The 57671-nt window shown below is 69.8% G+C and carries 55 protein-coding genes and 3 tRNA genes (2 of these 58 only partly in view); 23 read left to right on the top strand and 35 right to left on the bottom strand.

Annotated features, from left to right (window positions below):
• The 3 genes from paaD to OG580_RS17615 form a co-directional block, all read left to right on the top strand.
• Nucleotides 1-89 carry the 3' portion of a 1,2-phenylacetyl-CoA epoxidase subunit PaaD gene (paaD, locus tag OG580_RS17605; protein WP_267044637.1) on the top strand. Its footprint begins 409 nt before the window's first position, so only the last 89 of its 498 coding nucleotides appear in the window; its start codon lies off the left edge, out of view; the stop codon is at nucleotides 87-89.
• Nucleotides 90-1178, top strand: a complete 1089-nt coding sequence (locus OG580_RS17610; protein ID WP_267044638.1) for a 2Fe-2S iron-sulfur cluster-binding protein — start codon at nucleotides 90-92, stop codon at nucleotides 1176-1178.
• A 98-nt stretch (nucleotides 1179-1276) separates the two neighbouring features.
• Nucleotides 1277-2410, top strand: a complete 1134-nt coding sequence (locus OG580_RS17615) for an acyl-CoA dehydrogenase family protein (protein ID WP_267044639.1) — start codon at nucleotides 1277-1279, stop codon at nucleotides 2408-2410.
• Between the two features lie 45 nt (nucleotides 2411-2455).
• On the opposite strand, the gene OG580_RS17620 is transcribed toward OG580_RS17615, so the two are convergent.
• From OG580_RS17620 to OG580_RS17635, 4 genes are all read right to left on the bottom strand, one after another.
• Entirely contained in the window at nucleotides 2456-2800 is a 345-nt protein-coding gene (locus OG580_RS17620; protein WP_267044640.1) for a rhodanese-like domain-containing protein, read from the bottom strand.
• 72 nt (nucleotides 2801-2872) lie between these two features.
• Nucleotides 2873-3685: a hypothetical protein gene (locus OG580_RS17625; protein ID WP_267048039.1), complete on the bottom strand. Its 813-nt coding sequence runs from the start codon at nucleotides 3683-3685 to the stop codon at nucleotides 2873-2875.
• A gap of 360 nt (nucleotides 3686-4045) precedes the next feature.
• Nucleotides 4046-5509 (bottom strand): DUF2252 domain-containing protein, encoded by a 1464-nt coding sequence (locus tag OG580_RS17630; RefSeq protein ID WP_267044641.1) that lies wholly within the window; start codon nucleotides 5507-5509, stop codon nucleotides 4046-4048.
• A gap of 102 nt (nucleotides 5510-5611) precedes the next feature.
• The gene (locus tag OG580_RS17635) at nucleotides 5612-6682 is read right to left on the bottom strand and encodes a hypothetical protein (RefSeq protein ID WP_267044642.1); all 1071 of its coding nucleotides are present in this window, start codon (nucleotides 6680-6682) and stop codon (nucleotides 5612-5614) included.
• A 95-nt stretch (nucleotides 6683-6777) separates the two neighbouring features.
• On the opposite strand from OG580_RS17635, the gene OG580_RS17640 reads away from it, so the two are divergent.
• Complete coding sequence (locus OG580_RS17640; protein ID WP_267044643.1) at nucleotides 6778-7245, top strand: MarR family winged helix-turn-helix transcriptional regulator; 468 nt, start codon at nucleotides 6778-6780, stop codon at nucleotides 7243-7245.
• Nucleotides 7246-7296: 51 nt separating this feature from the next.
• Here the strand turns inward: OG580_RS17640 and OG580_RS17645 are convergent, their stop codons facing one another.
• The 3 genes from OG580_RS17645 to OG580_RS17655 all read right to left on the bottom strand — a co-directional run bounded on the left by OG580_RS17645 (nucleotide 7297) and on the right by OG580_RS17655 (nucleotide 10218).
• Entirely contained in the window at nucleotides 7297-7956 is a 660-nt protein-coding gene (locus tag OG580_RS17645; protein WP_267044644.1) for a response regulator transcription factor, read from the bottom strand.
• A gap of 38 nt (nucleotides 7957-7994) precedes the next feature.
• Complete coding sequence (locus OG580_RS17650; RefSeq protein WP_267048040.1) at nucleotides 7995-9851, bottom strand: sensor histidine kinase; 1857 nt, start codon at nucleotides 9849-9851, stop codon at nucleotides 7995-7997.
• Nucleotides 9852-10134: 283 nt separating this feature from the next.
• A tRNA-Leu gene (locus tag OG580_RS17655) sits at nucleotides 10135-10218 on the bottom strand.
• A gap of 410 nt (nucleotides 10219-10628) precedes the next feature.
• On the opposite strand from OG580_RS17655, the gene OG580_RS17660 reads away from it, so the two are divergent.
• The 6 genes from OG580_RS17660 (at nucleotide 10629) to pknB (ending at nucleotide 18752) form a co-directional block, all read left to right on the top strand.
• Nucleotides 10629-11519, top strand: coding sequence for a DUF3662 and FHA domain-containing protein (locus OG580_RS17660; protein ID WP_267044645.1), 891 nt, complete (start codon nucleotides 10629-10631; stop codon nucleotides 11517-11519).
• A 10-nt stretch (nucleotides 11520-11529) separates the two neighbouring features.
• Entirely contained in the window at nucleotides 11530-12051 is a 522-nt protein-coding gene (locus OG580_RS17665; RefSeq protein ID WP_267044646.1) for an FHA domain-containing protein, read from the top strand.
• A gap of 87 nt (nucleotides 12052-12138) precedes the next feature.
• Nucleotides 12139-13626: a Stp1/IreP family PP2C-type Ser/Thr phosphatase gene (locus OG580_RS17670; protein ID WP_267044647.1), complete on the top strand. Its 1488-nt coding sequence runs from the start codon at nucleotides 12139-12141 to the stop codon at nucleotides 13624-13626.
• Between the two features lie 26 nt (nucleotides 13627-13652).
• Nucleotides 13653-15095 carry an FtsW/RodA/SpoVE family cell cycle protein gene (locus OG580_RS17675; protein ID WP_267044648.1) on the top strand — a complete coding sequence of 481 codons (1443 nt, stop codon included), beginning with the start codon at nucleotides 13653-13655 and terminating at the stop codon, nucleotides 15093-15095.
• Nucleotides 15092-16558 (top strand): penicillin-binding protein 2, encoded by a 1467-nt coding sequence (locus OG580_RS17680; RefSeq protein WP_267044649.1) that lies wholly within the window; start codon nucleotides 15092-15094, stop codon nucleotides 16556-16558. The genes OG580_RS17675 and OG580_RS17680 overlap by 4 nt, the downstream gene beginning before the upstream one ends.
• Nucleotides 16559-16733: 175 nt before the next feature.
• Nucleotides 16734-18752, top strand: coding sequence for a Stk1 family PASTA domain-containing Ser/Thr kinase (gene pknB / locus OG580_RS17685; protein ID WP_267044650.1), 2019 nt, complete (start codon nucleotides 16734-16736; stop codon nucleotides 18750-18752).
• Nucleotides 18753-18871: 119 nt separating this feature from the next.
• On the opposite strand, the gene OG580_RS17690 is transcribed toward pknB, so the two are convergent.
• The 6 genes from OG580_RS17690 to OG580_RS17715 form a co-directional block, all read right to left on the bottom strand.
• Nucleotides 18872-19546, bottom strand: coding sequence for a class E sortase (locus OG580_RS17690; RefSeq protein WP_267044651.1), 675 nt, complete (start codon nucleotides 19544-19546; stop codon nucleotides 18872-18874).
• A 37-nt stretch (nucleotides 19547-19583) separates the two neighbouring features.
• Nucleotides 19584-20807, bottom strand: coding sequence for a class E sortase (locus tag OG580_RS17695; protein ID WP_267044652.1), 1224 nt, complete (start codon nucleotides 20805-20807; stop codon nucleotides 19584-19586).
• On the bottom strand, nucleotides 20804-21442 hold the full coding sequence (locus tag OG580_RS17700) for an aminodeoxychorismate/anthranilate synthase component II (protein WP_267044653.1): 639 nt from the start codon (nucleotides 21440-21442) through the stop codon (nucleotides 20804-20806). Before OG580_RS17700 ends, OG580_RS17695 begins: the two co-directional genes overlap by 4 nt.
• Nucleotides 21439-21600 (bottom strand): hypothetical protein, encoded by a 162-nt coding sequence (locus OG580_RS17705; protein WP_024760376.1) that lies wholly within the window; start codon nucleotides 21598-21600, stop codon nucleotides 21439-21441. Before OG580_RS17705 ends, OG580_RS17700 begins: the two co-directional genes overlap by 4 nt.
• A 64-nt stretch (nucleotides 21601-21664) precedes the next feature.
• A complete protein-coding gene (locus OG580_RS17710) occupies nucleotides 21665-22393 on the bottom strand; it encodes a class E sortase (RefSeq protein ID WP_267048041.1) in 729 nt (242 codons plus the stop codon).
• 35 nt (nucleotides 22394-22428) lie between these two features.
• Entirely contained in the window at nucleotides 22429-23196 is a 768-nt protein-coding gene (locus tag OG580_RS17715) for a DUF881 domain-containing protein (protein ID WP_267044654.1), read from the bottom strand.
• Nucleotides 23197-23336: 140 nt separating this feature from the next.
• Between OG580_RS17715 and crgA the strand changes: the two genes are divergently transcribed.
• Nucleotides 23337-23591 (top strand): cell division protein CrgA, encoded by a 255-nt coding sequence (crgA, locus tag OG580_RS17720; protein WP_267044655.1) that lies wholly within the window; start codon nucleotides 23337-23339, stop codon nucleotides 23589-23591.
• Between the two features lie 338 nt (nucleotides 23592-23929).
• Here crgA and OG580_RS17725 read toward each other — a convergent pair whose 3' ends face one another.
• Together OG580_RS17725 and OG580_RS17730 are read right to left on the bottom strand one after the other, a co-directional pair.
• A complete protein-coding gene (locus OG580_RS17725; protein ID WP_267044656.1) occupies nucleotides 23930-24826 on the bottom strand; it encodes a rhomboid family intramembrane serine protease in 897 nt (298 codons plus the stop codon).
• A gap of 42 nt (nucleotides 24827-24868) precedes the next feature.
• On the bottom strand, nucleotides 24869-25396 hold the full coding sequence (locus OG580_RS17730; RefSeq protein WP_267044657.1) for a peptidylprolyl isomerase: 528 nt from the start codon (nucleotides 25394-25396) through the stop codon (nucleotides 24869-24871).
• Nucleotides 25397-25629: 233 nt separating this feature from the next.
• Here OG580_RS17730 and OG580_RS17735 point away from each other — a divergent pair, with 233 nt between their 5' ends.
• The gene (locus OG580_RS17735) at nucleotides 25630-26361 is read left to right on the top strand and encodes a DUF5324 family protein (RefSeq protein WP_267048042.1); all 732 of its coding nucleotides are present in this window, start codon (nucleotides 25630-25632) and stop codon (nucleotides 26359-26361) included.
• A 71-nt stretch (nucleotides 26362-26432) separates the two neighbouring features.
• Here OG580_RS17735 and OG580_RS17740 read toward each other — a convergent pair whose 3' ends face one another.
• The 3 genes from OG580_RS17740 to OG580_RS17750 form a co-directional block, all read right to left on the bottom strand.
• Nucleotides 26433-26816 (bottom strand): DUF6344 domain-containing protein, encoded by a 384-nt coding sequence (locus tag OG580_RS17740; RefSeq protein WP_267044658.1) that lies wholly within the window; start codon nucleotides 26814-26816, stop codon nucleotides 26433-26435.
• 258 nt (nucleotides 26817-27074) lie between these two features.
• Entirely contained in the window at nucleotides 27075-28181 is a 1107-nt protein-coding gene (locus tag OG580_RS17745; RefSeq protein WP_267044659.1) for an acyltransferase, read from the bottom strand.
• Nucleotides 28182-28848: 667 nt separating this feature from the next.
• Nucleotides 28849-28921, bottom strand: a tRNA-Ala gene (locus OG580_RS17750).
• A 129-nt stretch (nucleotides 28922-29050) separates the two neighbouring features.
• Here OG580_RS17750 and OG580_RS17755 point away from each other — a divergent pair.
• Together OG580_RS17755 and OG580_RS17760 are read left to right on the top strand one after the other, a co-directional pair.
• Nucleotides 29051-29599, top strand: a complete 549-nt coding sequence (locus tag OG580_RS17755) for a DNA-binding protein (protein WP_150268275.1) — start codon at nucleotides 29051-29053, stop codon at nucleotides 29597-29599.
• 63 nt (nucleotides 29600-29662) lie between these two features.
• Entirely contained in the window at nucleotides 29663-31057 is a 1395-nt protein-coding gene (locus OG580_RS17760) for a serine/threonine-protein kinase (protein ID WP_267044660.1), read from the top strand.
• 68 nt (nucleotides 31058-31125) lie between these two features.
• Here the strand turns inward: OG580_RS17760 and OG580_RS17765 are convergent, their stop codons facing one another.
• From OG580_RS17765 to dnaA, 11 genes are all read right to left on the bottom strand, one after another.
• Nucleotides 31126-32448, bottom strand: a complete 1323-nt coding sequence (locus OG580_RS17765; RefSeq protein ID WP_267044661.1) for a hypothetical protein — start codon at nucleotides 32446-32448, stop codon at nucleotides 31126-31128.
• A gap of 104 nt (nucleotides 32449-32552) precedes the next feature.
• The gene (locus OG580_RS17770) at nucleotides 32553-32687 is read right to left on the bottom strand and encodes a DLW-39 family protein (protein ID WP_003958712.1); all 135 of its coding nucleotides are present in this window, start codon (nucleotides 32685-32687) and stop codon (nucleotides 32553-32555) included.
• Between the two features lie 145 nt (nucleotides 32688-32832).
• A tRNA-Ile gene (locus tag OG580_RS17775) sits at nucleotides 32833-32906 on the bottom strand.
• A gap of 108 nt (nucleotides 32907-33014) precedes the next feature.
• Nucleotides 33015-33611: a DUF3566 domain-containing protein gene (locus OG580_RS17780; protein WP_267044662.1), complete on the bottom strand. Its 597-nt coding sequence runs from the start codon at nucleotides 33609-33611 to the stop codon at nucleotides 33015-33017.
• Nucleotides 33612-33717: 106 nt separating this feature from the next.
• On the bottom strand, nucleotides 33718-36324 hold the full coding sequence (gyrA, locus tag OG580_RS17785; RefSeq protein ID WP_267044663.1) for a DNA gyrase subunit A: 2607 nt from the start codon (nucleotides 36322-36324) through the stop codon (nucleotides 33718-33720).
• Nucleotides 36325-36365: 41 nt separating this feature from the next.
• A complete protein-coding gene (gyrB, locus tag OG580_RS17790) occupies nucleotides 36366-38393 on the bottom strand; it encodes a DNA topoisomerase (ATP-hydrolyzing) subunit B (RefSeq protein ID WP_267044664.1) in 2028 nt (675 codons plus the stop codon).
• Nucleotides 38394-38833: 440 nt separating this feature from the next.
• The gene (locus OG580_RS17795) at nucleotides 38834-39400 is read right to left on the bottom strand and encodes a DUF721 domain-containing protein (RefSeq protein ID WP_267044665.1); all 567 of its coding nucleotides are present in this window, start codon (nucleotides 39398-39400) and stop codon (nucleotides 38834-38836) included.
• Nucleotides 39397-40518: a DNA replication/repair protein RecF gene (recF, locus tag OG580_RS17800; RefSeq protein WP_267044666.1), complete on the bottom strand. Its 1122-nt coding sequence runs from the start codon at nucleotides 40516-40518 to the stop codon at nucleotides 39397-39399. Before recF ends, OG580_RS17795 begins: the two co-directional genes overlap by 4 nt.
• A 54-nt stretch (nucleotides 40519-40572) precedes the next feature.
• Nucleotides 40573-41451 (bottom strand): phosphogluconate dehydrogenase (NAD(+)-dependent, decarboxylating), encoded by an 879-nt coding sequence (gnd, locus tag OG580_RS17805; RefSeq protein WP_267044667.1) that lies wholly within the window; start codon nucleotides 41449-41451, stop codon nucleotides 40573-40575.
• 186 nt (nucleotides 41452-41637) lie between these two features.
• Complete coding sequence (dnaN, locus tag OG580_RS17810; protein ID WP_041130169.1) at nucleotides 41638-42768, bottom strand: DNA polymerase III subunit beta; 1131 nt, start codon at nucleotides 42766-42768, stop codon at nucleotides 41638-41640.
• A 976-nt stretch (nucleotides 42769-43744) separates the two neighbouring features.
• Nucleotides 43745-45499 (bottom strand): chromosomal replication initiator protein DnaA, encoded by a 1755-nt coding sequence (gene dnaA / locus OG580_RS17815; protein WP_267044668.1) that lies wholly within the window; start codon nucleotides 45497-45499, stop codon nucleotides 43745-43747.
• Between the two features lie 380 nt (nucleotides 45500-45879).
• On the opposite strand from dnaA, the gene rpmH reads away from it, so the two are divergent.
• The 9 genes from rpmH to OG580_RS17860 all read left to right on the top strand — a co-directional run bounded on the left by rpmH (nucleotide 45880) and on the right by OG580_RS17860 (nucleotide 52543).
• Nucleotides 45880-46017: a 50S ribosomal protein L34 gene (gene rpmH, locus OG580_RS17820; protein WP_006381191.1), complete on the top strand. Its 138-nt coding sequence runs from the start codon at nucleotides 45880-45882 to the stop codon at nucleotides 46015-46017.
• Nucleotides 46018-46038: 21 nt separating this feature from the next.
• Complete coding sequence (gene rnpA / locus OG580_RS17825; RefSeq protein WP_267044669.1) at nucleotides 46039-46410, top strand: ribonuclease P protein component; 372 nt, start codon at nucleotides 46039-46041, stop codon at nucleotides 46408-46410.
• Nucleotides 46407-46733, top strand: a complete 327-nt coding sequence (yidD, locus tag OG580_RS17830; RefSeq protein ID WP_215065479.1) for a membrane protein insertion efficiency factor YidD — start codon at nucleotides 46407-46409, stop codon at nucleotides 46731-46733. The genes rnpA and yidD overlap by 4 nt, the downstream gene beginning before the upstream one ends.
• A 3-nt stretch (nucleotides 46734-46736) precedes the next feature.
• Nucleotides 46737-48068: a membrane protein insertase YidC gene (gene yidC, locus OG580_RS17835; RefSeq protein ID WP_267044670.1), complete on the top strand. Its 1332-nt coding sequence runs from the start codon at nucleotides 46737-46739 to the stop codon at nucleotides 48066-48068.
• A gap of 14 nt (nucleotides 48069-48082) precedes the next feature.
• The gene (locus tag OG580_RS17840; RefSeq protein ID WP_267044671.1) at nucleotides 48083-48595 is read left to right on the top strand and encodes a R3H domain-containing nucleic acid-binding protein; all 513 of its coding nucleotides are present in this window, start codon (nucleotides 48083-48085) and stop codon (nucleotides 48593-48595) included.
• Nucleotides 48596-48712: 117 nt separating this feature from the next.
• The gene (gene rsmG / locus OG580_RS17845; protein ID WP_267044672.1) at nucleotides 48713-49429 is read left to right on the top strand and encodes a 16S rRNA (guanine(527)-N(7))-methyltransferase RsmG; all 717 of its coding nucleotides are present in this window, start codon (nucleotides 48713-48715) and stop codon (nucleotides 49427-49429) included.
• A 236-nt stretch (nucleotides 49430-49665) separates the two neighbouring features.
• Nucleotides 49666-50742 carry an AAA family ATPase gene (locus OG580_RS17850; protein ID WP_323182570.1) on the top strand — a complete coding sequence of 359 codons (1077 nt, stop codon included), beginning with the start codon at nucleotides 49666-49668 and terminating at the stop codon, nucleotides 50740-50742.
• Nucleotides 50739-51764 carry a ParB/RepB/Spo0J family partition protein gene (locus tag OG580_RS17855; RefSeq protein WP_267044673.1) on the top strand — a complete coding sequence of 342 codons (1026 nt, stop codon included), beginning with the start codon at nucleotides 50739-50741 and terminating at the stop codon, nucleotides 51762-51764. The genes OG580_RS17850 and OG580_RS17855 overlap by 4 nt, the downstream gene beginning before the upstream one ends.
• A 161-nt stretch (nucleotides 51765-51925) precedes the next feature.
• Nucleotides 51926-52543 carry a GNAT family N-acetyltransferase gene (locus OG580_RS17860; protein ID WP_267044674.1) on the top strand — a complete coding sequence of 206 codons (618 nt, stop codon included), beginning with the start codon at nucleotides 51926-51928 and terminating at the stop codon, nucleotides 52541-52543.
• A gap of 117 nt (nucleotides 52544-52660) precedes the next feature.
• On the opposite strand, the gene trxA is transcribed toward OG580_RS17860, so the two are convergent.
• From trxA to murJ, 6 genes are all read right to left on the bottom strand, one after another.
• On the bottom strand, nucleotides 52661-52993 hold the full coding sequence (gene trxA, locus OG580_RS17865; RefSeq protein ID WP_323182571.1) for a thioredoxin: 333 nt from the start codon (nucleotides 52991-52993) through the stop codon (nucleotides 52661-52663).
• A gap of 47 nt (nucleotides 52994-53040) precedes the next feature.
• Nucleotides 53041-54006: a thioredoxin-disulfide reductase gene (gene trxB, locus OG580_RS17870; protein ID WP_267044675.1), complete on the bottom strand. Its 966-nt coding sequence runs from the start codon at nucleotides 54004-54006 to the stop codon at nucleotides 53041-53043.
• A 138-nt stretch (nucleotides 54007-54144) separates the two neighbouring features.
• Entirely contained in the window at nucleotides 54145-55083 is a 939-nt protein-coding gene (locus OG580_RS17875) for a zf-HC2 domain-containing protein (protein ID WP_267044676.1), read from the bottom strand.
• Complete coding sequence (sigM, locus tag OG580_RS17880; RefSeq protein ID WP_267044677.1) at nucleotides 55080-55784, bottom strand: RNA polymerase sigma factor SigM; 705 nt, start codon at nucleotides 55782-55784, stop codon at nucleotides 55080-55082. The genes OG580_RS17875 and sigM overlap by 4 nt, the downstream gene beginning before the upstream one ends.
• Before the next feature lie 25 nt (nucleotides 55785-55809).
• On the bottom strand, nucleotides 55810-57495 hold the full coding sequence (locus OG580_RS17885; RefSeq protein WP_267044678.1) for a protein kinase family protein: 1686 nt from the start codon (nucleotides 57493-57495) through the stop codon (nucleotides 55810-55812).
• A gap of 116 nt (nucleotides 57496-57611) precedes the next feature.
• Nucleotides 57612-57671, bottom strand: partial view of a murein biosynthesis integral membrane protein MurJ gene (murJ, locus tag OG580_RS17890; RefSeq protein ID WP_267044679.1) — the 3' end only. 2172 nt of this gene lie beyond the right edge of the window; the window shows 60 of its 2232 coding nt (coding positions 2173-2232); its start codon lies beyond the right edge, outside the window; the stop codon is at nucleotides 57612-57614.

A 57671-nucleotide genomic window follows, 5' to 3' on the forward strand; every position in this document is an offset into this window, starting at 1 on the left:
TCCTCAGCCGCTTCTCCTCCACGGCATGCAAGGCCCTGCGCCGCTGCACCGCCTGCCGCGAACCGTTCGACCACTTCAAGGAGCTGTAGATGCTGCCCTCAGGCGCCGGACGGGCCGGGTTCCATCCGCTCCGGGTGAGCGAGGTCGAGCGGCTCACGGACGACTCCGTGGCCGTCACCTTCGCGGTCCCGCCCGAGCTCCACGAGACGTACCGACACCTCCCCGGCCAGCACCTCGCCCTCCGCCGCACGGGCGAGCAGGGCGAGGAGATCCGGCGTACGTACTCGATCTCCGCCCCCGCGACCCCGGCCGGCGAGCCCCCCGTCCTCCGCGTGGGCATCCGGCTCGTCGACGGCGGCGCCTTCTCGACGTACGCGCTGAAGGAACTGTCCGTCGGCGACCTCGTCGAGGTCATGGAACCCATGGGCCGCTTCGCACTCACCCCGCGCCCCGGCCACTTCGCCGCCGTCGTCGGCGGCAGCGGCATCACCCCGGTCCTGTCGATCGCGGCCACCCTGCTCGCCCAGGAGCCGGAAGCCAGGTTCTGCCTGATCCGGAGCGACCGCACCGCCGCGTCCACGATGTTCCTCGACGAGGTGGCCGACCTCAAGGACCGCTACCCGGACCGCTTCCAGCTGGTCACCGTCCTCTCCCGCGAGGAACAGCAGGCGGGCCTCCCCTCCGGCCGCCTCGACCGCGAGCGGCTGACCACCCTGCTGCCCGCGCTGCTCCCGGTCGGCGAGATCGACGGCTGGTTCCTCTGCGGCCCCTTCGGACTCGTCCAGGGCGCCGAGCAGGCCCTGCGCGGCCTCGGAGTGGACCGCGGCCGGGTCCACCAGGAGATCTTCCACGTCGACGACGGCTCCGCACCGGCACCGGTCGCCCCCGCCGACACCCCCGCGCACGCGACCCTGACCGCGACCCTGCACGGCCGCTCCGGCACCTGGCCGGTAGACCGTGGCGAGACACTCCTCGACACCGTGCTGCGCTCCCGCGCCGACGCCCCGTACGCCTGCAAGGGCGGGGTATGCGGCACCTGCCGCGCCTTCCTCGTCGCCGGAGAGGTGCGGATGGACCGCAACTTCGCGCTGGAGCCCGAGGAGACCGAGGCCGGATACGTACTGGCCTGCCAGTCCCACCCCGCCACCCCGGACGTGGAGTTGGACTTCGACCGCTGACGAGTCCCGCCGCCGCCATTCCCTTCCAGTAGAACCTGTTCTATCTTGACGGCTCGTCAGGGCAGAGACAGCAGGGGCACCAACGGGAGGGCAGGGCAGTGGACTTCACCTTCACCGAGGAACAGCAGGCGGCCGTCGAGGCGGCCAAGACGATCTTCGCGGGCGTCGCACCCGACGCGGTACCGAGCCCGGCCCTCACCCCGGGCGCCGTCTCCGACGACCTCGACCGATCGCTCTGGTCCCGCCTCGCCGCCGCCGACCTGCTCGGCCTCGCCCTGCCCCCCGAGCACGGCGGCTCCGGACTCGACCCCGTCGCGTTCTGCCTCGTCCTGCGCGAGTCCGCCCGCGTCCTCGCCCGCGTACCCCTGCTCGAAACGGGCGCCGTCGCCATGACCATCGACCGGTACGCGGACCGGCAAACAGCCGCCGACCTGCTCCCCCGTGTCAGCCGCGGCGAACTCGTCCTCACCGCCGCCTCCCACGGACGCACCGGCCACGACCCGGCCGACCGCGCCGTCACCGCCCGCCTCGACGGCACCACCTGGATCCTCGACGGGCTCCAGAGCGCCGTCCCCTGGGCCCACGGCGCCGACCTCGTCGCCGTCCCCGCGCACACCGCCGAGGACCGCACCGTCCTCGCCCTGGTCCCCCGCGCCCACGAAGGCGTCACCCTCGCCGACCAGTACTCCACCAGCGGCGAACTCCTCGCCGAGATACGCCTCGACGCCGTACGCCTCGACAGCACCCGGGTCATCGACGCCGAAGGCGCCTGGGACCGACTGCGCGAACTCCTCACGACCGGCACCTGCGCACTCGCCCTCGGCCTCGGCGAGGCCGTCCTCACCATGACGAGCCAGTACACCGGCAAGCGCGAACAGTTCGGTCACCCCGTGGCCACCTTCCAGGCCGTCGCCGTCCAGGCCGCCGACCGCTACATCGACCTCCGTGCCATGGAAGCCACCCTCTGGCAGGCCGCCTGGCGCGTCTCCACCGGGGCCGACGGGGCACTCCCCGCCGCCGGGGACATCGCCGTGGCGAAGATCTGGGCCTCCGAAGGAGTACGGCGCGTGGTGCAGACCGCCCAGCACCTGCACGGCGGCTTCGGCGCCGACACCGACTACCCCCTGCACCGGTACCACGCCTGGGCCAAGCAGCTCGAACTGTCCCTCGGCCCCGCGGCCGCCCACGAGGAGACCCTGGGCGACCTCCTGGCCACCCACCCCCTCGACTGACTCAGCCGACGCGACTCAACCCGACTCGCCTCGCCTCGCCTCGCCTCAGAGGACGAAAGCCGGGCTACCGTTCCCCGTCACCATCGGACGCCCGGCACCATCCCAGGCGAGCATCCCGCCGTCGATGTTCACCGCGTCGAAGCCCTGCTGCACCAGATACTGCGTGACCTGCGCCGACCGGCCACCCACCCGGCACATCACATAGGCGCGACCGTGCTCGGCCACCGCCTCCGTCACCTCACCGAGGCGCGCCACGAAGCCACTCATCGGCACGTGCAGCGCACCGTCGACATGGCCGGCTTCCCACTCGTTGTCCTCCCGGACGTCCAGCACCAGCGCATCGGCCGGCACGGAAGCCGCGTCCACCGAGGGCAGCGGGGAGAAATTCATGGGACTGGCCTTCTCTCGTCAGATCGCCCGCGAAGTTCGAGCGCACAGAAAAACCTACTCCACCCGCTCCACCTACTCCGCCTGCGCCGCCAGCCCGTCGAGCTCGGTCTCCCGCTCGGAGACCTGCGCCAGCAGCTGTTCCGCGATCTCCTCCAGGAGCCGGTCCGGGTCGTCCGGGGCCATCCGCAGCATCGCACCGATCGCGGACTCCTCCAGCTCCCGCGCCAGCACGGACAGCATGTCCTTGCGCTGAGCCAGCCACTCCAGGCGCGCGTACAGCTCCTCGCTCTCGCTGAGCCGCTCCACGGCCGGCGCCGGCCCGGCCTCCCACTCGGCGGCGAGGTCACGCAGCTGCGCCTCGTCGCCTCGGGCGTAGGCGGCGTTCACGCGCGTGATGAACGCCTCGCGTCGCTGCCGCTCGTCCTCCTCGCGGGCCAGGTCGGGGTGGACCTTGCGGGCCAGCTCGCGGTAGAGCCTGCGCGCCTCCTCGCCGGGCCGGACCCGCTTCGGCGCCTGCACCGGCTGCTCGTTGAGCATGGCCGCCGCCTCGGGGGAGAGGCCGTCGGAGTCGATCCAGTCGTGGAACAGCTCCTCGACCCCGGGCATCGGCATGACCGCGGCCCGCGCCTCCTGCGCCCGCCGCAGATCCTCCGGGTCCCCGCTGCGCGCGGCCCGCGCCTCGGCGATCCGCGCGTCGAGCTCGTCGAGCCGCGCGTACATGGGGCCGAGCTTCTGGTGGTGCAGCCGCGAGAAGTTCTCCACCTCGACCCGGAAGGTCTCGACGGCGATCTCGAACTCGATCAACGCCTGCTCGGCGACCCCCACGGCCCGCTCCAGCCGCGCCTCGGGCCGCTCCTCCGCAGACGGCTCGGCACCCGCGGGCACACCCTCGCCCGGCGCGTGGCCCTCACTCCGCGCGCCCTCGGACCGCTCGCCGCCCGCAGGCCGCTCGTCCGCGGACCGCTCGCCCTCGGGCTCCTCGTTCGCACCCTGGTCCACGCTCACGTTCACGCCCGCCCACGTCCTCGCTCCGGCTCGTCCCACCCAGCCTACGGTCCTTCGGGGGGCCTCCCCCTCCCTCCCCCTCCCCTCCCTCCCCCGCATGGGCGGCGGCCCGACACGGCGACGCCACCCCTACCCCCTTGCCCCTGCCCCTGCCCTCCCGCGCCGCCGCCTTGCGGCCCGGCCCCGTGTCGATCGCCCCTCGTCGATCGCCCCGCACCCAGCCCCAGGCGAGTGCGTGGGTCAGACGCCCAGCTCCGCCTCTATGCGCCCCGCCCGGACGGCGGAGAGCAGCTCGGCGTGGTCCGCGGTGGTGCGGTCCGCGTAGGTGACGGCAAAGGACGCGATGGCCTCGTCCAGCTCCTCGTTCTTGCCGCAGTAGCCGGCTATCAGGCGCGGATCGGCACTGTGGGCGTGCGCCCGGGCCAGCAGGGCGCCCGTCATCCGGCCGTAGTCGTCGACCTGGTCGACGGTGAGCGCGGCGGGGTCGACGCTGCCCTTTCGGTTGCGGAACTGACGCACCTGGAAGGGGCGCCCGTCGACCGTGGTCCAGCCGAGCAGGTTGTCGCTGACGACCTGCATCCGCTTCTGCCCGAGCACCACGCGCCGCCCCTCGTGGCCGGGGTCGGGCACGGTGAAGCCGACGGCCGGCAGGTACGGCAGCAGGGCCGACGGCCTGGCCTCCTTCACCTGGAGGACCAGCGGCTCGCCCCGGTGGTCGAGCAGCAGCACGACATAGGAGCGGGTGCCGACGCTTCCGGTGCCGACGACCCGGAAGGCCACGTCGTGGATGGCGTACCGCGCGAGGAGCGGCAGCCGGTCCTCGGAGACGGTCTCCAGATAGGCGCCGAGCGAGGCGGCAACGGCCGCCGCCTCGCCGTCAGGGACTCTGCGCAGCACCGGGAGAGCCTCCACGAACCGGCGCCCGCCGCCTTCGGTACCGGTCACGGCCTCGGTCGACCGGGCGGCGAACCGGGCGCTGGTGTTGTTCCGGGCCTTCGCCGAGACCCGTTCCAGAGTGCCGAGGAGATCGCGGGCGTCGGTGTGCGAGACGAGTTCCTCGTCGGCTATCGCGTTCCAGGCGTCGAGGGCGGGCAGGCGGGCCAGCAGGCGCATGGTGCGCCGGTAGGCGCCGACCGTGTCGAACGCGGCCGCCCGGCACACCTCCTCGCTCGCGCCGACCTCGCGCCCGGCGAGGACCAGGGAGGTGGCGAGCCGCTTGAGGTCCCATTCCCAGGGGCCGACGATCGTCTCGTCGAAGTCGTTGAGATCCATGACGAGCCGGCCACGGGCGTCGCCGTAGAGGCCGAAGTTGGCGGCGTGCGCGTCGCCGCACAGCTGGGCCGCTATCCCGGTGACGGGGGTCGTGACGAGGTCCTGGGCCATCAGGCCGGCGGAGCCGCGGAGGAAGGCGAAGGGGCTCGCCGCCATCCTTCCGACCCGTATCGGCGCAAGCTCGGGCACCCGGCCTCGGCTGGACTCCTCGACGGCGCGGACGGCGTCCGGCCGGTCGGCGGCGAGGGCGGGCCGGTCGTGCGTGGAGCGCGGCACCCGGTCGCGCAGTTCCTTGCCCATGTCTCCGGGGGCGACCCCCGCGCCACCGGAAGCGGCGCGGCGCGCGAAGCCCGGCACGTGCGGGACGCGCTCACCGGCCGTCACTCCGTCGGTGCCGCGCTGTCCCGGCACCACGGCCCGGATCTCGTCCATGGGATGCCCTCCCCCGTTGCGATGTCCAACATCATCCGGCCCCGACCGTACCGCCGCACCTGATCGACCGTCTCCCCCTGTGGACAACGCCCTGTGGACAACTCAGACCGCGACCGCTTCCTCCATCTCCTCCTCCGTCGCCTTCTCCCTTTCCACCTTCGCCTCGACCGCGTGGGTGGCTCCGCCGGCACCGTTCCGCCGGCTTTCCACGACCCCGGCGGCCACGACGAGGGCGGCTCCGGCGAGGAACCACAGAGCGAGGACGAGGACGTGTCCGCCGAGCGCGTGACCGCCGAAGTACACGTGGCCGCGGACGCCCTCGACGAAGCCCGCACCGTTCCAGAAGGCGTGCAGCGCACCGAAGAAGCCGGGCTGGAGCTCGGGCCGGTAGATGCCGCCGGAGCTCGTGAAGTTGAGCATGACGAAGAGGACCATCACGCCGAGCGTGGTCCAGCGGCGCAGGAAGGTGTGGAGGCCGACGCCGACGAGCAGGATGCCCGCCGCGTACAGCCAGGACATCGCCCAGACTCCGCCGAGTCCCTGGTCCACGAGGTGGAAGACCGGTCCGGCGAAGAGGGTGCCGATCAGGCTGACGACCAGCGACATCCCGGCGGCGAGGAGGACCCTGATCCGCATGGGCAGGACGGCGCCGGCTCCGCCGATGACGGCGACCGAGGCGTACGCGCCGATGCTGAGGGCGACCAGCAGGAAGAAGACGCCCTGGCCGGTGGGGTCTCCGGAGGCGACGGGGGCGACGTCGGTGACCTTGAGCGGGGCGTCCTGCGTGGCGGCGACCTTGGTGAAGATCTTCTCGACGGCCATGGCGCTGGTGTCGGAGGAAGCGGACGCGACGAGGAGTTCGGGCTTCTCGCCGGGCACGTAGGCCCCGAAGCTGCCCTGCTCGCGCAGTGAGGCGACGGCGGCCTCCCGGTCGGCGACGGTACGGACGTCGAGGGCACCGGCGCCCTTGTCCTGGAGCGTCTGCGCGAGGACCTGGGCGCTCGGGCCGGAGCCGACTATGTCGACGCGCAGGTCGTGGGGTGCGGGGGCGTGGAAGGCGCCGAGGTAGGCGAGTCCCATGCCGACGCACATCAGCAGGGGAGTGAGCAGATGCCCGAGGACATGCCGCAACGCGCCCTGGGTGTTCGGTCCTGCGGACACCGAGACCTCCATGGTTGGCTTTTACAACTAAAGAACCGTTGTACTATACAACTGAACCTCCGGCCGATGACAACCACCGGCATCCGACGACCACGAGGGAGCGCACCATGACCGGCGCCGCAGAGGTACCGCGCGAGGCGTCCGTGGACGTCATCCAGCGCGAACTGACGGCCTTCGCACGCCGGGCCCGCGCCGCGGCGGCCCGCGTCCACCCCGAGCTCCCGCTCGTCTCCTACACGCTCCTCGCCCACATCGAGGAGCAGCGCGGCTGCCGGGCCACGGATCTCGCGACCCACTACCTGCTGGACAAGTCGACGGTCAGCCGCCAGGTCGCCACCCTGGAGAAGCTCGGGCTGGTCGAGCGTCGTCCCGCTCCCGACGACCATCGCGTCCAGGTCCTGCATCCCACCGAGGCGGGTGCCGCGGTCCTCGCCTCGGCCCGGACGAGCCGCCGCACCGCCTACCAGGAACGCCTCAAGGACTGGTCGGCCGACGACCTCGCCCAGTTCGCCGCGTACCTGCTGCGCTACAACGCCGCGAGCCCGACCGGCCTGCCGGACAGCCCCCCACGCTGACCCGGTCCGCCCGAGGAGGGCGGCTCGGAGACCCGCCGGCCCCCGGAGGAGTCAGAGCCCCGCGTCCCGGGCCAGCAGCGCCGCCTGCACCCGGTTCTCGCAGTCCAGCTTGGCGAGGATCCGGCTCACGTACGTCTTCACCGTGGCCTCGCTCATGTGGAGCCGTCTCCCCGCATCCGCGTTGGACAGCCCTTCACCGAGCACCGCCAGCACCTCGCGCTCCTTGTCGCTCAGCGCCGCCACCCGCACCCGCGCCTGCTCGGAACGCGCCGCCTCCCGGCCGGTGGCGAGCCGCTCCACCACGTGCCGCGTCGCCGCCGGCGACAGATAGGCGTCGCCCGCCGCGGCGGCCCGCACAGCCCGGATCAGCTCCGCCGGTGCCGTGTCCTTGAGCAGGAACCCGGCACCCCCGTGCTCCAACGCCCGCAGGACGTTCTCCCGCTCCCCGAAGGTCGTCAGGACGATCACCCGTGCCGCCGGCGCGGCCCGGCGCAGCTCCGGCAGCGCGGAGAGCCCGTCGAGCACCGGCATCTGGATGTCGAGCAGCACCACGTCGGCGGCGTGCGCCCGCGCCGCCTCGACCGCCGCCCGTCCGTCGGCCGCCTCGCCGACGACCTCGATCTCCGGGTCCGAGATGAGGATCATCCGGATCCCGGCCCGGATCAGAGGCTCGTCGTCGGCGATCACGACCCTGATGGGCTGCCCTGCCACAGTTACTCCCCCACGACTCCGGTAGGGCCTGACCAGCGTTACCGCTGCTCGACCACGTACGACTTCTTCTCGATCAGCTTGCCGTCCTTGAAGCAGAACCGGAAAACGGGCTCCTGGTCCAGGGTGTCGCCCGTCTCCGAGGACAGCAGGACCAGGCACTCGGCCCCCGCCGGCCGCTCGGGCCCCGAACTGCTCAGGCCCAGGGTGGCGATCGTGTCGCCCGAGGGCAGTCGTACGCGGACCTCACGCTCGGGCATGCCGACCTCCACCGCGTCGTACTGCTCGGGTTCGATCATCCCCTCCTCCATCGAACCGATCATGAAGTAGAGGCCGAAGCCGACGGCCACCACGAGCAGGACGACCGCCGCGAAAGCGATCCCGCACCCCAGGGCGACCCCACCGCCCGCCCCCATGCCCCTTCCTCTGCCCCCGCGCACTGCCATCGCCAGCTCCCGCTCCGTGAACGTCCAGTCGGCCGGTCCGACCACGACCGGACCACCGTCGCCCACCAGCGGCTTCGTCGTCTGCTGCCGGAAGTCGTCGGCCTCATCGACCAAAGGCGCTGCCTCGGCGACGGGCGCCGCCCCGTACGGCAGCATCCCGGCCACCCGGAACCCACCGCCGTCGGCCGGACCCGCATGACACATGCCGCCCACCAGCCGGGCCCGCTCGGCGAGCCCGGTCAGTCCCTGCCCGCCGCTCACGACGTCCTTCGCCGGCCCGTCCGTCGACGCCTCGTTGAGGACCTCCACGACGAAGGTGTCCGGCTCGTACCGCAGCTCGACGCCGATCGTCGCGCCCGGCGCGTACTTGTAGGCGTTGGTCAGCGCTTCCTGCACGATCCGGTACGCGGCGTGGTCCGCGGCCGGCTCCAGCGGCCGTTCCTCTCCGAGCCGGCGCAGCCCCACCGCGGTGCCTGCGGCTCTGGCCGCCGCCACGAGCCCCTCGATACCGGCGGTCCCCCGTGCCGCCCGTCCCGTCTCGTCGCCGGCCCGCGCGGACGCCGGGGCCGTGCCGTCCGGTGCCTCGATCCCGTCCCGCAATATGCCGACGACCTCCCGCAGCTCGTGCATCGCGGTCACCGACGCGTTCCGCAGGACTCCGACCACCTCGCGCTGCCGCTCGCTCAGCTCCCGGTCCACTTCCAGGGCACCCGTGTGGACGGCGATCAGCGCCAGCTGGTGTCCGAGGCTGTCGTGCATGTCCTGGGCGATCCGCTGCCGCTCCCGCAGCCGCGCCTGCCAGGCCACCATGGTCCGCTCGCGCAGCAGCTGGGCGTTGCGCTCCTGGAGGGCGTGCAGCAGGGTCCGCCGCTGGGTCCAGTACCGGTGGGCGAGCCCGGGGGCCAGGGTGGTGCCCAGGTAGTAGAGGGTCGCGAAGAAGGCCACGGAGAGCAGCCGCTGCTGGTCCCAGGTCTCCAGGAGCGTCCCCCCGACGTCCAGGACGAAGGCGGCCATGAACGCGACGAGCGCCCGCCCGGCGCTCACGACGTACCGGCCGGCCGACCAGCCGACGAGGATCAGGAGCGGCCCGAAGCCGGGCAGGAAGGGTGCGAGGCCCGCGGCCACGACGAGTACGCCGGCGGGCAGTCTGCGCCGCAGCAGGGACAGCACGGCGGCACCCGCGGCCACTCCGGCCAGCCGCCAGCCCTCGCCACCGAGGAGTTCCTCGGTCCCGGCGGCGAGCAACGCCACGACCACGGCGAGCGCGATCTCACCGGTGGTCCTGCGCCGCGACCAGTGCCCCGGCACGGCGAACCATCTCCACCACCCGGCGACCCAGTCCCCGACCCGGCCGCCGATCCCGTCCCCGTCCCCACGCCCACGCCCGTACCCGTTGCTGATCCCGCTCTCGTCCCCGCTCCCGCTCGTACCAGGGGCCCCCGACTTCGACATAACGTCCACGCTCGCACCCTAGGCAGCGACCCCACCCGCGTGCGTCTGTCTTTCGTCTCGCCCTCCGACGACAAAAGTCGCGACCTCGCCCGAGGCCCGAACACCCCGCACCAAGCACCCCGCACCAAGCCCCGAGCACCAAGCCCCGGAACCCCGAGCCTGAGCACCAAGCCCCGGACCCAGAGCCAGAGCCCCAACCCCCGAGCCCCGACGTGGGAAGGCTCACATCAAAGAGACAACGCAGAAGCCCCGTAGGTCGATGACCTACGGGGCTTCCGTCTTGTGCGCGAGGGGGGAGTTGAACCCCCACGCCCTTTCGGGCACTGGAACCTGAATCCAGCGCGTCTGCCTATTCCGCCACCCGCGCATTGGGTGGTCTACCTGCCCTCTCACCTTTCGGTGCGAGCGCCTGGCGACATCTGAAGATTAGCACGTCGCAGACCGTGGATTCACATCCGTTGTTTCGCTCCCACTCCCGGAGAACAAGGAGAGAGGGAGGCCGGAAGGACACCCCGAAGGTACGAAGGGAACGAGTGAGGAGAGAGCGGAAGGAGGGGGACGAAGGTGACGGACCGCACGCGGCCCCTCGAGACCGCACCCCCTGTCCCACAGCCGGGTGCGGGACACTGTCCACAGGCCGCCTCTACGATCCGTGGGGAAAGGTCTGTGAGAGGTGACACTCGTCCACAGGGCAGAGAAGGGGAACCAGCCGATTTCCCGACGCGTGGATACGATCAGTAAGCAGTACCAGGACGACAACGACGGAGGAGGTGCCCCATGGGAGTCCTGAAGCGATTCGAGCAGCGTCTCGAAGGTCTGGTCAACGGCACCTTCGCCAAGGTCTTCAAGTCCGAGGTCCAGCCCGTCGAGATCGCCGGCGCACTCCAGCGCGAGTGCGACAACAACGCGACGATCTGGAACCGCGAGCGGACCGTCGTCCCCAACGACTTCATCGTCGAGCTGAGCACGCCGGACTACGAGCGCCTCAGCCCCTACTCGGGCCAGCTCGGCGACGAGCTCGCCGGCCTGGTCAGGGACTACGCGAAGCAGCAGCGCTACACCTTCATGGGCCCGATCAAGGTCCATCTGGAGAAGGCCGACGACCTCGACACCGGTCTGTACCGGGTGCGCAGCCGCACACTCGCGTCGAGTACGTCACAGCCGCAGCCGTCCCCCGGTGGACACCAGCAGCACCAGCAGCAGGGCCCGCAGCAGGGCCAGGCCGCGGCCCGCGGCGGTTACGGGTACCCCCCGGCCGGCGCCCCGCCCATGCCCGCCTCGCCGCCTCCCGGCGCCCCCGGCCACCGGCCGACGGCACCCGCGGGTCGACCGGCGGGCGGGCCCGTGGCCATGCCCGGCACGGGTTCCGGCACCGGCGCGGGCTCCCCGGTCCGCCGCTGGATCGAGATCAACGGCACCCGCCATCAGATCTCCCGCCCGACCCTGGTCCTCGGCCGCAGCACCGACGCGGACGTGAGGATCGACGATCCCGGCGTCTCCCGCCGGCACTGCGAGATCCGGACCGGAACGCCCTCGACGATCCAGGATCTGGGATCCACCAACGGCATCGTGGTGGACGGGCAGCACACCACCCGCGCTACGCTCCGCGACGGCTCGCGGATCGTCGTGGGCAGCACCACCATCGTTTACCGGCAAGCCGAAGGGTGAAGCGGGGGCAATGTCAGAGCTGACCCTGACGGTCATGCGGTTGGGTTTCCTGGCCGTTCTGTGGCTGTTCGTCATCGTGGCCGTCCAGGTCATCCGCAGCGACCTGTTCGGTACGCGGGTGACCCAGCGCGGTTCGCGGCGCCAGGAGACCCGGCCGCAGCAGAACGCGCGCCAGGCCGCCGCGCCTCCGCAGCAGCGCGGCCAGCAGACCGCGGCGGGCGGGCGGCAGCGCCGTGGTGCCCCGACGAAGCTGGTCGTCTCCGAGGGCACCCTCACCGGCACCACCGTCGCCCTCCAGGGGCAGACGATCACGCTGGGCCGGGCGCACGATTCGACGATCGTGCTGGACGACGACTACGCGTCCAGCCGGCACGCCAGGATCTACCCGGACCGGGACGGTCAGTGGATCGTCGAGGATCTCGGGTCCACGAACGGCACCTATCTCGACCGGACCCGCCTCACCACCGCCACACCGATTCCGCTGGGCGCGCCGATTCGCATCGGCAAGACCGTCATCGAGCTGCGGAAGTAGTACGACAATGAGCGGAGCGACCGGAGGGTGGGCAGTGTGGGTCGAGACCGGCTGTACCCCGATGCAGCGTCGACAGGGCAGGTGCGCATGACTCTGTCCCTGCGTTTCGCCGCGGGCTCCCACAAGGGCATGATCCGCGAGGGCAACGAGGACTCCGGCTATGCCGGCCCCCGGCTGCTCGCCATCGCCGACGGCATGGGCGGCCAGGCCGCCGGTGAGGTCGCCTCCTCCGAGGTGATCTCGACGCTCGTCACCCTCGACGACGACGTCCCCGGCTCCGACATCCTCACCTCGCTCGGTACGGCGGTGCAGCGCGCCAACGACCAGCTTCGGATGATGGTCGAGGAGGACCCGCAGCTGGAGGGCATGGGCACCACGCTCACCGCTCTGCTGTGGACGGGTCAGCGCCTCGGTCTGGTGCACGTCGGCGACTCGCGCGCGTACCTGCTCCGTGACGGCGTCCTCACCCAGATCACCCAGGACCACACCTGGGTCCAGCGGCTCGTCGACGAGGGCCGGATCACCGAGGAAGAGGCCACCACCCACCCGCAGCGCTCGCTCCTCATGCGCGCGCTCGGCAGCGGCGACCACGTCGAGCCCGACCTCTCCATCCGTGAGGTCAGGGCCGGCGACCGCTATCTGATCTGCTCCGACGGCCTGTCCGGCGTGGTCTCCCACCAGACCCTCGAGGACACGCTCGCCAGCTACCAGGGCCCGCAGGAGACCGTGCAGGAGCTGATCCAGCTCGCGCTGCGCGGCGGCGGCCCCGACAACATCACGGTGATCGTCGCCGACGTCCTCGACGTCGACGGCGGCGACACCCTCGCCGGGCACCTCAGCGACACCCCCGTCATCGTGGGCGCGGTCGCCGAGAACCAGGCCGCGCAGCTGAACGACGGCGGGGCGATGCAGACCCCGGCCGGTCGCGCCTCCGGCCTCGGCCGCCCGGCCCCGTACCAGCAGCCGCCCGTCGGCGGCTTCGGTCCTCCCGGCAGCGGCGACGACCACGGCTACGGCGGCATGCCCCCGCAGGGCTCCTTCGAGTCGTACACGGACGACGACTTCGCGAAGCCGCGCACCGGCCGTAAGTGGCTCAAGCGCTCCTTCCTCCTCGTCCTGGCCCTCGCCGTCGTCGGCGGCGGGCTGTACGGCGGCTGGCGCTGGACGCAGACGCAGTACTTCGTGGGCTCCAAGGACCAGCACGTGGCGCTCTACCAGGGCATCAGCCAGGACCTGGCGTGGGTCTCGCTGTCGAAGGTCGAGAAGGACCACCCCGAGATCGAACTCAAGTACCTCCCCGCCTACCAGCGGAAGCAGGTCGAGGACACGATCGCGGGCGGCAGCCTCGGCAAGGCCGAGACGAAGATCTCCGAGCTGGCCGCGCAGGCTTCGTCCTGCAAGAAGACCGAGCAGCGCCGCGCCGCCGCCGAGAAGGCCGCCGACCAGGCGAGCAAGCCGCCGACCACCGACGGCGCCGCCACGCCCGATTCCAAGCCCACCACAGCCGCTCCCTCCCCGGGTCCCACCCTCACCGCGGAGGAGCAGAAGCTGGCCTCGAACTGCGGCAAGCAGTAAGCACCCGTAGGGGGCCTTTCACCACCATGAGCGTTGTCACCAACACGACCACCATCGGCGCGATCGAGGCGCCGAGCCGCCGCAACACCGAGCTGGCGCTGCTCGCGTTCGCCGTCGTCATCCCGGTGTTCGCGTACCTCAACGTGGGCCTGGCCATCGACGGCAAGGTCCCGGCCGGCATGGCCGGGTACGGGCTCGGTCTCGCCCTGCTCGCGGGCGTCGCGCACCTCGTGGTGCGGAAGTGGGCACCGTACGCGGACCCGCTGCTGCTGCCCCTCGCGACCCTGCTCAACGGCATGGGCCTGGTGCTGATCTGGCGTCTTGACCAGTCGCCGCGGCTTATCGCCACGTCGATGCGCCTGTATGACAGCTTCAGCCCGGACGCGCCGAGCCAGATGATGTACTCGGCGATCGGCATCGCCATGTTCGTGGGCGTGCTGTTGCTGTTGAAGGACCACCGCGTCCTCCAGCGCTACACGTACATCTCCATGGTGGTCTCCCTCGTCCTCCTGCTGCTGCCGCTCGTCCCGGGCCTCGGTACGGACAGCTTCGGCGCCAAGATCTGGATCAGGGTCGGCGGTTTCTCGATCCAGCCCGGTGAGTTCGCCAAGCTGGTCCTGGCGGTGTTCTTCTCCGGCTATCTGATGGTGAAGCGGGACGCTCTGGCACTGGCCAGCCGCCGCTTCATGGGGCTCTACCTGCCCCGTGGCCGCGACCTCGGCCCGATCCTGACGATCTGGGCGGTCAGCCTCCTCATCCTGGTCTTCGAGAACGACCTCGGTACCTCTCTGCTGTTCTTCGGCATGTTCGTGATCATGCTGTACGTCGCGACCGAGCGGACCAGTTGGATCGTCATGGGTCTGCTGATGGCAGCGGGCGGCGCGGTCGCCGTCAGCTCCTTCGCCAGCCACGTCCAGTCCCGCGTGGCCGCCTGGCTCGACCCGTTCGAGTGCCTGAAGACGGCGCCCGCGGGCAGCAACATGGCCTATGCCTGCGACCAGATGACCGAAGTACTGATGTCCTTCGGCTCCGGCGGCATCCTCGGCACCGGCCTCGGCCAGGGCAACTCGGACCTCATCGGCTTCGCCGCCAACTCCGACTTCATCTTCGCCACCGTCGGCGAGGAGCTCGGACTCGCCGGCGTGATGGTCTTCCTGCTCCTCTACGGGCTGATCGTCGAGCGCGGTGTCCGCACCGCCCTCGCCGCCCGTGACCCCTTCGGCAAGCTGCTCGCGATGGGCCTCTCCGGTGCCTTCGCGCTCCAGATCTTCGTCGTCGCCGGCGGCGTGATGGGCCTCATCCCGCTCACCGGTATGACCATGCCGTTCCTCGCGTACGGCGGTTCCTCCGTGATCGCCAACTGGGCCCTGATCGGCATCCTGATCCGGATCAGCGACACCGCGCGCCGTCCCGCGCCCTCGCCCGCCCCATCACCCGACGCCGAGATGACCCAGGTGGTCCGTCCGTGAACAAGCCGCTGCGCCGGGTCGCGATCTTCTGCGGCCTCCTCATCCTCGCCCTGCTCCTGCGGGACAACTGGGTGCAGTTCGTCCGCGCCGACGAGCTGAACTCTCACCCGGACAACACCCGCGTCCGGATCGAGCGGTACGCGAACGCGCGCGGCAACATCATCGTGGACGGCAAGCCGATCACCGGGTCCCTCGACTCGAAGGACGAGTACTACAAGTACAAGCGCACCTACACCGATGGCCCCATGTGGGCCCCGGTCACCGGTTACGCCTCGCAGGCCTACGACGCCAACCAGATCGAGAAGATCGAGGACGGCATCCTTACCGGCAACGACGACCGGCTCTTCTTCGACCGCACGCTCGCCATGTTCACCGGTGAGAAGAAGAAGGGCGGCGACGTCGTCACCACCCTCAACGGCGCCGCCCAGAAGGCCGCCTTCGAGGGCCTCGGCAACAACACCGGCGCCGTCGTCGCGATCGAGCCGTCCACCGGCAAGATCCTCGCGATGGCGTCCACCCCCTCGTACGACCCCTCCTCCTTCGCCGGCTACTCCGGCAAGGACGAGAAGGCCTGGGTCGCGCTGGAGAAGAACAAGAACAAGCCGAAGCTCAACCGCGCCATCCGCGAGATCTACCCGCCCGGCTCGGTCTTCAAGGTCGTCACCGCCGCCGCGGCGCTGGAGAGCGGCAAGGTCACCGACATCAACGCGGCGACGGACACGCCGGAGCCGTACAACCTCCCGCTCACCCGGGTTCCCATGAAGAACCACGCCAGCGGCTGCGAGAACGCCAGCCTGAACCTGGCGCTGCAGGTCTCCTGCAACTCCGTCTTCGCCAAGCTCGGCGACGAGGTCGGCCTGGCGAAGATGACGGAGATCGCGGAGAAGTTCGGCTTCAACGCCGAACAGTTCACGCCCGTCCGCTCGGCAGCCTCGGTCTACGACAAGGACATGGAGCGCAGCGAGAACGCGCTCTCCTCCATCGGCCAGTTCAACACCGCGACCACCCCGCTCCAGATGGCGATGGTCACGGCGGCGATCGCCAACGACGGCAAGCTGATGAAGCCGTACATGATCGACCAGCTGCGCGCCCCGAACCTCGACGTCGTCAAGCAGAACGAGCCGGAGGAGATGAGCCGGCCGGTCTCGCAGAAGAACGCCCAGCTGCTCCAGCAGATGATGGAGAACGTCGTCACCAAGGGCACCGGCCGCAACGCCGACCTGCACATGGACGGCGTCAAGGTCGGCGGCAAGACGGGTACGGCCCAGCACGGCGAGAAGAACGCCAAGCGCCCGTACGCCTGGTTCATCTCGTACGCCAAGACCGCGCAGGGCTCCCCGGTGGCCGTGGCCGTGATCGTCGAGGACTCCGAGGGCACCGACCGCGAGGACATCAGTGGTGGCGGTCTCGCCGCCCCGATCGCCAAGGACGTCATGAAGGCGGTCCTCAAGAGCCGCGGCTGATCCCCGCACGCACGGTAGGACCCACGTACACGGTACGAACCAGGTACCGGTCAGGTATCAGCTACCGGCCCCGGGCTGAACGTCTTCCCGGGGCCGGTAGCGTATGCGCGAACAGCACACACCGCCGGACCACCCATGGGTGCGGTCGGGACAGACGGAGAGGGCTGGATTAGCTATGGAAGAGCCGCGTCGCCTCGGCGGCCGGTACGAGCTGGGCTCGGTGCTCGGCCGTGGTGGCATGGCCGAGGTGTACATCGCCCAGGACACCCGGCTCGGCCGCACCGTCGCCGTGAAGACGCTGCGGGCCGACCTGGCCCGCGACCCGTCCTTCCAGGCCCGGTTCCGCCGTGAGGCACAGTCCGCCGCCTCGCTGAACCACCCGGCGATCGTCGCGGTCTACGACACCGGCGAGGACTACGTCGACGGGGTCTCCATCCCGTACATCGTGATGGAGTACGTCGACGGGTCGACCCTGCGCGAGCTGCTGCACTCCGGGCGCAAGCTGCTGCCCGAGCGCACGCTCGAGATGACGGTCGGCATCCTCCAGGCGCTCGAGTACTCGCACCGCGCCGGCATCGTGCACCGTGACATCAAGCCGGCGAACGTCATGCTGACGCGCACCGGCCAGGTCAAGGTCATGGACTTCGGCATCGCGCGCGCCATGGGCGACTCGGGCATGACCATGACCCAGACCTCCGCCGTGATCGGCACCGCCCAGTACCTCTCCCCGGAGCAGGCCAAGGGCGAGCAGGTCGACGCCCGGTCCGACCTGTACTCCACGGGCTGCCTGCTGTACGAACTGCTGACCGTCCGGCCCCCCTTCATCGGCGACTCCCCGGTCGCGGTCGCGTACCAGCACGTCCGCGAGGAGCCGCAGGCACCGAGCAACTTCGACGCCGAGATCACGCCGTCGATGGACGCCATCGTCCTCAAGGCGCTGGTCAAGGACCCCGACTACCGCTACCAGTCCGCCGACGAGATGCGCGCGGACATCGAGGCCTGCCTCGACGGTCAGCCGGTCGCGGCCGCCGCCGCGATGGGCATGGGCATGGCGGGCGCCCCCGCGTACGGCGGGGGCTACGGCGGTTACCCGCCGGAGGACCAGCCGACCACCGCCCTGCGCCAGGCCGACCCCGGCGGTCAGACGTCGATGATGCCCCCGATCAACCCGGACGACGGTGGCTACGGCTATGACGACCGTCCGGACCGCCGCCGCGGCGGTGGGCAGAAGAAGTCGAACACCTCGACGATCCTGCTGGTCCTCGCGGGCATCCTGGTGCTCGTCGGCGCGATCTTCATCGGCGTCTCGCTGATGGACAAGAAGGAGGGGCCCCAGCAGGTCACGGTCCCCCAGCTCGTCGGCCAGACGATGCAGGCGGCCGAGGGCCTCGCGGCCAACGCCCAGGTGAAGGCGGTTCAGGCCGGCACCGAGCGCTGCGCCGAGCCCAAGGGCTCCATCTGCCGCCAGACCCCGGTCGCGGACGGCACCGCGAAGATGGAGACCAACACCACGATCCAGGTGTACGTCTCCGAGGGCGCCCCCCTCGCCGAGGTCCCGGACGTCGTCGAGCAGTCCCAGGAGCGGGCCGAGCAGACGCTGAAGGACAAGGGCTTCAAGGTCAAGGTCGAGCAGGAGGAGTCCGACGAGGACCCGGGCACGGTCCTGAGCACGAACCCGCAGGGCGGCACCAAGGCGGAGAAGAACTCCGTGGTGACGATCACCGTCGCGAAGCAGCTGCAGGCGACGGTTCCCCCGGTCGTGGGCAACCAGCTCGCCCAGGCCGAGCAGCAGCTGAAGAACCTCGGCTTCACCGTGGTCACGCAGTACGTGGACTCGGACCAGCCCAAGGATCAGGTCGTGAAGCAGACCCCGGACGGCAACGCCTCGGTCGCGAAGGACTCCGAGGTGACCCTCCAGGTCTCCAAGGGCCCGCAGCAGACCCAGGTCCAGCTCCCCACGGGCCTGACCGGCAAGAAGTACAAGGAAGTCAGGGACCAGCTCCAGGGCATGGGCCTGACGGTCGTCCAGCAGGGCTCCGACAAGGAGGACGCCATCGTCCTCAGCACGAACCCTCCCGAGGGTTCGATGGTCACCACCGACCAGCCGATCACCGTCATGACCCTGGGCGGCGGCAACCCCGGCGGCGGCGGAGACAACAACGGCGACAGCGACACCGGCGGCTTCTTCGGCTGACAACCGGACCAGCCGGCCCCGCACCGGGACCCGCACCCGCACGCAGCACGCAGCACGACCGAGCCCCGGCATCCCAAGGATGCCGGGGCTCGGTCGTCACCGGGGGACTCGTCCGAGGATCAGCGCAGCTCCGCCGGAGGGGTGCGGTCGCGGTCGACCTTCTCCGTGCGTTCCAGTTCGCCCCAGACGATGTACCGGTAGTCCGAGGTGTACATCGGGGTGCAGGTCGTCAGCGTGATGTAGCGGCCCGGCTTGGTCTTGCCGGACTCCTTCGGGACGGGCTGGAGGACGTCCACGTTGTACTTCGTGGTCGACGGCAAGGTCTTGTAGACCTTGTAGACGTACCAGGTGTCCTTGGACTCGAAGACGATCGCGTCGCCGGTCTTCAGCTTGTGGATGTTGTGGAACTTCGCGCCGTGCCCGTCGCGGTGCGCGGCCAGCGTGAAGTTGCCCTTCTCGTCCTGCGGGAGGGCGGACTTGACCGGGTCGGTGTAGTAGCCGGCGACGCCGTTGTTGAGGATGCCGCTGCTGGTGCCCCGCTTGACCAGGACTTCGTTGTCGTCCATGGCCGGCACGTGCAGGAAGCCGATGCCGTCCTTCGTGTCGAGCGCGCCGGGGCCGTCGGCCCAGCCGTCGCGGACCTGGGCGCCGTCCTGGTCGGCGGCGCGGTCGGCGACGACGTTGGTCCACCACAGCGAGTAGACGACGAAGAGCCCGAGCACCAGGCCCGCTGTGATGAGGAGTTCGCCGAAGACGCTGATGATCCCGGCGATCCGGTTGCGCGCGCGTGCCACTAGGTCGTCCCGTCGTCCCGTCCGGAGGTGTCGGGGCTCAGCCTACGAGCGCGGCCGGCTTTCCCTTGCTGCGCGGGCGTTCCTCGACCATCTTGCCCCAGACGATCATGCGGTACGTGCTGGTGAACTCGGGCGTGCAGGTGGTCAGCGTGATGAACCGGCCGGGCTTGGTGAAGCCCGAACCCTTCGGGACCGGATCGATCACCGAGATGTTCGACGGCGCGGTCTGGGGCAGGATGCTCGCCATCTCGTACGTGTAGTACGCGTCCTGGGTCTCGACGACGATCGGGTCGCCGGGCTTGAGCTGGTTGATGTACCGGAACGGCTCGCCGTGGGTGTTGCGGTGTCCGGCGACCGCGAAGTTTCCCTGCCTGGCGGACGGCATGGCCGTCTTGAGCGTGCCCTCGGCGTAGTGACCGACCATGCCCTTGTCGAGGACCTTGGTCTTGTTGATGCCCTCGGCGATGGGCACGACGACGTCCAGTTTGGGGATGTACATGATGGCGAAGCCCTCGCCGGGCTCGAAGGCCTCCGGCTTGCTGTCGCCCTTGGCCCAGGTGTCCGCGATCTGTTCCTTGGCCCGGTCGGTCTGCTGGTCGGCCCGGACGTTCGTCCACCACAGCTGGTAGGTGACGAAGAGGAGCATGACGACGCCGAAGGTGATGAAGAGCTCCCCGACGATCCGGCTGGCGACGACGCCGACGCTGTCCTTGGCCTCGCGGGCGGCCCGTCGGGCCTCGACGCGGGAAAGAGGCCGGGCTTCGGGAGTGGTGGGGCCGGTGGGGCCGGTGGGGCTCGCGCCCCGGCTCTTGCCCCTGCCTCCGCCTCCGCCCTTGGCGGCCCGGCGCCGCTCGGCCCTCCCGGGCCCCGGGAGGGGCTCCACGGCCCGTATGGGCATCGTCTCGTCACGCGGGACCCGCGGGGCCTCTTCGGCCTCGTACGGCGCGTTCACGGGCTCGTACGGGGCCTCCTGAGCCGGCCGGGGCTCGTACGCGGACGCGTGCGTCGGCCCGGGCTCGTACGGAGACACCTGGGGCTGCTCGTAGACGGGTTCGTGCACGGGCTCGTAAGCGGATTCACGCACAGGCTCGCGCACAGGCTCATAGGCGGGCTCGTAAGCAGGCTCGTAAGCGGGCTCGCGCACGGGCTCATAGGCGGGCTCGTAAGACACCCGCTGCTCTCCGTGCCCGTACGGGTCCACGGGTATCGGCTCGGGACCCGGGCCGTCCGTGTCCCGGAACCACGGCGAGCCCGTCGTCACGCGACGGCCTTGCCCACCACCGGCGCGAGCCCCGCCGACCGGCCGACCGCCCCCTTGTCGCCGCACTGCTCCAGCCAGTTGGCGAGCATCAGGTGGCCGTGCTCGGTGAGGACCGACTCGGGGTGGAACTGCACCCCTTCGACGAGCAGTTCACGGTGGCGCAGCCCCATGATGATGCCGTCCTCGGTCCGCGCGGTGACCTCCAGCTCGGCCGGCAGGGCGGTCGGCTCGGCGGCCAGCGAGTGGTAGCGGGTCGCGGTGAAGGGCGAGGGCAGGCCCGCGAAGACGCCCTTGCCCTCGTGCGTGACCGGCGAGGTCTTGCCGTGCAGCAGCTCGGGCGCGCGGTCGACGACGCCGCCGTACGCCACGGCCATCGACTGCATGCCGAGGCAGACGCCGAAGACGGGCACGCCGGTGTCCGCGCAGTGGCGGACCATGTCGATGCAGACCCCGGCCTGCTCGGGCGCGCCGGGCCCGGGCGACAGCAGGACGCCGTCGAAGCCGTCCTGGGCGTGGCTCAGCTCGACCTCGTCGTTGCGGAGCACTTCACACTCGGCACCGAGCTGGTAGAGGTACTGAACGAGGTTGAAGACGAAGCTGTCGTAGTTGTCGACGACGAGAATTCGCGCGCTCACTGGCCGTCCACCGTCACATCGTTGAACGGAAGCAGCGGCTCCGCCCAGGGGAACACGTACTGGAAGAGGGCGTAGACGACCGCGAGGACCAGCACGATCGAGATCAGCGCCCGTACCCACGCGTTGCCCGGCAGATGCCGCCAGATCCAGCCGTACATGACGTCGACAGCCCCTTCCGTTCGTTACGGGGACCAGAGTACGGGGCGAGGGCGCCGTGAGGGGTCACCTGTTCAAAGCCTGTGGACGACCGTCGGTCACGGGCTGGGTGGTGTCGAGGTGCCCCCAGACGACCAGCCGGTGGCTGCTGCCCCACTCGGGCTCGCAGGTGGTGAGGGTGAGGTAGCGGCCGGGGCCGGTGAAACCCGCCGCGTTCTTCTTGAGGGGCTTCGGTACGGGGGCGACGACCCCCACGTCATCGGGCACGGTCCGGTAGGGGCCGCGGTCGATCCGGTACGTGAACCAGGTCGTCCCGTCGGTGAGGACGACCGCGTCGCCGGGGCGCAGCCGCGGGAAGTCCTTGAAGGGGTCGCCGTACGTGCGGCGGTGGCCGGCGACGGCGAAGTTGCCGGTCGCGCCGAGCCGGGCGGTGGCCGCGTAGTGCCCGAGGCCCTGCTTGAGGACGTCCGGACCGGTGCCTTCGAGGACGGGCCACTTCCAGTCCTTGCCGAGCCGGGGGACGTACATGACGGCGATGCCCTTGCCGGGTGTGTAGGGCCGCGCCTCGGGGGCGGGCGCGGACGGCGCCGCGGACGAGGGCGCGGACGAGGGTCCCGACGGGGGTGGCGCCGCCACCGGGGTGTTCACCCACTCCCGTTGGAGGCTGTCGATCTGGCCGGCGCTCGCGCTCTCGGCCTGGACGCCGGTCCAGTACAGGACGTACACGACGAAGAGGACGATCAGGGTGCCGACGGTCAGGCACAGCTCGCTGAAGGTCCGCACGACGAGACGCAAGCCGCTCACGCGCCCCCTCCCGCACGTCCCTCCGGTCAGCTCACCGGCTTCGCGTAGTGGAGGTCCACTGTGCCCGAGTAGCCGGGAAGAGTCATCGCCTTGTGCTCGTCGACTTTCCAGCCGAGCCCGTACGCCTTCACGTACAGCTGGTAGTTCTGCAGGGCCGGGGAGTCGTTGAGCGCCTTGTTCAGCTTCCCCCGGTCACCGACGGCGGTGATCTTGTACGGGGGCGAGTAGACGCGGCCCTGGAGGATCAGGGTGTTGCCGACGCAGCGCACGGCGCTGGTGGAGATGAGCCGCTGGTCCATGACGCGGATGCCCTCGGCGCCGCCCTGCCACAGGGCGTTGACGACGGCCTGGAGGTCCTGCTGGTGGATGACGAGGTCGTTGGCCTGCGGCTCGGGGTAGCCGGGGGCCGCCTGGGCGTTCGGCGGGGCGTCGTCGAGGGTGACGGTGAGGCCGGCGCCGGAGACCTCCGAGGTCCCCGCGGTGGTCTCCAGGGCGGCGAGCTTCTCGTCCTCCGCGCGGGTGGATCCGTCGTCGCGGGCGGCGAGGCCGTCGACCTGGGAGCGGAGGGCGGCGGTGGACTCGTCGAGGCCGGCGTTCTTGTGGCTGCGCTCCTCGATCAGGTCGGAGAGCCTGAGCAGGGAGGCGTCCGTGCGGATGTTGGTGCCCTTGGCGGTGTTGAAACTGGTGACGAAGATCAGTCCGGCGAGGGCGAAAACGGCAAGGGTGAGCACTCGGACGGGGCGCCACCTCGTGGTGCGACCCGGCCCTGCGGGAGTGTCGGCGGAATTGCTCAACGTACCCTGATCCCCTTCGGTGCCGCGGAACCACTACGCTAACGGACGCCCGGGGGACGCAGTCTTCCTCCTACGTCACATCCCGGCGCCAGCCACAGTTCCCTGCGCGGTCACGCAGCGCATCGACAGGAGAGTCCCTCGTGCCGAAGTCACGTATCCGCAAGAAGTCCGACTTCACGCCTCCCCCCGCCAAGCAGGCGACCAACATCAAGCTGACCAACCACAGCTGGGTGGCGCCCGTGATGCTGGCGCTGTTCGCCATCGGACTGGTGTGGATCGTGGTCTTCTACGTCACCGACGGCTCGATGCCGATCGAGGCGATCAGCAACTGGAACATCGTGGTGGGCTTCGGCTTCATCGCGGCCGGCTTCGGTGTCTCCACGCAGTGGAAGTAGTCCGCCCGTAGGCGGGGGTGGGGACGAGTCGGCGGCCGGTTTATCGGCTGGACCGGCGGCTCGTCAAGCTCTCCCCTGAACTTATCCACAGCGTTGTACACAGCACTGGATAACTTACGAAGATCTGTGGATAACTTGCACGGGGTTGACGCCGGTATGACCGCGATATGACCGCGATCACTCTCGGCAGAACCCGGAACGCCCCTCGCCTCCCTGGAAAAAGACCAGGTCAGAGGCGAGGGGCGCGGTCTTTCCCCACAGAGCGGGGGTGATCCGACACGCACTGTGGATAACTCTGGGGAAAGCTCACAAAAAAGCTCGTCCACAGCCCCCTGCGCTCAGGTGAGCGCGGCAGAACGGGCGAGTACGAGCCCCAGGTCGATCACCAGCAGCAGTCCACAGGCCCCGTACTGCACGAGGTCCCGACGCGCCCTCGGGGCGTGCACGAGGGCGTACGTCACCAGGGCGCCCCCGACGAGACCGCCGATGTGGGCCTCCCAGGAGATCCCCGGTCGGGTGAACGTCATGAGCAGCGACAGGGCCACGAAGAGGATCACCGGCCGCATGTCGTGGCGGCGCCGGCGGGCCAGCACGACCCAGGCGCCGATCAGTCCGTAGACGACGCCGGAGGCGCCCAGCGAGGGCTGGTTCTGCGGGGCGACGAGGTAGGCGAGCACGGAGCCGGAGAGCCCGGAGAGCAGGCACAGGGCCGCGTACCGGATCCGGCCGAGTTCGGGCTCGACGATCCCACCGATCACCCACAGGCCCAGCACGTTGAAGAGGATGTGCCAGACCTCCTGGTGGAGGACGGTCGAGGTGAGCAGCCGGTACCACTCGCCGTCCGCGACCCCGACGACCTCGCCGAGGGCCGGGCTGTAGGCGTAGCCGATGAGCACGAGCTCGTCGACGAACCGCTCCCCGAACACCAGGACCATGAGGTAGACCGCGAGGTTGATCCCGATCAGGATCTTGGTGACGATCCGGTCGTCGGCCGTCACCCGGCCGCCCGCGAGCGTCCGGGGCTGGTTGGCGTCGGCGGCGTGCCCGGTGCCCGAACCGTTGCGTACGCAGTCGGGGCACTGGAAGCCGACCGAGGCGGAGATCATGCACTGCGTGCAGATGGGCTTGTCGCAGCGGGTGCAGCGGATGCCCGTCTCGGCCTCCGGGTGGCGGTAGCAGCGCGGCGGACCGGCCTTCGGGTCCCTGTGAGGTCCCGTCCCTTCCATCCCTTCCATGCCTTCCGTCCCTCCCCTTTCTCCGTCCCTTGGTCTTCCGCCTCAGCGCTTCTCGATCACCACGGAGTCGATGACCACGTCCTGGAGCGGGCGCTCGGTGTGCGGGTCGGTCGCGACGGCCGCGATCGCGTCCACGACCTTGCGGCTCTCCGCGCCGACGACCTCGCCGAAGATCGTGTGCTTGCGGTTCAGCCAGGTCGCGGCGCCGACCGTGACGAAGAACTGCGAGCCGTTGGTGCCCGGTCCCGCGTTGGCCATGGCCAGCAGGTACGGCCGGTCGAAGAAGAGCTCCGGGTGGAACTCGTCGGCGAACTCGTACCCGGGGCCGCCCGTGCCGTTCCCCAGCGGGTCGCCGCCCTGGATCATGAACCCCTTGATGACCCGGTGGAAGACCGTGCCGTCGTAGAGCGGGTCCGAGGAGACCTTGCCGGTGGCGGGGTGCGTCCACTCGCGCTCGCCGTTGGCGAGTTCGACGAAGTTGCGCACCGTCTTCGGGGCGTGGAACGGCATCAGCCGGACCTCGATGTCGCCCAGGCTGGTCTTGAGAGTCGCGTACAGCTGCTCGGCCACGGTCGCCTTCCGTCCACGTCAAGTCGCGTCATGTGATGTCACGTCAGTCACTGGCGTGTCCGATCCTCGCATGCCCCGGTCACCCGCCCTCGCATGCCCCGGACGCCCCGGACGCCCTCACCCCATGCCCCGGATGCCCACCCCGCATGCCGGACTTCGATCCGACGGGCATGATTCCGAAAAGGATGGAAAGGTGAAAAACCGACATGGTCGCCACCGAGGAGGAGGATCCTGTGACCCGCATGGACAGCGTGCGCGCCGCGACAGATTCGGCGAAGGAGAGCGTCCTGCACGCCGCGGAAGTGGTGGCGCCGTACGCCGAAACAGCCCGGGATCAGGCCGCGCAGTACGCGCATGAAGCACGTGTGCGGATCGCGCCGAAGGTCTCGAAGGCCGCTCGACAGGCCCGAGTGCAGGCGCGCGCACAGTACAAGTGCCATGTCGCACCGCATGTGCCGCCGCGGGTCGACGCTGCCGCGCATCGCGCGGTGGTCATGACCCGCTCGGCCGCCCGTCAGGCGACCGACTACACCGTTCCGCGTGTCGAACACGCGGTCGCCGCGACCGGTCCCGTCTTCGAGGAGGCCGGGTCGCGTTCCACCGCCGCCTGGGCCGCGCTGCGCGGACAGGTGACGCCTGAGGAAATCCGGAAGATCGTGAAGAAGCACGAGCGGCGGGCCAGGGCCGGACGCCTCGCCAAGGGACTCGTGGTCCTGGGCTTGGTGGCCGGCGGCATCTTCGCCGCCTGGAAGTGGTGGGACAAACAGGCCAACCCCGACTGGCTGGTCGAGCCGCCCGCTCCCACCGAGGTGGACGAGGGTTCCATGCCGGCGTCCGTCGACGGCAGTGGGGGATTCCTCGACACGGAGGTGGAGATCAAGGAGGCGGAGGCCGAAGCAGAAGCAGAGGCCGAAGCCGAGGCGGAAACCGAGGCCGATGCGGCGGAGCGCGACGAACGTCGCTGACCGCTGCGGTCCGGACGGCTGGGGTTCTTCCGTGGGGCGTGGGGAGTGCGTGTACGTCGACTCCCCGCGCCCTACGCCGCCGTCGCCGTCGCGGCGAGCGCAAGCTCCGTCAGCGCGGCCGGGTCGCTCTCGGCCGCGCCGCCCGCGTGACGGTGGCGTACGGCGGGAGAGGATCCGTGGGCTTCGGCACCGATGCGCTGCTTGATGGTCGGCGGCAGGGAGCGGTCACCGACAAGGGGCCACCGGTGCGTCCGCTGTGCCGGTACGGAGGCGAGGGCGCGCTCCCCGGTGGCGGGGGCAGCGGCGGCGGCAGCAGAGCCGGCCGGCTCCTCGGGCTGCTGCACGGCGGGCTGCTGAGCCGCGGCGGCGGTGCTCGTCAGGCCGACGGAGGCGAGCAGGGCGAAGAGGACGGAGATGAAGGCGGTCCAGAACTGCTTGACCTTGGCGGTGGCCATGACCCCTCACTTTCGTGATGTTCTCGGATGGTTCATTTCGGTTTGCGCGCTTTACGTACTTTCCACATGATGTGGGTGTGGCCCGCGTTTCCGTGGAGCGACGCCCCCCTGCGCAGTTCTTCCGATGAACACCACCCGTACGGATCAATGGAGCCCCGAACTCCTGATCCCGGGATCCCCGAAACGGCGGGGCCGAGGGCACACGAAAAGGCCACGCCCACCATGCGGTGGACGTGGCCTCTCAGGTCTGCCGAGCTGTCAGAGCTGGGCGAGATTGCGCTTGAGATACCGGCTGACGGGCTTCTCGACGAGCTTGTGCACCAGGTACGCGAGCACCAGCGACCCGGCGGTCAGCGTGCCGACGAGCACCCACGGGTCGACACCCCGCGGCGCGTAGTAGCTGATGAACTCCCAGCCGATCACCTGGTGCAGCAGGTACACCGGGTAGGTCAGCGCGCCCGCGATCGGCAGCCACTTCCACTGGATGCGCGAGAGCTTGCCGGTGGCGATCAGGGACATCACCACGAAGAAGCTCGCGAGGATGACGATCACGGGCCATCCGGCGCGGGGGCCGAGCCAGGTGAGGGCCTTGGCCTCCTCGAACGTGGAGGCGAGCGAAGCGCAGAAGGACACGCCCACGACGCCGAACAGCATGAGGTTCGGGCGGAAGCGGTACATCAGGTAGAACGCCATGCCGGCGATGAAGAACCAGCTGTACTCGGGGATCAGGAGCGTCTTCAGCGGCCCGGCGGGGGCCTTGGTGACGATGACCGTGGCCGCGCCCCAGACGCAGCAGAAGAGCAGTACCCGCTTGTAGGTCAGACCCCACCAGGCGACCAGGGCGAAGAGCAGGTAGAAGCGGAGCTCGGTGTAGAGCGTCCAGTAGACGGTGTCGACACTCGGGACCCTGAGAGGCTGCTGGAGCATCGTCAGGTTGGTCAGGATGTCGTTCCATGCCAGGTGGTTGCGGCCGCCGGGGATCACCGCGACGGTGACCGACGTGGCGATGACGCCGAACCAGTAGGCGGGGTAGAGCCGGATCACCCGGGAGACGAAGAAGGCCTTCACGGGCCGGTCCCAGGCGCTCATGCAGATGACGAAGCCGCTGATGATGAAGAACAGCTGCACGCCGAGGTAGCCGTAGGACGATATTCGGAACGTCTCCGGGAAGATGTCCTTGACCGGCGTCGACCACCCGCCGCCCCGGGCCGTGTAGTGGTAGATGACCACCATGAGCGCGGCTGCCAGCCGGAGCCCGTCGAGAGCGTGAAGACGACCGGGGCGCTTGACCTCGAGGTTCGGTTCAAGCTGGTTCTCGGACCGTATTCGGGTCGACGGCAGCACAGGCTGCATCTGGTTCAGCACGCGAAAGATCCCCACCTAGGTATGCGGCCGAAGCGCGCCCCTGGGTCGCATGGGGTGTCGGCTCGACGAGTGAGCATAAGTGGCTCACAGACTGCTTACAACTTTCGATTTGCGCCCTGCGGCACTCATCGAGTAACGCACGCAACACGCAACGACCCACCTTCGCCGCGTTTCCGCGGCTCGGGAGGCTGCGCGCGATTCCGGCCCGGGCGCACACACGGACGACACATCGTGCTCGCGAACCTCGAATGCATTGCGGGTGCAACATCAGTCCAGGGCTAAAACCCTTGATATCCGGCCCATCGCCGCATCAGCCACGCATTTGCGCAAACCAACGCCACTCCGCGCGGGGAGGGCACCTCATCGAGGAGGTTCATCCCAGCCGACCCCCGCCCCGGCACCCGCGAACCGTTCGCGCGCTGTGTCGCACGCCACCCCGAGGCAGTCCGCCCACCTGAGTCGGTTCGGCCGACATCGGCCATCTCCGGATGCTCCGCGTCCGTCTCATGGGCCGACGGGACCCACAGGACCGGCAGGGCCGGCATGCACAATCCGGTCGCCGGAACCCGGTCCGGAACCCGGTCCGGGACCCTGTCCCCGGCTTCCAGATCGGGACAAAAAACACCCCCCTGACCACGTTTCCGCAGTTCAGAGGGGTGTAAAGGTGTGGAGCCTAGGGGAGTCGAACCCCTGACATCTGCCATGCAAAGACAGCGCTCTACCAACTGAGCTAAGGCCCCGGAACGAGAACAGCGTACCGGGTCTCCCCCCATGTCCGGCAAAAGGATTGGGACTCCCGGTCCTCGACCACGCTCCGTAAGATGCTGACCGAGGTTCGCAGTGGCGAACCTAAGGGATGGGGAGAAGTGATGGACGCAGCGCAGCAGGAAGCCACGGCAAGAGCCAGAGAGCTTCAGCGCAGTTGGTACGGGGAGCCGTTGGGGGCGCTCTTCCGTCGACTGATCGACGATCTCGGGCTCAATCAGGCCAGGCTCGCGGCCGTGCTCGGGCTCTCCGCGCCCATGCTGTCCCAGCTGATGAGCGGCCAGCGGGCCAAGATCGGCAACCCGGCCGTCGTCCAGCGCGTCCAGGCACTCCAGGAGCTCGCCGTCCAGGTCGCCGACGGCAGCGTCAGCGCCGCCGAGGCCACCGACCGGATGGACGAGGTCAAGAAGTCGCAGGGCGGCTCCGTCCTCACCAGCACGGCACAGACCGCCACCGGCTCCGGCGCGCCGACCGTGCGCCGGGTGGTCCGCGAGATCCAGTCGCTGCTGCGGTCCGTGGCCGCCGCGGGCGACATCATCGACGCGGCCGACTCCCTCGCCCCGGCCCACCCGGAACTGGCAGAGTTCCTCCGGGTGTACGGCGCGGGGCGCACCGCGGACGCGGTCGCCCACTACGAGTCGCACCAGAACTGACGAGGGACCGGCGGTCGGCCGGTATCCGGTGGACACGACGCAACGGGGAGCGGTCACAGCGCGATGGGTGAGGTATTCGCCGGCCGGTACGAGCTGATCGACCCGATCGGGCGGGGCGGGGCGGGCGCGGTGTGGCGCGCCTGGGACCACCGACGCCGCCGGTACGTGGCAGCCAAGGTGCTCCTGCAGAGCGACGCGCACACGCTGCTCCGCTTCGTCCGGGAGCAGGCGCTGCGGATCGACCATCCGCACGTCCTCGCCCCGGCGAGCTGGGCCGCCGACGACGACAAGGTCCTCTTCACCATGGACCTGGTCGCCGGCGGCTCGCTGGCGCACGTCATCGCCGACTACGGCCCGCTGCCGCCCCGCTTCGTCTGCACCCTGCTCGACCAGCTGCTCTCCGGTCTGGCGACGGTGCACGCCGAAGGTGTCGTCCACCGGGACATCAAGCCCGCCAACATCCTTCTGGACGTCACCGGAACCGGGCGGCCGCACCTGCGGCTGTCCGATTTCGGCATCTCCATGCGCAAGGGCGAGCCCCGACTCACCGAGACCAACTACGTGGTGGGGACGCCCGGTTACTTCGCACCCGAGCAACTCATGGGTGCCGAACCGGACTTCACCGCCGACCTGTTCGCCGTCGGTCTGGTCGCGCTCTATCTGCTCCAGGGCCGCAGCCCGGACTCCCAGACCCTGGTGACGCACTTCCTCACGTACGGCACCCCGAGCGCCCCCGAGGGCATCCCTGAGCCGCTGTGGCAGGTGCTCGCCGGGCTGCTGCAGCCCGACCCGCAGGCCCGGTTCCGGACGGCCACGGGCGCGCGCAAGGCGCTGCACGCCGCCGCCGAGATGCTGCCCGAGCCGCGCCCCGACGAGCCTCCGGTCGAGATCTTCGACCAGATCGGCCCCCTGCCGGCCGGCTTCGGCCCCCTGGGCCCGACGAGCACCGCGAGCCCGGCAAGCCCCACGAGCATCGGAGCCCCCGGCGGACCCGCCGGACCCATCGGACACGACGGCCCTGCCACCGACGCCGTACCGACCCCGCCCTCGGCCCCGGCGCCCGCACCCGCGCCCGTACCGACCCAACAGCAGAACCAGCAGCAGAACCAGCAGTTCCAACAGCCGGTGCCGGCCGCCGCCGCCCCGACTCATCCGCCGCTGCCGCATCCCTCCGAGACGGGCAGCTTCCACCTGCCCCCGCCGGTCACCCACCCGACCCCCTCCTTCGACCAGTTCCCCACGGCCTCGGCGCCGTACGGACAGGCCCCTACTCCTCCATACACCGCCCAGCCCGTTCAGGTTCCCGGTCAGCAGCACACCGCACCTGCGCACCCCCCGCAGTCCGCGCCGCTCGCCCCCGTACGCCGACCGGGACCGCCCCCGAAGGTGACGGTCCCGGTACTCCTGCTGGCACTTGTCTGCCTCGCGGTCGGCTTCTGGGCCCTCTCCCAGACCTGAGCGGACCTGAGCGGACCCGAGTCGACCCCGAATAGACCTGAGCGGACCCGAGGCGGCAGGGAGGGCCTCTACGGCCGTCCAGCGCCCGCCTGGCGCCGCGCGATCAGCGTCCACGCGCCGAGCCCGAGCAGCAGCACGCTCCCGGTGCCGATCCCGGCCACCGCGACGAGCCGCATGGTGTCGCTCCGCTCCGCCGCCTGTGCGCCGCCCGCACCGCTCGTGCCGCTCGCCGCGGCCTCCCGGTCGTCGTCGGTCACGGCGAACGGGCCGGGGTCCCCGTCGTACCCCGGGCCGGCCTTCTTGGTGCCCGTGAGGTTCACCCGCAGCGTCAGCGGGACGGGCTCGTCCCCGTACTCCGCGGCGATCGCCGGGTTGAGCGTGGCCGACAGGTAGTACCAGCCGGCGAACCGCATACCGCTGGTCGCCTCGTTGTACGAGGTGCGGTTCTCGTGGGCCACCGGCCGCATCGGGCCGAGCGCGAGCGTCGCCTGCTTCCCCGAGTAGCTGACGGTCTCCTCGTCGACGTGCCCGAGCGCCGGGTTGTCGAGGGAGAGAGCCAGCGCGTAGCTCACGTACTCGTCCCCGGCCGCGCTGCTGCCGAGCTCGGCGGTCGCGTAGAGCTGCTGCCCCCAGTCGATGGGCACCCGGTAGTAGAGCGTCTGGCCCGGCCGGATGTCGGAGCGCCACTCGCCCTCGGTCAGTGAGGCGGCGTCATGGACGCCCGAGCCGCCCTGCCGCGGCTTGGGCCCGCCCACCGGCGGCGGGGGCGTGGCGGAGGGCCAGACGTCGGGAAGCTCGGTCGGCCCGGCCTTCTTGAGGGGCTGCTCGGTCAGGTGACGGATCTCCAGCTCCCAGTCGTCCCCGGCGGACGCCGGCTTCGACTCCCGCTCCACGAGGACGAAGAAGGCGCCGGCCGTCTGGCAGGTGGAGCTGTCCGCCTCGATGATCCGGCGGGCGTACGCGGCGAGCGGCCGGGCGAACTCCGCCGACGAGAACGACACCTGCTGGTAGCCGCAGTCGGTGCCGGAGCCGTCCTGCATGGTCACCTTGAAGCCGTCGCCGGACTCGACCTTGCTGCCGGGCTTCGGCACGGCGACCACGGAGACGTAGCTGTTCAACCGGGAGTCGAGGTCGACGCGGTAGTAGGCCTTGCCGTTCCGCTTGAGCGTGTCGCGGTAGGTCTGTCCGGGCTTCAGCTGCGCCGCGTCCGAGCTCGAAGCGGCGCCCTGGACCCGTTGTGCCGTGCTGTCGAAGGTGTACGGCGGGAGAGCGCCCCCGTCGGCCGCCCGGGCCTGGCCCGGCAGCGTGGTCACCGCGCCCAGCGCCGCGACCGCCGCGATCAGGGCCCCCGCCCTCCGGCCGATGCGTCCGATGCCGGCCTGCGTCTTCACGCGCTCCTCCTCTTTACTTAAGCAACCCATTTATTCGCTCAGGCAAAGCAAAGCCCCGGCCCGCTCACGCGCGGCCGGGGCTCCACCCACAGACGGTCTTCGTCTCAGACACCCGAACCTGCGGGCACGGAGTCGGTCGCCTCCGTCCACAGGTCCTGCTCGGCGCGATCCGCCTGGATCTGGCGGTACACGAGGAGCCCGCCGATGGCGGCCAGTGCGACCAGGAGCAGCTTCTTCACCGTGCGACCTCGTCTTTCGTTGACGTAGGAGACTTCTGGCGCCCACTCTACACATCGACCGATACCGATCGGTGACCTCGGATCGGCCTGTGGCATCAAATGCAATCGGCCCGGACGGGTGAACCGTCCGGGCCGATCATTACTGTGGGGCTAACAGGATTTGAACCTGTGGCCTCATCCTTATCAGGGATGCGCTCTAACCAACTGAGCTATAGCCCCGCCGCGCTTTACGGTGTGTGTCCCGCGCGCTGACTCCTGAACATTAGCGCACGTGGGGGCCAGTCCCAAAATCGGTTCCCTCAGGCCCCCACGAAGATCACGCGTCGGTCACTCGTCCTCGGCCAGCGTGAGCTCGACACCGCCGACGAAGCCCGCCGACAGGTTGTAGATGAACGCGCCCAGCGTCGCCAGCGCGGTCATCAGGACCACGTCGATGACGGCGATGACCGAGGTGAACATCAGGACCCGCGGCAGCGACAGGAACGACTGCAGGTCGAAGCCGTTGGACTCGTTCGAGCCCGTGGCCTCGCTGATCGTGCCGCCGACCGTCGAGAAGACGCCCATGGCGTCCATGACCATCCACAGCACCGCCGCGGCCACGACCGTGCAGATGCCCAGCGCGATGGAGAGCAGGAAGCTCACCTTCATCACCGACCACGGATCGGCCTTGGCCACCCTCAGCCGCGCCTTGCGCGTACGGGGCGTGGTGCGTGCCCCCGTACGCGGCCGGCGCATGGCCTGGGCGCTCGTCTGGCCGCCCAGCGTCCCGCCCGCGACCCCGCCGGTCTGGCCGCCCGGCGCCGGAGCGCCGTACGCCTGCGGCGGGTGGTACGGGCCGCCCGGCTGCTGCGCACCCGTGCGCTCGCCGGGCAGTGGCCCGCTGTAGCTCTCGTACGAGGGCTGCTGCCCCCGAGTGTCCGTCACCGCAACCCCCTGGGAGTCCGTGGCGGGGCCACGGGCGCCGTTCGCTCCAGCACCAGCAGAAGCTCCGGCGGCCGCCGATCCGGCGCCCGTGGCTCCACTCACGCTCTTACTCCTCGTGCTCCCCGGCCGAGGGCTCCGCGCCCTCGACTGCCTCGACCACCGCGGCCTCGGTCGCCTCGACGGCGTCCTCGGCATCGGCGTCGTCGTCGATGTCCTCGCTGCCGGCCTCGGCGTTTCGTGCGATGCCGACGACGGCATCACGCTTACCCAGGTTGATCAGCTGGACGCCCATGGTGTCACGGCCGGTCTCCCTGACTTCGTTGACTCGCGTACGAATCACACCGCCGGACAGCGTGATGGCGAGGATCTCATCAGTCTCCTCGACCACCAGCGCGCCCACGAGCGAGCCACGGTCCTCCACGATCTTGGCGGCCTTGATACCGAGGCCGCCACGGCCCTGGACGCGGTACTCGTCGACGGGGGTGCGCTTCGCGTACCCGCCGTCGGTCGCGGTGAAGACGAACGTACCCGGCCGGACGACATTCATCGAGAGCAGTTCGTCGTCAGCGCGGAAACTCATCCCCTTGACGCCCGAAGTGGCGCGTCCCATCGGGCGCAGCGCGTCGTCCGTCGCCGTGAAGCGGATCGACTGCGCCTTCCTGCTGACGAGGAGCAGATCGTCCTCGGACGAGACCAGCTCGGCCCCGATCAGCTCGTCGTCGCTGCCGTCCTCGGTCTCCCGGAGGTTGATGGCGATGACGCCGCCCGAGCGGGGCGAGTCGTAGTCCTTCAGCGCGGTCTTCTTCACCAGGCCGGCCTTGGTGGCGAGCACCAGGTAGGGCGCGGCCTCGTAGTCGCGGATCGCCAGGATCTGGGCGATCTGCTCGTCCGGCTGGAAGGCCAGCAGGTTGGCCACGTGCTGGCCGCGCGCGTCCCGGCCGGCGTCCGGCAGCTCGTACGCCTTGGCCCGGTAGACCCGGCCCTTGTTGGTGAAGAAGAGCAGCCAGTGGTGGGTGGTGGAGACGAAGAAGTGGTCGACGATGTCGTCCTGCTTCAGCTTCGTCCCGCGCACGCCCTTGCCGCCGCGCTTCTGCGAGCGGTAGTCCTCGGTCTTCGTCCGCTTCACGTAGCCACCACGCGAGATGGTGACGACGATGTCCTCCTCGGCGATCAGGTCCTCGATGGACATGTCACCGTCGAAGGGCACGAGCTTGGACCGGCGGTCGTCGCCGAACCGCTCGACGAGGGCGGCCAGCTCCTCGCTGACGATCGCGCGCTGGCGCTCGGGCGAGGCCAGGATCGCGTTGTACTCGTTGATCTTGGCCTGGAGTTCGTCGTGCTCGGCGACGATCTTCTGGCGCTCCAGGGCGGCGAGCCGGCGGAGCTGCATCTCCAGGATCGCGTTGGCCTGGATCTCGTCGATCTGGAGCAGGTCCATCAGGCCGCCGCGGGCGATCTCGACCGTGTCGCTGCGCCGGATGAGGGCGATGACCTCGTCGATCGCGTCGAGCGCCTTGAGCAGACCGCGCAGGATGTGGGCGCGCTCCTCGGCCTTGCGCAGCCGGAACTTCGTCCGGCGGACGATGACCTCGATCTGGTGCGACACCCAGTGGCGGATGAACGCGTCGAGCGAGAGCGTGCGCGGCACACCGTCGACGAGCGCCAGCATGTTCGCGCCGAAGTTCGTCTGCAGATCGGTGTGCTTGTACAGGTTGTTGAGGACGACCTTGGCGACGGCGTCGCGCTTGAGCACGATGACGAGGCGCTGGCCGGTCCGGGACGAGGTCTCGTCGCGGACGTCGGCGATGCCGCCGACCTTGCCGTCCTTGACCAGGTCGGCGATCTTCTGCGCGAGGTTGTCCGGGTTGGTCTGGTACGGCAGTTCCGTGACCACCAGGCACTGGCGGTTCTGGATCTCCTCGACCTCGACGACGGCACGCATCGTGATCGAGCCACGGCCGGTGCGGTAGGCCTCTTCGATGCCCTTGCGGCCGACGACGAGCGCGCCCGTGGGGAAGTCCGGGCCCTTGATCCGCTCGATGAGCGCGTCGAGGAGCTCCTCGTGGCTGGCGTCGGGGTGCTCCAGCGCCCACTGCGCACCGGCCGCGACCTCGCGGAGGTTGTGCGGCGGGATGTTGGTCGCCATGCCCACCGCGATACCGGCGCTGCCGTTGATCAGCAGGTTCGGGAAGCGGGCCGGCAGGACCGTCGGCTCCTGGTTGCGGCCGTCGTAGTTGTCCTGGAAGTCGACGGTCTCCTCGTCGATGTCCCGGAGCATCTCCATCGACAGCGTCATGAGCTTGCACTCGGTGTACCGCATGGCGGCGGCCGGGTCGTTGCCCGGGGAACCGAAGTTGCCGTTGGAGTCGACGAGCGGCATCCGCATCGACCAGGGCTGGGCGAGGCGGACGAGCGCGTCGTAGATCGAGGAGTCGCCGTGCGGGTGGTACGTACCCATGACGTCACCGACGACGCGGGCGCACTTGTAGAAGCCCTTCTCGGGCCGGTAGCCGCCGTCGTACATCGCGTACAGCACGCGACGGTGGACGGGCTTGAGGCCGTCCCGTACGTCGGGCAGCGCGCGGGACACGATGACGGACATCGCGTAGTCGAGGTACGAGCGCTGCATCTCGGTCTCGAGCCCGACGGGCTCGATGCGCAGGACGGGCTCTTCTTCTTCGGTGGTCCCGGTCGGGGTGTTTTCGTCGGCCATTGCTGGTCGTCAGTCCTTTCGTACGGTCAGCTGAGACCGACTCAGATGTCGAGGAAGCGAACGTCCTTGGCGTTGCGCTGGATGAACGAGCGGCGTGCCTCGACGTCCTCGCCCATCAGGACCGAGAACAGGTCGTCGGCCTGGGCGGCGTCGTCCAGGGTGACCTGGCCGAGGACACGGTGCTCGACGTCCATGGTGGTGACGCGCAGCTCCTCGGCGTTCATCTCGCCGAGACCCTTGAAGCGCTGGATCGAGTCCTCGCGGATCCGCTTGCCGTTCTGCTTGCCCAGCTCGACGAGGGCGTCCCGCTCCCGGTCCGAGTACGCGTACTCGAAGTCGTCCCGGCCCCACTTGATCTTGTAGAGCGGCGGACGGGAGAGGTAGACGTGACCGGCCTCGACCAGCGGCCGCATGAAGCGGAAGAGGAAGGTCAGCAGCAGGGTGTTGATGTGCTGACCGTCGACGTCGGCGTCCGCCATCAGAATGATCTTGTGATAGCGGAGCTTCTCGATGTCGAAGTCCTCGTGGACTCCGGTGCCGAAGGCCGAGATCAGCGCCTGGACCTCGGTGTTCTGCAGGATCTTGTCGATCCGGGCCTTCTCGACGTTCAGGATCTTGCCGCGGATCGGCAGGATGGCCTGGTACATCGGGTTACGGCCGGACTTGGCCGAGCCGCCGGCGGAGTCACCCTCGACGATGAAGATCTCGCACTTGACCGGGTCGTTCGACTGGCAGTCGGACAGCTTGCCCGGCAGCGACGCCGACTCGAGGAGACCCTTGCGACGGGTCAGGTCGCGCGCCTTGCGGGCGGCCACGCGCGCGGTGGCGGCCTGGATCGACTTGCGGATGATGTCCGCGGCCTCGACCGGGTTGCGGTCGAGCCAGTCGTTGAGGTGCTCGTAGACCGCCTTCTGGACGAAGGTCTTCGCCTCCGTGTTGCCCAGCTTGGTCTTGGTCTGGCCCTCGAACTGCGGCTCGCTCAGCTTGACCGAGATGATCGCGGTCAGACCCTCGCGGATGTCGTCGCCCGTGAGGTTGTCGTCCTTCTCGCGGAGCAGCTTCTTGTCGCGCGCGTACTTGTTGATCAGCGAGGTCAGCGCCGCACGGAAGCCCTCCTCGTGCGTGCCGCCCTCGTGGGTGTGGATGATGTTGGCGAAGGAGTACACGCCCTCGCTGTAGCCGCTGTTCCACTGCATCGCGACCTCGAGGGACAGGGCCTTGTCCTTGTCCTCCGCCTCGAGGTCGATGACGGTGGGGTGGACCAGCTCGCCCTTGCGCGAGTTGAGGTACTTCACGAAGTCGACGATGCCGCCCTCGTAGTGGTACTTCACCGTGCGCGCGGTCGGCTCCGCGGCCTCCGCCTCCGGGTCGTCCGCACCGACCGTGGCCTTCGCCGACTCGCGCTCGTCCGTGAGCGTCAGGGTGAGGCCCTTGTTGAGGAAGGCCATCTCCTGGAAGCGGCGCGCGAGCGTCTCGAAGGAGTACTCGGTGGTCTCGAAGATGTCCGGGTCGGCCCAGAACGTGACCGAGGTGCCGGTCTCGTCGGTCGCCTCGTGCTGCGCGAGGGGCGCGGTCGGGGCGCCCATCTTGTAGTCCTGCGTCCAGCGGTGGCCGTCCGTCTTGATCTCGACGGAGATCTTGGTGGACAGGGCGTTCACGACCGAGACACCGACACCGTGCAGACCGCCGGAGACGGCGTAGCCGCCGCCGCCGAACTTGCCGCCCGCGTGCAGCACGGTCAGCACGACCTCGACGGCCGGCTTGCCCTCGGAGGCCACGATGCCCACGGGGATGCCACGGCCGTTGTCGACGACGCGCACGGCGCCGTCGGCCAGGATCGTCACGTCGATGGTGTCCGCGTGGCCGGCCAGGGCTTCGTCGACCGAGTTGTCGACGACCTCCTGCACCATGTGGTGCAGACCGCGCTCGCCGGTCGAGCCGATGTACATGCCAGGGCGCTTGCGCACGGCATCCAGGCCTTCAAGGACCTGGATGTTGCTGGCGGTGTACTGGTTGTTCTCGTTGGGGTTGCCGGAATCGGCCACGAAGCGCCCTTTCTGGCACAGCACAGGCCGTTCTCCGGGCATACGGGAGCGGCTGCGTCGTTCGACATGTTCCGCAGGGTGGCGGGATTGTCTCCCAGTCTACCGGTAGCGCCGACACTCATGGGGGTTTGCCGGTCCCTGAGTCCGCATGTGCCGCCCTGAGCGGGACCAAGACGACTCCCCATATCCACACAGGGTCTCCAGAGGCCTCTGGAGGCCGCCTAGCGCTTCGAGTTGTCGCTCGGCGTGGGGACGCGGTCCACGCGCGTCACATCCCGGGGTCCACCCCGTCACCGGAGGCCGGTGAGTCCGGGCACAAAGCCCCCGGTGCAGCGCCCTCCGCCCGCACGCGCACCGCGAGGTACGCGCACCGCGAGGTACCCGCACCGGGAAGTACCCGCACCGCGAGGACCTGGGACCACACGGCCACGGCCTGGCCCGCACCGCGAGGCCGGAGCCGACTGCTACCCGTACGTGTCTCCGGGCCCCACGGACCCCGGCGCCCGCAACGGCCCGTACCCGCGCCGAGGCCCGCCCGGCCCCAGAACCTTGATCACCCGCACCGTCCCGTGCCCCAGGTCCTCGTTGAGCCGCGCCACCAACCGCGGCGCGAGCAGCCGCAGCTGCGTGGCCCACGCCGTGGAGTCGCACTGCACGGTGAGCACCCGCGCGTCCGGCTCGTCGTCGAACTTCAGCGGTACGCAGTGCTTCGCCAGGTCCTCGCCGACGATCTGCGGCCACCGCCCCATGACACCGCCGACCGCCGCCGGGGTCTCCCAGCCGCGCTCGGTGATCAGCCGGTTGATCGCGGCGCCGAGCGCCATCGGGTCGCGCCCGTCGGCGCGCGCGCCGGAGCGCAGGCCGCCCCCGCGCCGGGCCTGCTTCTTCTGCTGGGCGGCGGCGCCCCGCGCCTTCGCCTGCTCCTTGGCGGCGCGCAGCGCGACCCGCGCCAGGTCGACGCCCGAGCTCTCCGGAACCTTGGGGGCCGTCGGCTCCGGGGAACCGGCCCCGAAGGACTGCTGCTCGCTCATACCCGTTCCACCGTCCCGCCGGCCACCCGGTACCGCGTCCCCGCGAGGACCCCCGGCACGTCGTCGTCCACCGCCGCCGTCACGAGCACCTGCTCGCCGTGCGCCACCAGCTCCGCGAGCCGCTCGCGCCGCCGCGCGTCGAGCTCGGCGAAGACGTCGTCGAGGACGAGGACCGGCTCGTTGCCCTCGGAGCGCAGGAGGTCGTACGAGGCGAGGCGCAGGGCCAGCGCGTACGACCAGGACTCGCCGTGGCTCGCGTACCCCTTCGCCGGCAGGTCGCCGAGCTTGAGCAGCAGCTCGTCCCGGTGCGGTCCGACGAGCGTGACGCCCCGCTCGATCTCCTGCTTGCGGACCTCGGCGAGGGCGGCGATCAGCTGCCCGTACAGCTCCTCGCGGGTGTGCCCGGCGCCCGGCGCGGAGGACCGGTACTCCATCAGGATCGGGCCGCCGCCCGGCGCGAGCTGCTCGTAGGCCTTGTCGGCGAGCGGCTGCAGGGTGTGGACGAGGTCGAGGCGCTGGGCGAGGAGCTCCGCCCCGACCGTCGCGAGGTGCTGGTCCCAGACGTCGAGCGTCGACAGGTCCAGGCCTCGCCCGCCGTGCCGCCGGGCCATCGCCGCCGACTTCAGGAGCGTGTTCCGCTGCTTGAGCACGCGCTCGTAGTCGGAGCGCACGCCCGCCATACGCGGCGTACGCGCCGTGATCAGCTCGTCGAGGAAGCGCCGGCGCTCGCCGGGGTCGCCCTTCACCAGGGCGAGGTCCTCCGGCGCGAACAGCACCGTCCGGACGATTCCCAGCACGTCACGCGGTCTGACCTGGGAGGACCTGTTGATACGGGCGCGGTTGGCCCGCCCCGGGTTGAGTTCGAGCTCGACCAGCTGGGAGCGCTCGCCCTGGGTGACGGCGGCCCGGATGACCGCGCGCTCCGCCCCCATCCGTACGAGCGGGGCGTCCGAGGCGACGCGGTGGCTGCCGAGGGTCGCGAGATAGCCGACGGCCTCGACGAGATTGGTCTTGCCCTGGCCGTTGGCGCCCACGAACGCGGTGACGCCCGGGTCGAGCGGAACCTCGACCCGGGCGTACGAGCGGAAGTCGGCCAGCGAGAGATGCGTGACGTGCATGGTGCGCCGACCTTCCCCCGGCGGTTGTGCACCGGGTGGTGCACAACCTGTGGATTACTTCTTGGACTCGACCGCGTGGCCACCGAACTGGTTGCGCAGCGCGGCGATCATCTTCATCTGCGGCGAGTCGTCCTGACGGGACGCGAACCGCGCGAACAGCGACGCGGTGATCGCCGGCAGCGGTACGGCGTTGTCGATGGCGGCCTCGACGGTCCACCGGCCCTCGCCGGAGTCCTGCGCGTAGCCGCGCAGCTCGTCCAGGTGCTCGTCCTCGTCCAGCGCGTTGACCGCGAGGTCCAGCAGCCAGGAACGGATGACCGTGCCCTCCTGCCAGGAGCGGAAGACCTCGCGCACGTCGGTGACGGAGTCGACCTTCTCCAGGAGCTCCCAGCCCTCGGCGTAGGCCTGCATCATCGCGTACTCGATGCCGTTGTGGACCATCTTGGCGAAGTGGCCGGCGCCGACCTTGCCCGCGTGGACCGAGCCGAACTCGCCCTCGGGCTTGAGCGCGTCGAAGATCGGCTGGACCTTCGCCACGTCCTCGACGGAACCGCCGTACATCAGTGCGTAGCCGTTCTCCAGGCCCCAGACGCCGCCGGAGACGCCGCAGTCGACGAACCCGATGCCCTTGGCGGCGAGCTCCTCGGCGTGCTTCTCGTCATCGGTCCAGCGGGAGTTCCCGCCGTCCACGACGATGTCGCCGGGGGAGAGCAGGTCGGCCAGCTCGTCGATGGTGGACTGGGTCGCGGCACCGGCCGGAACCATGACCCACACGACCCGCGGACCCTTGAGCTTGCCCACAAGCTCTTCGAGGCTGTGGACATCGGCGAGGTCCGGGTTGCGGTCGTATCCGATGACGGTGTGGCCTGCGCGGCGGATGCGCTCGCGCATGTTGCCGCCCATCTTGCCGAGACCGACGAGACCGAGCTCCATCAGAGATTCCTTAAGCGTCGTGTGCGGTTTACCCGGGTCCGAGCCTACGCCCGGACCCCGGTGCACACCTGTGGGGTCAGCCGCTCAGTCGACGACCCCTGTGAGGCAGGTCAGCCGCTCGGGCGTACCCGCATTCCGTGCCGTCCGGGGGACGTCCCCCGGACCTCCGGCATGAACCGCCAGGCGTCAGCCGCTGAGCCGCACCGGCATGATCAGGTACTTGTAGGCCTCGTCCGCCTCGGCGTCCAGGGCGGGCTTGCCGCTGAGGAGCGCCGGCTTCGTGGAGGTCGTGAAGGAGAGCTGGGCGACCGGGGAGTCGATCGCGCTCAGGCCGTCCAGGAGGAAGGTCGGGTTGAAGGCGATCGAGATGTCGTCGCCGTCCAGCTGCGCGTCGACCCGCTCCACAGCCTGTGCGTCGTCGCTGGAACCGGCCTCCAGGATCAGGACGCCCTGCTCGAAGCTCAGCCGGACCGGGGTGTTGCGCTCGGCGACCAGGGCCACGCGCTTGACGGCCTCGACGAACGGGGCCGTCTCGATCACCGCGACCGAGTTGAACTCGGTGGGGAAGAGCGTCCGGTACTTCGGGAGGTCGCCCTCCAGGAGACGGGTGGTGGTGCGGCGGCCCGCGCCCTCGAAGCCGATCAGGCCCTCGCCCTTGCCGGAGCCCGAGAGCGCCAGGGTGACCGTGTCGCCGCTCGTGAGTGCCTTGGCGGTGTCCAGGAGGGTCTTCGCGGGCACCAGGGCGACCGCGGAGGCGTCCGGGGACTCCGGCTTCCACAGGAACTCGCGGACCGCGAAGCGGTAGCGGTCGGTGGAGGCCAGGGTGACCGTGTCGCCCTCGATCTCGATACGCACACCGGTGAGGACGGGCAGCGTGTCGTCACGGCCGGCGGCGATGGCCACCTGGGCGGCGGCGGAGGCGAAGACCTCACCGGGGACGGTGCCGGTCGCGGTGGGCATCTCCGGCAGCGCCGGGTACTCCTCCACAGGCAGGGTGTGGAGGGTGAAGCGGGAGGAGCCGCAGACCACGGTCGCCCGTACACCGTCTGTGGAGATCTCCACCGGACGGTTGGGGAGGGCGCGGCAGATGTCGGCGAGCAGCCGGCCGGAGACGAGAACGGTGCCGTCCTCCTCGACCTCGGCCTCGACCGACACCCGGGCGGAGACCTCGTAGTCGAAGCTGGAGAAGCTCAGCGCGCCGTCCTCGGCCTTCAGGAGAAGGCCCGCGAGTACGGGCGCCGGCGGACGGGCCGGGAGGCTGCGGGCCACCCAGGCCACCGCCTCGGCGAGTACATCGCGCTCCACCCGGATCTTCACCGGAACCGCCTCCTGCTGTTGCTGGCTCTTCGTCGACTGCGAGAACCAGTCTGACGTACGCCGCCGACACTCGGTGCTGCTCGGGGTCAAGTCGCGACGAGAGCGCGTCGGAGCTCCGACGCCAAGTTGTGCACAGGCCCCACTTCGAAACGGATTCCTAGCTAACTCTATGTAGGAGTAGTAGTAGGGCCTGTGGAAACGGTGGATAACGTCGTTTTCGCAGGTCAGGCCCACTTTTTTGTCCACCGACCCTGTGGGTGGAACCCGTGGACAACTGGGGTTCTCTGTGGACACCGAAAAGTTCTGCACACCCGATACACAGGTCATGGGGAGTTCTCCCCAGCGCTGTCCCCAGCTTTACCCACGTTCCCCACAGCCCAACCGTCTCCTTTGGTGTGACCGCTTTCACTCGACACGGTGAGCTTGGGTGATTCGTTGCCGAACAGTGGACAGAGGTGTGGAGAAGCTGTGGGCAACCGAGGCCCCCCTGTGGGCAGCCGGTGGACAACTTTGGGGACCCCCTGTGGACGAAAAATTCATCCACAGGCTGTGGAGAGAGGTTGCCAACAAATCCACAAGGGTCTGACCTGGAGTGATGACATGTCAGTAGGCCGACCTGTGGACACAGTCCGGATAACTCGACAGTCCCCACCCTGTGGACGGGAGATCATGCCCCAATCTGTGGAGAACCCGCCACCGGAACGGAGAAATCGAACATCGCCTGCCGTACACCGCTGTGTACGGCGAACGGGGGTGCCCCTGGAGAGGGCCCGAAGAGGGCCCGGAGAAGGCCCGAAGGCGTCCGCGGAGAGGGTCCGAGAGCATCCACGGGCGTCTCGGAGCGGGGTCGGTGCGGCGTCAGACGCGGCGTCAGGGGCCAGGGGGTGTCCTGGGCAGGAATGCCGAAGGGCGCCTCGGGAGGTGTCCCTGGGCGCCCTTCGGTCACTGCTCGCGCCGCGCCTGCGGCGGCGGTTGCTCAGCCGTTCTTGATGCGGTTGGTCAGCTCGGTGACCTGGTTGTAGATGGAGCGTCGCTCCGCCATCAGGGCACGGATCTTCCGGTCCGCGTGCATCACCGTCGTATGGTCGCGGCCGCCGAACTGCGCGCCGATCTTCGGCAGCGACAGGTCCGTCAGCTCGCGGCACAGGTACATCGCGATCTGCCGGGCCGTCACCAGGACGCGGCTGCGGGACGAACCGCAGAGGTCCTCCACCGTCAGCCCGAAGTAGTCGGCCGTGGCCGCCATGATCGCGGGAGCGGTGATCTCCGGCGCGCTGTCCTCGCCGCCGGGGATCAGGTCCTTGAGGACGATCTCGGTGAGCCCCAGGTCCACCGGCTGCCGGTTGAGGCTGGCGAAGGCCGTCACCCGGATCAGCGCGCCTTCCAGCTCGCGGATGTTCCGCGAGATCCGGGAGGCGATGAACTCCAGGACCTCCGGCGGGGCGTTGAGCTGCTCCTGGACCGCCTTCTTGCGGAGGATCGCGATACGCGTCTCCAGCTCGGGCGGCTGCACGTCGGTGGTGAGACCCCACTCGAAGCGGTTGCGGAGCCGGTCCTCCAGGGTCACCAGCTGCTTGGGCGGCCGGTCCGAGGAGAGCACGATCTGCTTGTTGGCGTTGTGGAGCGTGTTGAAGGTGTGGAAGAACTCCTCCTGCGTCGACTCCTTGCTCGCGAGGAACTGGATGTCGTCGACGAGCAGGATGTCCACATCGCGGTACCGCTTGCGGAACGCGTCGCCCTTGCCGTCGCGGATCGAGTTGATGAACTCGTTGGTGAACTCCTCGGAGCTCACGTACCGCACACGTGTGCCCGGGTAGAGGCTCCGCGCGTAGTGGCCGATGGCGTGCAGCAGGTGGGTCTTGCCGAGCCCCGACTCCCCGTAGATGAAGAGCGGGTTGTATGCCTTCGCCGGCGCCTCGGCCACCGCGACGGCCGCGGCGTGCGCGAAGCGGTTCGAGGAACCGATGACGAAGGTGTCGAAGAGGTACTTGGGGTTCAGCCGCGCGTGCTGTTCGCTCGGCTGGCCGGCGCCCTGCCCGGAGGAGGAGCCGGGGCCGCCCGGGACGGGACCGCCGCCTGGCCGGGGGCCGGGGCGGGCGCCGGGGCCCTGCGGGTCGGGCAGCTCGGCGCGCTCGGGCCGCTGCTGCTGCTCGTATCCCCGGGAGGGCTCGTCGTAACGGGGCTGCCGGGACTGCTCGGGACCGGTGTACGGGGCGCGCTCCTGGTAACCGCCGAGCCGCGGCTGCTGCCAGGACAGGTCTTCCTGGGTGCGCGGCCAGGCACCGGGGTCGGGGCGCTGCGGCTGCTGGTAGTCCGGATAGGCCGGGCGCGCGGTCGGCAGCCCGTCGTCGGACATCGGGCGGTGTCCGTAGCCTTCGTACTTCTCGTACGGCTCGTGCTGCGGTCGCTCGTCGTAGCGGGGCTGCTGCGCCGGGGGCGCGGGCGGCGTCGGCTCCCCGACGGAGTCGTCGACGGTGATCGCGATCCGGATCGGGCGTCCGCACTCGCGGCTGAGGGTCTCGCTGATCAGCGGGGCGAGCCGGCCTTCGAGGACGCGCTTGCCCCACTCGTTGGGTACGGCGAGGAGGGCCGTGTCGGCGACCAGGGCGAGCGGCTGGCACCGCTCGATCCACTGCTTGTCCTTGGGTTCGATCCCCTGCTGGCCTTCGCCGAGGAGGTGCTCGAGGACGCGTGGCCACACTGCGGCAAGATCGGCAGGTACGTCAGCCACGGGGCACGCTTTCTCGCAGGTCCCACGATGCTGTGGTTCTCGGGGACGGTGGGTCGAAGTCCGTGAGGACAGGTGAGGACAGAACGGAAAAGACCGTGAAGTCTCACCACGGTAGTCGGGGCGGCTGACGTGGTTCAAGTTGTTGTCCACAGCCTGTGCATAATGGACCATGGCGACAGGTCGGTTTGACCGGATGGCGTAGCCGCGCGTACCGTGACCAGGTCGAGTTGTCGATGGCTGCTGCCGCCTGCCTCCGATGGGCAAAGACCACGCTTTGTGGTCGCGAAGCGGTGCTATCGGGCGTTACGAGCTACTCGTGGGCGCACGGTGACAGCCAGGCGATGTCCCGCCACCACCCGAATCATTTCTGGAGCCCCCGAGTGAGCAAGCGCACCTTCCAGCCGAACAACCGTCGTCGCGCGAAGACCCACGGCTTCCGCCTGCGCATGCGCACCCGTGCCGGTCGCGCCATCCTGGCGAACCGTCGTGGCAAGGGTCGCGCGAGCCTGTCCGCCTGATCCACTTAAACAGGTCATGACGTGCTGCCTACCGAGAATCGGCTGAGGCGGCGCGAGGACTTCGCAACCGCGGTACGCCGAGGTCGCCGGGCTGGTCGCCCGCTCCTCGTCGTCCACCTACGCAGCGGTGCTACGGACCCGCACGCGCCTGGGGAGAGCGCTCCCCCGACGCGTGCGGGTTTCGTCGTGAGCAAGGCCGTGGGCGGTGCGGTCGTGCGTAACCAGGTGAAGCGTCGCCTCCGCCATCTCCTCCGAGACCGCCTCTCCGAGCTGCCCCCCGGTAGCCTGGTGGTCGTACGGGCGTTGCCCGGAGCCGGTGACGCCGACCACGCACAGCTGGCCCGAGACCTGGACGCCGCTTTTCAGCGGCTGCTGGGAGGGGGCACGCGATGAAGTACCCGCTGCTGGCTCTCATCAAGCTGTACCAGTGGACGATCAGCCCTCTCCTGGGCCCCGTCTGCCGGTACTACCCGTCGTGTTCCCACTACGGATTCACGGCCATCGACCGGCATGGCGCGATCAAGGGCACGGCCCTGACCGCCTGGCGCATCCTGCGGTGCAACCCGTGGTCGCCCGGCGGTGTGGACCATGTCCCCGCGCGTAAGCGCCCCCGCTGGCACGAAATGCTGAGGAACGCGCTGCGCGGCGACAAGGGCGGGTCCACCGCCGAGACGAGCCCGGCCGCAGAGACCTCGCCCAATGCTCAAGGAGCCTGATTAGTGGACACGATTGCCAGTCTGTTCAGCTTCATCACCACACCTGTCTCATGGGTGATCGTCCAGTTCCACACGGTGTACGGGGCGATCTTCGGCCCTGACACGGGCTGGGCCTGGGGCCTGTCCATCGTGTCCCTCGTGGTGCTGATCCGTATCTGTCTGATCCCGCTGTTCGTCAAGCAGATCAAGTCGACGCGGAACATGCAGGCGCTCCAGCCGAAGATGAAGGCGATCCAGGAGCGCTACAAGAGCGACAAGCAGCGTCAGTCCGAAGAGATGATGAAGCTGTACAAGGAGACGGGTACCAACCCGCTCTCCTCGTGCCTTCCCATCCTGGCGCAGTCGCCGTTCTTCTTCGCCCTGTACCACGTGCTGTCCTCGATCGCCTCGGGCAAGGAGATCGGTGTCCTCAACCAGCAGCTGGTCGACAGCGCCCGGCAGGCGCACATCTTCGGTGCACCCATCGCCTCGAAGTTCATGGACTCCCCCGAGGCCGTTGCGGCCCTCGGTGCCTCGCTGACCGATGTCCGCATCGTCACAGCGATCATGATCGTCATGATGTCGGCCTCGCAGTTCTTCACCCAGCGCCAGCTGATGATGAAGAACGTCGACCTCTCGGTGAAGACCCCGTACATGCAGCAGCAGAAGATGCTCATGTACATCTTCCCGGTGATCTTCGCCGTCATGGGTATCAACTTCCCCGTCGGTGTCCTCGTCTACTGGCTGACCACCAACGTGTGGACCATGGGCCAGCAGATGTACGTGATCAACCAGAACCCGACCCCGGGCAGCAAGGCTCAGGACTCGTACCTCCAGCGCCTGCTGAAGAACGTCACCACCCACGGTGAGGTCCGCGGCCGGCGTCGGAAGAACATCGTCAAGGTGATCGTCGCCAAGGGCAGCGACCGCAACGAGAACGAGCGTCGCTTCTTCACGGGTCTGAGCAAGGCCGGTTTCGCGGCCCAGGCCGACGGCACCGTGATCAAGAGCGACACGATCGTGGCCGAGGCCGAGGGTGGCGCCGCCGCCAAGCGGCAGCAGCCCAAGCGTCAGACCAAGGCCCAGCGCCAGGCCGCCGCGGTGCAGCAGGCCGCGGCGAAGGACGCCGAGGAAAGCTCCGAGCCGGCCGCCGAGCAGGCGACCACCTCGCTGGAGAAGAAGCCGCAGGCTCCGGCCGAGGCCGGCGCTGAGGCCGAGACGAAGGACGAGGCGAAGGACCAGGCGCAGGGCGACAAGCCCGCGCGCCCCCGTGCCAACTCCGGAGGCTCTCGCCAGGGCAAGTCCGGTCAGCGCAAGGGCCAGCAGCGGCCCAAGCACCCGTCGTCCAAGAAGTAAGAAGGAGACCATCCGTGACGGAAGGCATCACCTCCGCCGCCGCCGAGGGTGGCGACACCCTGACCCGCCTCGAGCAGGAGGGTGAGATCGCGGCCGACTACCTCGAAGGTCTCCTCGACATCGCCGACCTCGACGGCGACATCGACATGGACGTCGAGGCGGACCGCGCCGCGGTCTCGATCGTCAGCGACTCCAGCAGCCGCGACCTGCAGAAGCTCGTCGGCCGCGACGGTGAGGTCCTGGAGGCTCTCCAGGAGCTGACTCGCCTGGCCGTGCACCGTGAGACCGGTGACCGCAGCCGGCTCATGCTCGACATCGCCGGTTTCCGCGCCCAGAAGCGCACCGAGCTCGCGGAGCTGGGCGCCAAGGCCGCGGACGAGGTCAAGTCCACCGGGCAGCCGGTCAAGCTGGACCCGATGACGCCGTTCGAGCGCAAGGTCGTGCACGACGCGATCGCCGCCGCCGGTCTGCGCAGCGAGTCCGAGGGCGAGGAGCCGGAGCGCTTCGTCGTCGTGCTCCCGGCCTGATCCCTCTCGTAGTGTCGGCCCCGTCTGTTCGCAGGCGGGGCCGATCTTTGTCAGCCTGATAGTCAGCCACCACAGTGCGCTCGCAGGGAATGCGTGCGGTACGGAAGGACGGTTCCCGTGACGGAGGCAGCGGAGCTCCCGGAGGCGCCCGAGCAGGCGCGGACAGTCTTCGGTGAGCACTTCCCGGAGGCTGTGCGGTACGCGGAGCTCCTCGCGGACGCGGGTGTGAAGCGTGGTCTGATCGGCCCGCGCGAAGTCCCGCGACTGTGGGAACGGCACCTGCTGAACTGTGCCGTCCTCTCGGAGGTCGTTCCCGAAGGCGTGACGGTCTGCGACGTGGGCTCGGGTGCGGGTCTTCCCGGTATCCCGCTGGCTCTCGTCCGGCCCGACCTCAAGATCACCCTCCTGGAGCCGCTGCTGCGCCGGACGAACTTCCTCCAGGAAGTCGTCGAGCTGCTCGGCCTCGACCATGTGACCGTGGTCCGTGGTCGCGCGGAGGAGATGCTCGGCAAGATCACGCCCGTCCATGTGGTGACCGCTCGCGCGGTGGCTCCCCTGGACCGGCTGGCCGGCTGGGGCGTTCCCCTGCTCCGCCCGTACGGCGAGATGCTGGCACTCAAGGGCGACACCGCGGAGGAGGAGATCGTCGGCGCTCGCGCCGCGCTCTCCAGGCTCGGTGTGGTGGCGACCTCGGTGCTGCAGGTGGGTGAGGGCATCGTGGATCCCCTCTCCACGGTGGTCCGGGTGGAGGTCGGTGAGAGCCCCGGCGGTGTGCGGTTCGCTGCCAAGCGCGCCAAGGCCGCCCGGACGAGTAAGACCCGTCGACGCCGCTAAGCGTCGTATACGTACCATTTCGGAGTGTCGAACGGCCCCGACCGTGCAGCAGGGGCATGGTGTTTCACGTGAAACGTCGCTCCCTGCTGCAGGGGATCATCAGTCGTGGCCGCGCGGCTGCAACGCCCCGGGACCGTAGCCCCCGCGTGAAACCACTCGCGAGGGTTACGGAGTTGTCCACAGAGGTGGATTCACCCACAGAACCCCCGACCTCGCTGGTTCACGACCCCGAAAGCATGGCAGGCTCTGCTCGTCGCGAGCCTGAAGCCGAGGAGAGTGAATCCATGCGGTCCGACGCCAACATCGCGGGACCGATGACCGATCCGGTCCCCGGTCCCCGAACCGAATCGGCGGGGGAGGATGTTTCACGTGAAACATTGCCCCCGATGGACGACACCCCCATTGGTCGCGCTGCCCAGCTGGCAGTAGAAGCCCTGGGCCGTGCCGGTGAGGGCCTTCCCCGCCCGGCCCGGACTCGGGTGATGGTGGTCGCCAACCAGAAGGGCGGCGTGGGCAAGACGACCACGACGGTCAACCTGGCTGCCTCCCTGGCGCTGCACGGCGCCCGGGTCCTGGTCATCGACCTGGACCCGCAGGGCAACGCCTCCACGGCGCTGGGTATCGACCACCACGCCGAGGTCCCCTCGATCTACGACGTCCTGGTGGACAGCAGGCCCCTCTCCGAAGTGGTGCAGCCCGTCCTGGACGTCGAGGGCCTCTTCTGCGCCCCCGCCACCATCGATCTCGCCGGTGCGGAGATCGAGCTGGTGTCGCTGGTGGCGCGCGAGAGCCGTCTGCAGCGGGCGATCCAGGCCTACGAGCAGCCGCTCGACTACATCCTCATCGACTGCCCGCCGTCCCTCGGCCTGCTCACGGTCAACGCCATGGTCGCCGGGGCCGAGGTGCTGATCCCGATCCAGTGCGAGTACTACGCGCTGGAGGGTCTCGGGCAGCTCCTGCGGAACGTCGAGCTGGTCCGGGGGCACCTGAACCCGGGACTTCACGTCTCCACCATCCTGCTCACCATGTACGACGGCCGGACGAGGCTTGCCTCCCAGGTCGCCGACGAGGTGCGCACGCACTTCGCCGAGGAGGTGCTGCGGACCAGCATTCCGAGGTCCGTCCGCATCTCGGAGGCGCCCAGCTACGGGCAGACGGTCCTCACCTACGACCCGGGCTCCAGCGGTGCCCTGTCGTATCTCGAGGCGGCCCGTGAGATCGCCCTGCGGGGTGCCACCGTGCACTACGACCCGCAGCACGCCCATGCAGGGCACCAGAACTACCAGCGCAGCATGTCGGAGGGGATCCAGTGAGCGAGCGACGTAGGGGATTGGGGCGTGGGCTCGGTTCGCTGATTCCTTCTGCTCCGCAGGAGCGGGGTGTGGCCGCCGCCAAGCTGGCGACGCTCCCGCACAGCACCCAGTCCCCCGACGCGGGGGCGTGGAGCGAGGCCGAGCCGGTGGCCCTGCCGGAGGTTCCGGCCGGGGCGTACTTCACCGAGCTTCCGCTCGACCTCATCGTCCCCAACCGGCACCAGCCTCGTGAGGTCTTCGACGAGGACGCCCTGGCGGAGCTCGTCACCTCCATCAAGGAGGTCGGTCTGCTCCAGCCCGTGGTCGTGCGCAAGGCCGACGGCGAGCGCTACGAGCTCGTCATGGGTGAGCGTCGTTTGCGGGCGTCGAAGGAAGCCGGTCTCGAGCGGATCCCGGCGATCGTCCGGGACACCGACGACGAGAAGATGCTCCTGGACGCCCTGCTGGAGAACCTCCACCGGGCCCAGCTGAACGCGATCGAAGAGGCTCACGCCTACGAGCAGCTGCTCAAGGACTTCGGTTGCACCCATGACCAGCTCGCGGACCGGATCGGGCGCTCCCGCCCGCAGATCTCCAACACGCTGCGTCTGCTGCGGCTCTCTCTTCCGGTGCAGCGGAGGGTCGCCGCCGGAGTGCTCTCCGCGGGCCACGCGCGGGCCCTGGTCGGTGTGGAGGACCCGGAGGCCCAGGACCAGCTGGCCTGCCGGATCGTCGCCGAGGGGCTCTCGGTGCGTACCGTCGAGGAGATCGTGAGCCTCATGGGCTCCGATGAGTCCGCCTCGCCGGTCAAGCCGAAGGGCCCTCGCGCCGGTGCCCGCGTCTCGCCGGCACTCACCGAGCTCGCCACGCGGCTCTCGGACCGCTTCGAGACCCGGGTGAAGGTCGACCTGGGGCAGAAGAAGGGAAAGATCGTCGTCGAGTTCGCCTCGATGGACGATCTGGAGCGGATCCTCTCGACCCTGGCCCCCGGAGAGGGACGGGTCATGGACCACAAGAACGCCGAGCAGAGCCGGCAGGGCTGACGCCCCCCCGCTCCGCCGAGGCCGCCCAGGGCGGGCCGAACTCCGGTCTCACCGGAGTCCGGTCCGCCCTTTGGCTTGGAGCGGTGTCCCCCTGATCGTCCGATGGATACGATTCTGAGAGGCGTATCCATGCTCGATGGCGAGGGAAGCGAGGAGAAGCCGTGGGGCGTCGGCTCGTACCGCTCACGCTGGACAACCTTGAGGACCTTCCCCGGCGATGTCGCTCCTGCGTCTTCTGGGAGCTCGACCCGGTCAGCGGTGAGGCCGCCGTGAAGGCGGGGCACCCGGAGCTGGAGAAGGAGGCCTGGATCTCCGCTGTCCTGTTGGAGTGGGGGTCCTGCGGCCGGGTGGTCTACGTGGACGACGTGCCCGTCGGCTACGTTCTCTACGCTCCGCCCGCCTATGTGCCGCGGTCGACGGCCTTCCCGACGAGTCCGGTGGCGGCCGATGCCGTGCAGCTGATGACGGCCTGGATCATGCCCGGGTACCAGGGCCAGGGGCTCGGCCGGATGGTCGTACAGACCGTGGCCAAGGACGTGATGAGGCGGGGCTTCAAGGCCATCGAGGCGTTCGGAGACGCCCGCTGGAAGGAACCGGCCTGTGTGCTGCCGGCCGACCATCTCCTTGCCGTGGGCTTCAAGACGGTCCGGCCGCACCACGCGTTCCCCCGGCTGAGGCTGGAGCTCCGGACGACGCTCTCCTGGAAGGAGGACGTCGAGATGGCTCTGGACCGGCTGCTCGGCGCCGTAAAGAAGGAGCCCGCCCTGCGACCGCTCTAGGGGGTCTTGCCGATCAGACCGGGCTCCGGCCTGTCCGGCGTCGGAACACGAGAACGGCCCGCCCCTTGTCGGGGCGGGCCGTTCGTGTTTCACGTTTCACGTGAAACGGAGAGCGTGTCAGCCCTTCGCGGGCTCGACGAAGCCTTCCAGGTCGCGCAGGATGGCGGCCTTCGGCTTGGCGCCGACGATCGTCTTCACGACCTCGCCACCCTGGTAGACGTTGAGCGTCGGGATGGACATGACGCCGTACTTGGCAGCCGTGGCCGGGTTCTCATCGATGTTGAGCTTCACGATCTCGATCTCGCCGTGCTCTGCGGCGATGGCCTCCAGCGACGGGGCGATCTGGCGGCACGGGCCGCACCACGCGGCCCAGAAGTCCACGAGGACGGGCTTGTCGCTCTTGAGGACGTCCTCTTCGAAGGAAGCGTCGGTCACAGTCTTCAGGGCCACGGCGGCCTCCTTGTTTTCGCGGGGTGTGGGGTGAGGAAGGACGAGGATCAGACCGCGGGGGTCTCGGCCAGCTTCTCGCTGTCGGCGAGAGCGGCCAGGAAGCGCTCGGCGTCGAGCGCGGAGGAGCAGCCCGTACCAGCGGCCGTGATGGCCTGACGGTAGGTGTGGTCGACGACGTCGCCCGCGCCGAAGACGCCCGTGACGTTCGTGCGGGTCGACGGGGCGGCCACCTTCAGGTAACCCTCCTCGTCCAGCTCCAGCTGGCCCTTGAAGAGCTCCGTCCGAGGGTCGTGGCCCACGGCGATGAAGAGGCCGGTGACCGGCAGCTCGCGGGTCGCGCCGGTCTTGGTGTCGCGCAGGGTCAGACCGCTGAGCTTCTGCTCGCCGTGGATCTCGGTGACCTCGCTGTCCCAGGCGAACGAGATCTTCGGGTCGGCGAAGGCGCGCTCCTGCATGGCCTTGGAGGCACGCAGGGTGTCGCGGCGGTGGACGATCGTGACGGACTTGGCGAAGCGCGAGAGGAAGGTGGCCTCCTCGATCGCGGTGTCGCCGCCGCCGACGACGGCGATGTCGTGGTCCTTGAAGAAGAACCCGTCGCAGGTGGCGCACCAGGAGACGCCGCGGCCGGAGAGCGCGTCCTCGTTGGGGAGGCCGAGCTTGCGGTGCTGGGAGCCCGTGGTGACGATGACGGCCTTCGCGCGGTGCACGGTGCCGGCGGTGTCGGTGACGGTCTTGATGTCGCCGGTCAGGTCCACGGCGATGACGTCGTCGGGGATCAGCTCGGCGCCGAAGCGCTCGGCCTGGGCCCGCATGTTGTCCATCAGGTCCGGGCCCATGATGCCGTCACGGAAGCCGGGGAAGTTCTCGACCTCGGTCGTGTTCATCAGCGCGCCACCGGCGGTGACGGCGCCCTCGAAGACCAGCGGGTTCAGCGACGCTCGGGCCGTGTAGAGCGCTGCGGTGTAACCCGCGGGCCCGGAGCCGATGATGATCACGTTACGGACGTCGCTCACGGGTTACTTCCTCGTCTCTGCAGACTGCCACTGCCTACGGGGGCGGTCGTCTCGGTCACTCTCACCCCACCCAACGGATCCTACGGGGGATGCATTCCCGAGAGTGCCGCGCGGCACGTGGCTGCGCTCCGGAGCGAGTCAGGAGCGCGGGTACGTCTGGCTGAGCAGCACCTCGGCCGCGGGCCCTCCGGTGGTGGTGGGCCGGGCGGCGCAGGAGGCGTCGAGGACGAAGGCCTGCACCCGGGTGCCGGCCGTGGGGTCCGCCAGAACGAGCAGATAGGCGGGTGTCCCCTGGTACTCGCCCCGCTCGTGGGCGAGTACGGCGTCGGCACGGCCGGTGCCGGCCAGGACGCAGGCAGGGATGGCGCTGTCCCTGTTCCGCTGGGGCGCGGTGGTGGTGCTCTCGGCGGACATGGACTCCGGGCCGATTCCCTGGGGGGTGTCGGTCTTGCCGCCCTCGTCCCGCAGAAGCGCGTGGACACGTTCCTCGACCGGCGTCCCGGAGAAGGGGCTCGTGGCGACAGCGTTGACGTCCGCCTTCTTGGCGGTGTCCGCGCTCCCCGCGGTCGGAGCACCGCCCTGGCTGAGGAAGAGGCTCGTACCGAGGACGGCGGCGGCGAAGGCCGCGCCGAGCGTGGAGACGAGCGCGATCCGACGCCGGCGGGGCTTTCCGGGGCGGCCGGGGCCGGTGGCCGCCTTCGGCCTGCCCGCAGGGCGCTCCGCGGCGGGGGAAGAAGGTGAGCCGGAGGGAAGCGGCTGGCTACCGGCGCGCGCGGTTTCACGTGAAACGGGGCTGCCGCTCTCCGGCGCGGTGGCCTGCAGGAGGGCTTCCGCGGCGAGCGCGGCATCGATCCGGCCGGCGATCTCGGCGGGCATGCGGGGCGGCCCGGGCAGTGTGCCCAGGAGACCGCGGATCTCGTCCAGGGAGGCCCGTACGTCGGCGCAGAGGGGGCAGCCGTCCAGATGGCGGCGCACCGCGGCGGAGCGCGTCGGTGAGAGGAGCCCCTCGGTCAGATCGGAGATCTCCGAGACGTCCGGGTGCTGTGTCGTGTCGGCCTTGCCGGTCGTGGAAGTCACGCGCGCCCACCTCCGCCCTTCACAGCAGCTGGATCTGTCGGTCCGGTATCCGTCGGCCCCGGCACCGGTGGGACGGATGTCCCCGGCGTCCGGTTCCTTCCCCCTTCGGCGGCCTCGTTACCCACTGTGTCGGTGCGCAGATGAGTGACCATCGGGAGCAGTCGTGCCCGCCCTCGTGCGCAGCGGCTTTTCACGGTTCCGGTAGGGACGCCGAGGATACGTGCCGCCTCCGCGACCGGGTATCCCTGCATGTCGACGAGGACGAGTGCGGCGCGCTGGTCGGCGGGGATCCGGGCGAGGGCGGCCAGGAGCTCGCGATGGAGATCCCGGCGCTCGGCGGGGGCCTCGGCCGACTCGTGGGGGTCGAGGAGCTGCTCCCAGCGGTCGGTGTCGTCGACGGGGGAGGTTCTGCGGGAGGCGGCCTTGCGGGCGCGGTCGAGGCAGGCGTTCACCGTGATGCGGTGGAGCCAGGTCGTGACGGCCGACTGGCCGCGGAAGGTGTGGGCGGCCCGGAAGGCCGACAGAAGGGCGTCCTGAAGGGCGTCAGCGGCCTCCTCGCGGTCCCCCAGGGTCCGCAGGGCCACCGCCCACAGACGGTCGCGGTGTCGCCGTACGAGCTCACCGAAGGCGTCGGGATCCCCGGCGACATGGCGCGCCAAGAGCTCCTGGTCGTCTGTGGCCTTGTCTATCGGATCGTCCAACGGTGAGCCCCTCCCCCTGCGGTGGTCAGCCCATGATCTTGATCTCGGCCAGCTTGCCGCGGAAGCCCCCGTCGTTGGCGGGGAGTTGCGTCAGCCAGACCAGAAGGTAGCGGGTCGTGACCGGCTCGGTGGGCTTCAGTGTCACGTTGCTGCCCTCGCCGGAGGCCCGGGTCGTGAACCTCTCGGGCGTGGAGGGTTCCGAAGAGGCGGCGGAGGGCGCGGTGCGGAGTTCCACCGAGGTGTGGCCCAGGAACGACAGGTCGACCGAGCTGACCTTCTGGGCCGTGCCCAGGTCGAGGACGATGCCCACGCCCGTCTTCAGGTTGGCGAAGTCGGAACCGTAGTAGTTCACGGTGTGCCAGAAGGTGCTGGGGTCGCCGTCGTAGGCGAGCTCTATGGTCTGGGGGTTCTCCGCGCCGTTGCCCAGCGGATCGAAGTCATGGGCGGACTTGATGGCGATCGGCTTGGGCGGCTCGGGCTTCTCGTCGACGGTGGGAGACGTGACCGGCGTCTTGGTGCTCGGCTCCGGGGCGAGCAGCCGGTCGGCGATCTGCCAGCTGCCCAGGCCCAGGGCGGCGATCAGCAGAGCCGAGACGGCCCACTTCAGTGCCGTGCCGGTACGGCTCTGGAGCGGGGCAGGAGGCACGACGATCGGCTGGGTGGCGACGGGACGTACCTGGGGCCGGCCGTAGGTGCCCTGCTGGTACGTCGTGCGCTGGTATTCCGGCGGGGTGGGGAACGTCGGCTCCGGCGGCTTGACGCGGGGCATCGCGGCCACGGCCTTGGCGAGCTCGTCCGGAGTCGTGCAGGGCGGCTCCTGGCGCGAGGCGGTGGCCCCGTCGTTGGCGAGGGCGCGCATGGCGATCTCGGAGAGGCCGCGGTGGACCCCGGCCCGCACCTGGTCGGGCGGGAGGAGGCCCACGCCCTTGGGGAGGCCGGAGAGTCCGTAGGCGTCGCTGTCGTACGGCCAGCGCTGCGTGAGCGCCGCGTACAGCAGGGCGCCGATGGCCTCGGTGTCGGTGCGCTGCGGGCGATCGGCCGTGATGCCGCGCAGAGCGGCGTTCACGGCGAGGCCGCGGATCCGGTACTGGCCGGTGGAGCTGCGCAGGACGGCGCTCGGCGTGAGCCGGAGGTGTGCCAGACCCTCGCGGTGGGCCGCGGCCATGGCCTGGGAGACCTGGCTGACGAGCTGGTAGGCGTCGTGTGCCTCCAGCGGGCCGGCCGCGAGGAGCGCGGTCAGCTCGGTGGAGTCGGGCAGCCACTCGTGCACGACGTACACGAGGTCGTTCTCCTCGACGGCGTCGAGGACCTGGACGAACCGGGGGTCGCCGAGCAGCGCCGAGGATCGGGCCGCGGCCAGCACCGAGCGGGCCCGGGGGTGGTCGGCGGGCAGCAGGTGGACCCCGACGGCACGCCGCAGCTTCTCGTCGACGGCACGCCAACTGCTGAAGCCGTCCAGACGGGTGACGCACTCCTCCAGCCGGTAACGCCTCGCCAGCTTGTGCCCGCTGTGCAGTTCGGGCGCGGTGATGGAGGGCGGTTCGCCGCCCTGTCGCTCGCCCGCCTTGCTCTCTGTGGCCTCGGCGGTCTTCGCCGCCGCCTTCTGCGTTTCCGCCACCCCGTCGGTCGCGGCCTTGTCCGCCTTGGCGGTCAGCGGGTCGTCACCGCTGTTGTCGGCCACGTCGACGGCAGCCGTGCTACGTTCCGCCACCGTCGTCCTGCCTCCCCATCCGTTGCGCCACATCCAACAGCCATGCCAATTGTGCCCACAGTCCGAGGCTGTGCACGACACGCGGTCCCCGCGGATGGTTGTGCGGGGACGTCGTTTCAGCGTCCCAGACGACCGCGCACCATCCCGACCAGGGTGTTCAGCTCCGCGATCCGCAT

Origin of the sequence: Streptomyces sp. NBC_00094 (assembly GCF_026343125.1) — a bacterium.
In the GTDB taxonomy this organism is placed as follows: domain Bacteria; phylum Actinomycetota; class Actinomycetes; order Streptomycetales; family Streptomycetaceae; genus Streptomyces.

Coding starts and splice junctions, on each gene's coding strand:
- OG580_RS17610 (WP_267044638.1), top strand. CDS start 90: ATGCTGCCCTCAGGCGCCGGACGGGCCGGGTTCCATCCGCTCCGGGTG.
- OG580_RS17620 (WP_267044640.1), bottom strand. CDS start 2,800: ATGAATTTCTCCCCGCTGCCCTCGGTGGACGCGGCTTCCGTGCCGGCC.
- OG580_RS17630 (WP_267044641.1), bottom strand. CDS start 5,509: ATGGACGAGATCCGGGCCGTGGTGCCGGGACAGCGCGGCACCGACGGA.
- OG580_RS17635 (WP_267044642.1), bottom strand. CDS start 6,682: ATGGAGGTCTCGGTGTCCGCAGGACCGAACACCCAGGGCGCGTTGCGG.
- OG580_RS17640 (WP_267044643.1), top strand. CDS start 6,778: ATGACCGGCGCCGCAGAGGTACCGCGCGAGGCGTCCGTGGACGTCATC.
- OG580_RS17650 (WP_267048040.1), bottom strand. CDS start 9,851: ATGTCGAAGTCGGGGGCCCCTGGTACGAGCGGGAGCGGGGACGAGAGC.
- OG580_RS17660 (WP_267044645.1), top strand. CDS start 10,629: ATGGGAGTCCTGAAGCGATTCGAGCAGCGTCTCGAAGGTCTGGTCAAC.
- OG580_RS17665 (WP_267044646.1), top strand. CDS start 11,530: ATGTCAGAGCTGACCCTGACGGTCATGCGGTTGGGTTTCCTGGCCGTT.
- OG580_RS17670 (WP_267044647.1), top strand. CDS start 12,139: ATGACTCTGTCCCTGCGTTTCGCCGCGGGCTCCCACAAGGGCATGATC.
- OG580_RS17675 (WP_267044648.1), top strand. CDS start 13,653: ATGAGCGTTGTCACCAACACGACCACCATCGGCGCGATCGAGGCGCCG.
- pknB (WP_267044650.1), top strand. CDS start 16,734: ATGGAAGAGCCGCGTCGCCTCGGCGGCCGGTACGAGCTGGGCTCGGTG.
- OG580_RS17705 (WP_024760376.1), bottom strand. CDS start 21,600: ATGTACGGCTGGATCTGGCGGCATCTGCCGGGCAACGCGTGGGTACGG.
- OG580_RS17725 (WP_267044656.1), bottom strand. CDS start 24,826: ATGGAAGGGATGGAAGGGACGGGACCTCACAGGGACCCGAAGGCCGGT.
- OG580_RS17740 (WP_267044658.1), bottom strand. CDS start 26,816: ATGGCCACCGCCAAGGTCAAGCAGTTCTGGACCGCCTTCATCTCCGTC.
- OG580_RS17755 (WP_150268275.1), top strand. CDS start 29,051: ATGGACGCAGCGCAGCAGGAAGCCACGGCAAGAGCCAGAGAGCTTCAG.
- OG580_RS17760 (WP_267044660.1), top strand. CDS start 29,663: ATGGGTGAGGTATTCGCCGGCCGGTACGAGCTGATCGACCCGATCGGG.
- gyrA (WP_267044663.1), bottom strand. CDS start 36,324: ATGGCCGACGAAAACACCCCGACCGGGACCACCGAAGAAGAAGAGCCC.
- OG580_RS17795 (WP_267044665.1), bottom strand. CDS start 39,400: ATGAGCGAGCAGCAGTCCTTCGGGGCCGGTTCCCCGGAGCCGACGGCC.
- recF (WP_267044666.1), bottom strand. CDS start 40,518: ATGCACGTCACGCATCTCTCGCTGGCCGACTTCCGCTCGTACGCCCGG.
- gnd (WP_267044667.1), bottom strand. CDS start 41,451: ATGGAGCTCGGTCTCGTCGGTCTCGGCAAGATGGGCGGCAACATGCGC.
- yidD (WP_215065479.1), top strand. CDS start 46,407: ATGAAGTACCCGCTGCTGGCTCTCATCAAGCTGTACCAGTGGACGATC.
- OG580_RS17850 (WP_323182570.1), top strand. CDS start 49,666: ATGGCAGGCTCTGCTCGTCGCGAGCCTGAAGCCGAGGAGAGTGAATCC.